The sequence below is a fragment of the Streptomyces sp. cmx-18-6 genome, from assembly GCF_046548915.1.
Classification (GTDB): Bacteria; Actinomycetota; Actinomycetes; order Streptomycetales; family Streptomycetaceae; genus Streptomyces.
Window position 1 is genome coordinate 54884 of sequence record NZ_JAEBEP010000020.1, and the last position, 49929, is coordinate 104812.

At 71.7% G+C, this 49929-nt stretch carries 45 protein-coding genes and 2 pseudogenes; 13 read left to right on the forward strand and 34 right to left on the reverse strand.

What is annotated here, in order from left to right; translation table 11 throughout:
• Nucleotides 1-332: 332 nt before the first annotated feature.
• The gene (locus tag ACLJPL_RS32030; protein ID WP_411084463.1) at nucleotides 333-1535 is read left to right on the forward strand and encodes an amino acid deaminase/aldolase; all 1203 of its coding nucleotides are present in this window, start codon (nucleotides 333-335) and stop codon (nucleotides 1533-1535) included.
• 49 nt (nucleotides 1536-1584) lie between these two features.
• On the opposite strand, the gene ACLJPL_RS32035 is transcribed toward ACLJPL_RS32030, so the two are convergent.
• Nucleotides 1585-2637 carry a DUF2510 domain-containing protein gene (locus tag ACLJPL_RS32035; RefSeq protein WP_411084464.1) on the reverse strand — a complete coding sequence of 351 codons (1053 nt, stop codon included), beginning with the start codon at nucleotides 2635-2637 and terminating at the stop codon, nucleotides 1585-1587.
• A gap of 55 nt (nucleotides 2638-2692) precedes the next feature.
• Nucleotides 2693-3625 carry a LysR family transcriptional regulator gene (locus ACLJPL_RS32040; RefSeq protein WP_411084465.1) on the reverse strand — a complete coding sequence of 311 codons (933 nt, stop codon included), beginning with the start codon at nucleotides 3623-3625 and terminating at the stop codon, nucleotides 2693-2695.
• A gap of 70 nt (nucleotides 3626-3695) precedes the next feature.
• Here ACLJPL_RS32040 and ACLJPL_RS32045 point away from each other — a divergent pair, with 70 nt between their 5' ends.
• Complete coding sequence (locus ACLJPL_RS32045) at nucleotides 3696-4877, forward strand: TDT family transporter (RefSeq protein ID WP_411084466.1); 1182 nt, start codon at nucleotides 3696-3698, stop codon at nucleotides 4875-4877.
• Here the strand turns inward: ACLJPL_RS32045 and ACLJPL_RS32050 are convergent.
• The 4 genes from ACLJPL_RS32050 to ACLJPL_RS32065 all read right to left on the reverse strand — a co-directional run bounded on the left by ACLJPL_RS32050 (nucleotide 4816) and on the right by ACLJPL_RS32065 (nucleotide 9382).
• Nucleotides 4816-5526, reverse strand: coding sequence for a helical backbone metal receptor (locus tag ACLJPL_RS32050; RefSeq protein WP_411084467.1), 711 nt, complete (start codon nucleotides 5524-5526; stop codon nucleotides 4816-4818). The two genes, ACLJPL_RS32045 and ACLJPL_RS32050, sit on opposite strands and share 62 nt — an antisense overlap.
• A 141-nt stretch (nucleotides 5527-5667) precedes the next feature.
• A complete protein-coding gene (locus ACLJPL_RS32055) occupies nucleotides 5668-6213 on the reverse strand; it encodes a helix-turn-helix domain-containing protein (RefSeq protein ID WP_411084468.1) in 546 nt (181 codons plus the stop codon).
• 162 nt (nucleotides 6214-6375) lie between these two features.
• Nucleotides 6376-8238, reverse strand: coding sequence for an ABC transporter permease/substrate binding protein (locus tag ACLJPL_RS32060; protein ID WP_411084469.1), 1863 nt, complete (start codon nucleotides 8236-8238; stop codon nucleotides 6376-6378).
• On the reverse strand, nucleotides 8231-9382 hold the full coding sequence (locus ACLJPL_RS32065) for a quaternary amine ABC transporter ATP-binding protein (RefSeq protein ID WP_411084470.1): 1152 nt from the start codon (nucleotides 9380-9382) through the stop codon (nucleotides 8231-8233). Before ACLJPL_RS32065 ends, ACLJPL_RS32060 begins: the two co-directional genes overlap by 8 nt.
• Nucleotides 9383-9641: 259 nt before the next feature.
• Between ACLJPL_RS32065 and ACLJPL_RS32070 the strand changes: the two genes are divergently transcribed.
• From ACLJPL_RS32070 to ACLJPL_RS32090, 5 genes are all read left to right on the forward strand, one after another.
• Complete coding sequence (locus ACLJPL_RS32070; RefSeq protein ID WP_411084499.1) at nucleotides 9642-10550, forward strand: 5'-3' exonuclease H3TH domain-containing protein; 909 nt, start codon at nucleotides 9642-9644, stop codon at nucleotides 10548-10550.
• Nucleotides 10551-10679: 129 nt separating this feature from the next.
• The gene (locus ACLJPL_RS32075) at nucleotides 10680-11534 is read left to right on the forward strand and encodes a siderophore-interacting protein (protein ID WP_411084471.1); all 855 of its coding nucleotides are present in this window, start codon (nucleotides 10680-10682) and stop codon (nucleotides 11532-11534) included.
• A 375-nt stretch (nucleotides 11535-11909) separates the two neighbouring features.
• Complete coding sequence (locus ACLJPL_RS32080; RefSeq protein ID WP_411084472.1) at nucleotides 11910-12494, forward strand: sigma-70 family RNA polymerase sigma factor; 585 nt, start codon at nucleotides 11910-11912, stop codon at nucleotides 12492-12494.
• Nucleotides 12491-13240: an anti-sigma factor domain-containing protein gene (locus ACLJPL_RS32085; RefSeq protein WP_411084473.1), complete on the forward strand. Its 750-nt coding sequence runs from the start codon at nucleotides 12491-12493 to the stop codon at nucleotides 13238-13240. Before ACLJPL_RS32080 ends, ACLJPL_RS32085 begins: the two co-directional genes overlap by 4 nt.
• A 122-nt stretch (nucleotides 13241-13362) precedes the next feature.
• The gene (locus ACLJPL_RS32090; RefSeq protein ID WP_411084474.1) at nucleotides 13363-14715 is read left to right on the forward strand and encodes a cryptochrome/photolyase family protein; all 1353 of its coding nucleotides are present in this window, start codon (nucleotides 13363-13365) and stop codon (nucleotides 14713-14715) included.
• Nucleotides 14716-14869: 154 nt separating this feature from the next.
• On the opposite strand, the gene ACLJPL_RS32095 is transcribed toward ACLJPL_RS32090, so the two are convergent.
• From ACLJPL_RS32095 to ACLJPL_RS32115, 5 genes are read right to left on the reverse strand one after another with little or no spacing between them, the layout of a single operon-like run.
• On the reverse strand, nucleotides 14870-15673 hold the full coding sequence (locus tag ACLJPL_RS32095) for a DUF1295 domain-containing protein (protein ID WP_411084475.1): 804 nt from the start codon (nucleotides 15671-15673) through the stop codon (nucleotides 14870-14872).
• Nucleotides 15670-17007, reverse strand: a complete 1338-nt coding sequence (locus ACLJPL_RS32100) for a class I SAM-dependent methyltransferase (protein WP_411084476.1) — start codon at nucleotides 17005-17007, stop codon at nucleotides 15670-15672. The genes ACLJPL_RS32095 and ACLJPL_RS32100 overlap by 4 nt, the downstream gene beginning before the upstream one ends.
• Nucleotides 17004-18335, reverse strand: a complete 1332-nt coding sequence (locus tag ACLJPL_RS32105) for a class I SAM-dependent methyltransferase (RefSeq protein ID WP_411084477.1) — start codon at nucleotides 18333-18335, stop codon at nucleotides 17004-17006. Before ACLJPL_RS32105 ends, ACLJPL_RS32100 begins: the two co-directional genes overlap by 4 nt.
• Complete coding sequence (locus ACLJPL_RS32110) at nucleotides 18332-19057, reverse strand: DUF1365 domain-containing protein (protein WP_411084478.1); 726 nt, start codon at nucleotides 19055-19057, stop codon at nucleotides 18332-18334. Before ACLJPL_RS32110 ends, ACLJPL_RS32105 begins: the two co-directional genes overlap by 4 nt.
• Nucleotides 19051-20325, reverse strand: a complete 1275-nt coding sequence (locus tag ACLJPL_RS32115; RefSeq protein ID WP_411084479.1) for an NAD(P)/FAD-dependent oxidoreductase — start codon at nucleotides 20323-20325, stop codon at nucleotides 19051-19053. The genes ACLJPL_RS32110 and ACLJPL_RS32115 overlap by 7 nt, the downstream gene beginning before the upstream one ends.
• Before the next feature lie 684 nt (nucleotides 20326-21009).
• Here ACLJPL_RS32115 and ACLJPL_RS32120 point away from each other — a divergent pair.
• Both ACLJPL_RS32120 and ACLJPL_RS32125 read left to right on the forward strand, forming a co-directional pair.
• A complete protein-coding gene (locus tag ACLJPL_RS32120) occupies nucleotides 21010-21657 on the forward strand; it encodes a fasciclin domain-containing protein (protein WP_411084480.1) in 648 nt (215 codons plus the stop codon).
• A 186-nt stretch (nucleotides 21658-21843) separates the two neighbouring features.
• The gene (locus ACLJPL_RS32125) at nucleotides 21844-22281 is read left to right on the forward strand and encodes an SPW repeat protein (protein ID WP_411084481.1); all 438 of its coding nucleotides are present in this window, start codon (nucleotides 21844-21846) and stop codon (nucleotides 22279-22281) included.
• 315 nt (nucleotides 22282-22596) lie between these two features.
• Here the strand turns inward: ACLJPL_RS32125 and ACLJPL_RS32130 are convergent, their stop codons facing one another.
• The 11 genes and pseudogenes from ACLJPL_RS32130 to ACLJPL_RS32180 form a co-directional block, all read right to left on the reverse strand.
• On the reverse strand, nucleotides 22597-25437 hold the full coding sequence (locus tag ACLJPL_RS32130; protein WP_411084482.1) for a DEAD/DEAH box helicase: 2841 nt from the start codon (nucleotides 25435-25437) through the stop codon (nucleotides 22597-22599).
• 118 nt (nucleotides 25438-25555) lie between these two features.
• Nucleotides 25556-26521 carry a twin-arginine translocase subunit TatC gene (tatC, locus tag ACLJPL_RS32135; RefSeq protein ID WP_411084483.1) on the reverse strand — a complete coding sequence of 322 codons (966 nt, stop codon included), beginning with the start codon at nucleotides 26519-26521 and terminating at the stop codon, nucleotides 25556-25558.
• A 49-nt stretch (nucleotides 26522-26570) separates the two neighbouring features.
• A complete protein-coding gene (tatA, locus tag ACLJPL_RS32140; protein ID WP_411084484.1) occupies nucleotides 26571-26867 on the reverse strand; it encodes a Sec-independent protein translocase subunit TatA in 297 nt (98 codons plus the stop codon).
• 221 nt (nucleotides 26868-27088) lie between these two features.
• Nucleotides 27089-27286 carry a hypothetical protein gene (locus ACLJPL_RS32145; RefSeq protein WP_411084485.1) on the reverse strand — a complete coding sequence of 66 codons (198 nt, stop codon included), beginning with the start codon at nucleotides 27284-27286 and terminating at the stop codon, nucleotides 27089-27091.
• 31 nt (nucleotides 27287-27317) lie between these two features.
• A complete protein-coding gene (locus tag ACLJPL_RS32150; protein WP_411084500.1) occupies nucleotides 27318-27551 on the reverse strand; it encodes a hypothetical protein in 234 nt (77 codons plus the stop codon).
• 235 nt (nucleotides 27552-27786) lie between these two features.
• A complete protein-coding gene (locus tag ACLJPL_RS32155) occupies nucleotides 27787-28743 on the reverse strand; it encodes a helix-turn-helix transcriptional regulator (RefSeq protein WP_411084486.1) in 957 nt (318 codons plus the stop codon).
• Nucleotides 28744-28756: 13 nt separating this feature from the next.
• A complete protein-coding gene (locus ACLJPL_RS32160; protein WP_411084487.1) occupies nucleotides 28757-29710 on the reverse strand; it encodes a helix-turn-helix transcriptional regulator in 954 nt (317 codons plus the stop codon).
• 189 nt (nucleotides 29711-29899) lie between these two features.
• Nucleotides 29900-30271, reverse strand: a complete 372-nt coding sequence (locus tag ACLJPL_RS32165; RefSeq protein ID WP_411084488.1) for an FKBP-type peptidyl-prolyl cis-trans isomerase — start codon at nucleotides 30269-30271, stop codon at nucleotides 29900-29902.
• A gap of 63 nt (nucleotides 30272-30334) precedes the next feature.
• Nucleotides 30335-31303, reverse strand: a complete 969-nt coding sequence (locus ACLJPL_RS32170) for an FKBP-type peptidyl-prolyl cis-trans isomerase (RefSeq protein ID WP_411084489.1) — start codon at nucleotides 31301-31303, stop codon at nucleotides 30335-30337.
• A gap of 274 nt (nucleotides 31304-31577) precedes the next feature.
• Entirely contained in the window at nucleotides 31578-32939 is a 1362-nt protein-coding gene (gene pafA, locus ACLJPL_RS32175) for a Pup--protein ligase (protein ID WP_124267458.1), read from the reverse strand.
• 9 nt (nucleotides 32940-32948) lie between these two features.
• Nucleotides 32949-34242 (reverse strand): annotated as a pseudogene (locus tag ACLJPL_RS32180) (MFS transporter).
• 132 nt (nucleotides 34243-34374) lie between these two features.
• On the opposite strand from ACLJPL_RS32180, the gene ACLJPL_RS32185 reads away from it, so the two are divergent.
• Nucleotides 34375-35409, forward strand: a complete 1035-nt coding sequence (locus tag ACLJPL_RS32185) for a LacI family DNA-binding transcriptional regulator (RefSeq protein ID WP_411084490.1) — start codon at nucleotides 34375-34377, stop codon at nucleotides 35407-35409.
• Nucleotides 35410-35456: 47 nt separating this feature from the next.
• Here ACLJPL_RS32185 and prcA read toward each other — a convergent pair whose 3' ends face one another.
• The 6 genes and pseudogenes from prcA to arc all read right to left on the reverse strand — a co-directional run bounded on the left by prcA (nucleotide 35457) and on the right by arc (nucleotide 41338).
• Nucleotides 35457-36269, reverse strand: a complete 813-nt coding sequence (gene prcA, locus ACLJPL_RS32190) for a proteasome subunit alpha (RefSeq protein WP_411084491.1) — start codon at nucleotides 36267-36269, stop codon at nucleotides 35457-35459.
• 58 nt (nucleotides 36270-36327) lie between these two features.
• Nucleotides 36328-37173, reverse strand: coding sequence for a proteasome subunit beta (prcB, locus tag ACLJPL_RS32195; RefSeq protein WP_030570217.1), 846 nt, complete (start codon nucleotides 37171-37173; stop codon nucleotides 36328-36330).
• Nucleotides 37125-37314: pseudogene (locus tag ACLJPL_RS32200) on the reverse strand (endonuclease domain-containing protein); the annotation flags it as partial. The pseudogene ACLJPL_RS32200 and the gene prcB, both read right to left, overlap by 49 nt.
• Nucleotides 37315-37476: 162 nt before the next feature.
• Nucleotides 37477-37695: a ubiquitin-like protein Pup gene (locus ACLJPL_RS32205; RefSeq protein WP_018515354.1), complete on the reverse strand. Its 219-nt coding sequence runs from the start codon at nucleotides 37693-37695 to the stop codon at nucleotides 37477-37479.
• Between the two features lie 129 nt (nucleotides 37696-37824).
• Entirely contained in the window at nucleotides 37825-39336 is a 1512-nt protein-coding gene (gene dop / locus ACLJPL_RS32210) for a depupylase/deamidase Dop (protein WP_411084492.1), read from the reverse strand.
• A 235-nt stretch (nucleotides 39337-39571) separates the two neighbouring features.
• Nucleotides 39572-41338, reverse strand: a complete 1767-nt coding sequence (gene arc, locus ACLJPL_RS32215; protein WP_411084493.1) for a proteasome ATPase — start codon at nucleotides 41336-41338, stop codon at nucleotides 39572-39574.
• A 241-nt stretch (nucleotides 41339-41579) separates the two neighbouring features.
• On the opposite strand from arc, the gene ACLJPL_RS32220 reads away from it, so the two are divergent.
• Nucleotides 41580-41891: a ferredoxin gene (locus ACLJPL_RS32220; RefSeq protein WP_401366947.1), complete on the forward strand. Its 312-nt coding sequence runs from the start codon at nucleotides 41580-41582 to the stop codon at nucleotides 41889-41891.
• A 54-nt stretch (nucleotides 41892-41945) separates the two neighbouring features.
• On the opposite strand, the gene ACLJPL_RS32225 is transcribed toward ACLJPL_RS32220, so the two are convergent.
• From ACLJPL_RS32225 to ACLJPL_RS32235, 3 genes are all read right to left on the reverse strand, one after another.
• The gene (locus ACLJPL_RS32225) at nucleotides 41946-42524 is read right to left on the reverse strand and encodes a hypothetical protein (RefSeq protein WP_411084501.1); all 579 of its coding nucleotides are present in this window, start codon (nucleotides 42522-42524) and stop codon (nucleotides 41946-41948) included.
• Between the two features lie 218 nt (nucleotides 42525-42742).
• On the reverse strand, nucleotides 42743-43660 hold the full coding sequence (locus tag ACLJPL_RS32230; protein ID WP_015607518.1) for a tRNA (adenine-N1)-methyltransferase: 918 nt from the start codon (nucleotides 43658-43660) through the stop codon (nucleotides 42743-42745).
• A 64-nt stretch (nucleotides 43661-43724) separates the two neighbouring features.
• Complete coding sequence (locus ACLJPL_RS32235; protein ID WP_411084494.1) at nucleotides 43725-44975, reverse strand: site-2 protease family protein; 1251 nt, start codon at nucleotides 44973-44975, stop codon at nucleotides 43725-43727.
• Nucleotides 44976-45152: 177 nt separating this feature from the next.
• Here ACLJPL_RS32235 and ACLJPL_RS32240 point away from each other — a divergent pair, with 177 nt between their 5' ends.
• Nucleotides 45153-45998: a RecB family exonuclease gene (locus tag ACLJPL_RS32240; protein WP_411084502.1), complete on the forward strand. Its 846-nt coding sequence runs from the start codon at nucleotides 45153-45155 to the stop codon at nucleotides 45996-45998.
• Nucleotides 45999-46007: 9 nt separating this feature from the next.
• On the forward strand, nucleotides 46008-46679 hold the full coding sequence (locus tag ACLJPL_RS32245; protein WP_084745052.1) for a response regulator: 672 nt from the start codon (nucleotides 46008-46010) through the stop codon (nucleotides 46677-46679).
• 188 nt (nucleotides 46680-46867) lie between these two features.
• Here the strand turns inward: ACLJPL_RS32245 and ACLJPL_RS32250 are convergent, their stop codons facing one another.
• The 3 genes from ACLJPL_RS32250 to ACLJPL_RS32260 form a co-directional block, all read right to left on the reverse strand.
• Entirely contained in the window at nucleotides 46868-48466 is a 1599-nt protein-coding gene (locus ACLJPL_RS32250) for an ABC transporter substrate-binding protein (RefSeq protein WP_411084503.1), read from the reverse strand.
• Between the two features lie 308 nt (nucleotides 48467-48774).
• On the reverse strand, nucleotides 48775-49476 hold the full coding sequence (locus tag ACLJPL_RS32255) for an HAD family hydrolase (protein WP_411084495.1): 702 nt from the start codon (nucleotides 49474-49476) through the stop codon (nucleotides 48775-48777).
• Nucleotides 49477-49618: 142 nt separating this feature from the next.
• Nucleotides 49619-49929 (reverse strand): vitamin B12 dependent-methionine synthase activation domain-containing protein (locus tag ACLJPL_RS32260; protein WP_411084496.1); only part of this gene is annotated, 311 nt, incomplete at its 5' end.

Below are 49929 nucleotides of genomic sequence, written 5' to 3' on the forward strand. Positions count from 1 at the left end.
TGCGGAGACGGCTGCGCGGGCTGCCGCGTCGGCCGCGCCGAAGGAGTCTGCGCGGGCGGCGGGACCGCCGGGGCGGGTGGAGTCGTCGGGGGCGGTGGTGTCGTCGGGCGGGGCGGCACAGGAGCGCGCTGCGCTTCGGTACTCATCCGGCCCCCTGGTTCACGTCCCCGTACCGACCACGGATCACCGCCGCCGTCAGGCGCGTTGGTGCTCGCGTGCCCGTCACTCTACGGGCTGCGGGCCGGGGGCGGGGAACGGGACCGCCCGCCCTCGGCGCATCTGCCCCGAACGTCCCCTACCCAGGGGTAGCGGCTCTCTGGCAAGCTGCGGCCATGACTGCCCGCGCCGCTGACCGGACCCGGTACAACCGGGCCACCGCCCATCTCGACGCCCCGATCGCGATCGTGGATCTGGACGCCTTCGACGCCAACGCCGACGATCTGGTGGCCCGGGCGGGCGGGAAGCCGATCCGGGTGGCGAGCAAGTCCGTGCGGTGCCGGGCCCTGTTGGAGCGGGTGCTCGCGCGCCCCGGGTTCGCCGGGATCATGTCGTTCACCCTGGCGGAGTCGCTCTGGCTGGCCCGGGCCGGCTTCGACGACGTCCTCCTCGCCTATCCGTCCGCCGACCGGGCCGCGTTCGCGGAGCTGGCCGCCGACCCGAAGCTCGCCGCGGCCGTGACGGTGATGGTGGACGACCACTCCCAGCTGGAGCTGATCGACGCCTCCCGGGCCGGCGGCCGGGAGGAGATCCGGGTCTGCCTGGAGCTGGACACCTCGCTGCGGCTGCTGGGCGGCCGCGTCAGGATCGGGGCGCTGCGCTCGCCGCTGCGCTCCCCCGCCCAACTCGCCGAGCTGGCCCGCTCGGTGGCCCGCAGGCCGGGCTTCCGGCTGGTGGGCCTGATGGCGTACGAGGGCCATGTCGCCGGCGTCGGCGACTCGCTGGCCGGCCGGCCGCTGCGGTCCCGGGCGATCCGGCTGATGCAGACCGCCGCCCGCAGGGAACTGGCGGCCCGGCGGGCCGAGGTGGTGCGGGCGGTGCGCGCGGTCGCCCCGGACCTGGAGTTCGTGAACGGCGGCGGCACCGGCAGCGTGCAGCACACGGCGGCCGAGGCGGCGGTGACGGAGATCGCCGCCGGGTCGGGGCTGTACGTGCCCCGCCTCTTCGACAACTACACGTCGTTCACCGGCCGCCCGGCGGCCCTGTTCGCGCAGCCCGTGGTGCGGCGGCCGGGCGTGGGCGTGGTGACGGTGCTCGGCGGCGGCTACCCGGCCTCCGGCGCGGCCGGCGCGGACCGCTCCCCGGTTCCGTACCTCCCCGAGGGGCTGCGCTACGACCCGCAGGAGGGCGCGGGCGAGGTGCAGACGCCGCTGCTGGGCTCCCCCGCCGACGATCTGCTGATCGGGGACAAGGTGTGGTTCCGGCACGCCAAGGCCGGTGAGCTGTGCGAGCGGTTCGACACGTTGCGGCTGATCGAGGGCGACCGGATCACGGCGAGCGTGCCGACGTACCGGGGTGAGGGGCAGACCTTCCTCTGAACCCGCGAACCCACGAACGCGCGCACCCGCGCCCCGGCGGGACAGCGGTTCAGGGTTCGATCGAAGCGCCCACGCCGCTGCTCGTCGAACCGCCGGTCGTATCTCCGCCGCCTGTCGTGCCGCCGCCCGTGTCGCCGTCTTCGAGCGAGCGGATGGACGCGGTGATCGTGTCCATCAGGGAGACCGGCAGCTCCGGCCGGTCGGCGTCGAAGGCGAACCGTACGATCACCGGCGTCTCGCTGCCCACCGTCGTCGGGAAGACCAGGGACTGCACCGTGCCGCCGGGGCCCTTCCCCGTGACGACCTGCCAGCGCACCAGATGGCCGCTGCGCCCGGCGACCTTCACCGGGCCCGCCTTGAGCACCCGGTGGGAGGTGATGCCGCCGTGGGTGAGACGGCCGAGGTAGTCCTCCCCGTAGGCCCGGTCGGCGGCGGCGGAGATGTCGGCTTCGGCCAGGGCCTTGGGGTCGCTCTCGCCGCTCGCGGCGGTGCGGCTGGAGACGGTGCCCCGGTAGCAGTAGGACACGGAGGTGCCGGGGCAGTCGTAGGAGACGGTGGTCCGCATGGTGGGCATGCCGTCCGAGGCCCGGTCCGGCTTCTCCCAGCCGTCCGGCACCGCCATCGTGATCCCGTTGAGCTGGTCGACGAGGACCCCGGGATTCTCGTCCGCGCTGCTTTCGGGCGAGGGCGAGGGCGAGGCGGTGGCCGGGTCCGTGCCCGCGTCCGTGGGGGAAGCGGTGGAGCCGGGCGCGCTCGGGCCCGGAGCCGCTTGCGTACCGTCGTCGTCGCCACGGCCCAGCAGCAGCGCCCCGGTGACGGCCGCGCCCAGGACCAGCAGGCCGGAAAGCGTGATCGCCAGGATCTTCGTGCGGCCGCCCCGTGACGCGCCGCCGGTGTGCTGGTGCGGCGGGGGCACGGTCGACGGGGCGGGCGCGTACCCGGACTCCGGTGCCGCGTAAGGCTGTTGCGGCGACTGCTGGGGCGCGGAGTGCGCGGCGGCGAGCGGGCGGGTGTGCGCGGTCCAGACCGTCCCGTCCCACCAGCGCTCGGTGCCGGGGGCTCCCGTGTCCGGGTACCAGCCGGGCGGCGTCGCGAAGCTCATGACCACACTCTAGGGTTCCGGTCAGCGCGTGTTCGACGGGGTTGCCGAACAGGGCTCAGAGTTCCCGGCCCGTCAGGGACAGCAGATCGCGGGCCGGGCCGGTCGGCCGGTGGCCCGCCGGCCAGACGGCCCGCAACTGGCGGCGCAGCCGTACGCCCGCGACCGGGATCTTGACCAGGCGGCGGGACGACAGCTCCTCGCCCAGGGCCAGTTCGCTCAGGACGCACGGCCCGGCCCCGCTCTCCGCCGCACCCTTCGCGGCGGTCGTGGAGGAGAGCTCCAGCAGCGGCTGGGCCAGGCCGCCGTGGACGGCGAGGGCCGCGTCCAGGACCTGGCGGGTGCCGGAGCCGTGCTCGCGCAGGATCAGCGGGGTGGCGGCGAGTTCGTCGGGGAGCAGCGGGGTGCGGCGGCGGGCCCACGGGTGGGCGGGGGCGACCACGACGACGAGGCGGTCATGGGCGATGACGGTGCCGTCCAGGCCCTCCGGTATCGACAGGCCCTCCACGAAGCCGAGGTCGGCCTCGCCGGTGACCAGGCGGCGGGCCACGTCCGCCGAGTTGCCGACGAGCAGGGAGACGGCGGTGTCCGGGCGTTCGGCGCGCAGGGCGATCAGCCAGCCCGGCAGCAGGTACTCCGCGATGGTCATGCTCGCGGCGACCCGCAGCCGGGAGTCCCGGCGGTCGCGCAGCGCCTGCGCCCCCGCGTCGAACGACTCGGCGGCCTCCACCACCCGGCGCGCCCAGTCGGTGACGAGCGCCCCCGCGTCGGTGAGCCGGGAGCCGCGCGGGGAGCGGTCGAGCAGGGCGACGCCCAGTTGCCGTTCCATGGAGCGGATGCGGCTGGAGGCGGCGGGCTGGGTGATGCCGACGTCCTTGGCGGCCCGGCCGAGGCTGCCGTGCCGGGCGACGGCGAGCAGCAGCTCCAGCGCTCCGAGGTCGGGGACCCGGTGGGAGAGCGGGACATGAGGTGCGTGGTCGTCGCTGGGCATAAAGCCAGCTTATGACCTCATAGGAACGGGGTCCCTGGTGGGCGGGAGCGGGCGCGCGAAGAATCGTGGCATGGCCATCTTTCCGCAGACCCGGACCGCCGCTCCCCTCCCCCGCCCGACAGCCGGGTGGACGGACACGCGGCCGGTCGTGCGGCGGCTGCCGTCCCTGCGGCACATCGGCCCGAACTGGTACGCGAGCGTCATGGGCACCGCGATCGTCGCGAGCGCCGGGGCGGCGCTGCCGGTCGGCGTACCCGGTCTGCGCGCCGTCTGCGTCGCCGTGTGGGCGCTGTCGGCGCTCCTGCTCGCCGCCGTCCTCGCCGCCCGCGCCGGCCACTGGCTCCACCACCGCGACCAGGCCCGCGCCCACCTCCTGGACCCGGCCGTGGCCCCCTTCTACGGGTGCCTGGCCATGGCGCTGCTCGCGGTGGGCGGGGCGACCCTGACGGTGGGCGGGGACGTCATCGGCGTACGGGCGGCACTGGCGGTGGACGTGGTGCTGTTCGTCGCGGGGACGGCGATCGGTCTGGCAGCCGCCGTCGTGGTGCCGTATCTGATGGTCGTACGCCACCGGCCCGCGCCCGGCACCGCGTCGCCGGTGTGGCTGCTGCCGCTGGTCGCCCCGATGGTCTCGGCCTCGCAGGGCGCGCTGCTGGTGCCCCATGCGGCGGCCGGGCAGGGGCGCGAGGCGCTGCTGCTGGCCTGTTACGCCCTGTTCGGGCTGTCGTTGCTGGCCACGCTGGTGGTGCTGCCGCTCGTCTTCGCCCGGCTCGTCCACCACGGGCCGCTGCCGCTCGCGCTGACCCCGACGCTGTTCCTGGTGCTGGGGCCGCTGGGCCAGTCCACGACCGCCGTCAACCAGCTGGCCGACGCGGCCCCGGGTGCGGTCGCGGAGCCCTACGCCTCGGCGTTCGGCGCGTTCGCCGTCCTGTACGGGGTCCCCGTCATGGGCTTCGCTTGGCTGTGGCTGGCGCTGGCCGGGGCGCTGGTCCTCAGGGCGGCGCGCGGCGGGATGGGGTTCGCGATGACGTGGTGGGCGTTCACCTTCCCCGTCGGTACGTGTGTGACGGGGGCGGCCGGACTGGCCCGGCACACCGGTCTGGACGCCTTCAGCTGGCTGGCGGTGGCGCTGTACGTGTTCCTGGTGGCGGCGTGGGCGGTCGCGGGGACCCGGACCGTGCTCGGGGTGGTCAGCGGAGCGCTGACGGCAGCTCCCGTGCCGCCCGCAGCAGCGACGGCCCGTACCAGGTGAGCAGGCGGCCGTCGACCAGGGCGGCGGGCAGGCCGGGGAACGCCTCGGGCCCGTCGTCTGCGGTGAAGCGGTAGGGCTCGTCGGGCAGCACCACCAGCCGCGCCCCGGCGGCGTTCAGCTCGTCGAGCGGGACGCGCGGGTAGCGCTCGGCGTGGTCCGCGTACACGTTGCGCACCCCGAGCCGGGCCAGCAGATCACCGGCGAAGGTGTCCCGGCCCAGCACCATCCAGGGCCTGCGCCAGATCGGCACGATCGCGGGGCGCGGGCTCGCGGAGGGGGCGGGGAGCGCGGCCCAGGCGGCCTCGGCATCGTCCAGCCAGCGGGGGCGGGGCAGGCCGCAGCCGCTGGTGAGGACCCGGTCCAGCTCGGCGAACGCCTGGTCCAGGGTGCGGATCTCGGTGATCAGGACGTCCGGCCCGGCGGCCCTCAGCGCGGCGAGGTCGGCGGCGCGGTTCTCCTCCTCGTTGGCGATCACCAGGTCGGGGGCGAGGGCGGTGATCGCGGCCACGTCCGGGTTCTTCGTGCCGCCGATCCGGGCGGCGGAGAGGCCGGCGGGGTGCGTGCACCAGTCGGTGACGCCGACGAGCAGCCCGGGGGCGGTGGCGGCGACGGCCTCGGTGAGGGAGGGGACCAGGGAGACGACGCGCATCGGCGCTCCCGGCCCCTTCGGCCCTCCAGGCACTTCCAGCACCCCCCGCTCCCCCGGCCCCTTCGGCCCTCCAGGCACTTCCGGCACTTTCGACTCTCCCGGCACTCCCGGTCCCCTCGGCACTCCCCGCTCCCCCGGCCCTCAGCGACGGGAGTCGTACGTCGCGTCGATGTGCTCCGCGACCGAGACGAGCAGCAGCCGGGTGCCGGGCAGGGTGGCCCGCCAGCGGTGCCGTACGCCGCCGGAGAGGAACAGGGTGTCGCCGCGCTCCAGCCGGTACGCCTGGCCCTCGGCCTCGACCTCGGCAGCGCCCTCGACGACGTACATCAGTTCGTCGTTGCGGTGCTGGAACTCGCGCCCGAGGTCCTGCTCGCCGGTGAACTCCAGGGCGCTGAGCTGGTGGCGGCCGCGCACCACCCGGCGTACGCCGTCGCCCTCCTCGCCGCGTACGACGTCGACCGCGCGCGCCGAGTCGGCGGCGGCCCGCAGCCGGGCGGTGGTGGTCTCCAGGGCCTCGGCGACCCGGTCGAGGGAGCGGGCGCTGGGGCGGGCGCGCTCGTTCTCGATCTGGCTGAGGAAGGGCACGGAGAGCCCGCTGCGCCCGGCGACCGCGGCCAGCGTGAGGCCCAGGGTCCGGCGTCGGCGACGGACCGCGGCACCCACGCGCGGTGTGTCCTTGTCGTCCATGTCCCAGCTCCCTCCCGCTCGGCCATCCTCCCGGCTGTCAGCACCTTACGCACATGGTTGGGCAGGACGTCCGGTAAACGCCCTTGGGCCATGCGGAAGGGGCGGACCCCGCCCGATGGCGGAATCCACCCCTCTACCTGCGCTTTTCTTCCTGCGGCGCCCCTACTCGGACGCCTTGGACGCCTTGGACGCCTTGGACGCCTTGGACGCCTTGGACGCCTTGGACGCCTTGGACGTCAGGGTGTCCGCGACGCCCGGGTTGTCGCCCAGCCAGGTGCGGACGGCGTCCTGCTCCTTGCCCGCGCCGGCCTTCTGGATCCCGGCCTCCAGGCTGGTGAGCTGCTTCTCGGTCATGGAGAAGTCCTTGAGCCACCCGGCGACCTCGGGGTTGTCGTCGGCGAAGCCCTTACGGGACAGCGTGTGCACGCCGTCGCCCTCGCCCCAGAGCTTCTTGGGGTCCTTGAGCTTGGTGAGGTCGTACTCGTTGTACGCCCAGTGCGGCGACCAGAGCGGAACGACGATCGGTTCCTTCTTGGCGTACGCGCGCTTCAGCTCGGCCAGCATGGAGGGCGTGGAGCCGTCGATGAGCTTGTACTCCTCGTCCAGGCCGTAGCCCGGCAGGAGCTTGTCCTTGAGCAGGCCCATCTCACCGGCGCTGGGCTCGATGCCGACGATCCGGCCCTTGAACTCGGAGGCCCGGCCCTTCAGGTCCTCCATGGACTTCACGTCCTTCATGTACGCGGGGACGGTGAGCTCCAGCGAGGTGGGGGAATACCAGGAGCCCAGGTCCTCCAGGCGGTTCTGGTACCTCTTCCAGTAGCTGGCGTGGGTGACCGGGAGCCAGGCGTCGGTCTGGAAGTCGATCTGCCCGTTGGCCATGCCGGTGTAGAGCGCTCCGGCCTCGTACTGCTTGACGTCGACCTCGTAACCGCGCTGTTCCAGCAGTTCCTTCCAGAGGAAGGTGGAGGCGATGCCCTCGTCCCACGGGATGAACCCGATGCTGATCTTCTTGCCGGCGCCGGTCTGCGCGACGTCGCCGGAGACGGTGCTCCTGTCGGAGCCGCCGAAGACGCCCATGCCGCCGGCGACGAGCGCGAGGGCCACGATGCCGGCGACCGCGACGACGGGCTGCGGGCGGTAGGCCCAGATCTTCCGGCCCTCGGCCGTCGACCGGCTCTTGAGGGCCGCGCGCCGGGCCACCGGGGAGACCTCGCGGCCGAGCGCGCCGGTCATCCGGTCCAGGTACATGGCGAGGATGACGATGGAGATGCCCGCCTCGAAGCCGAGCCCGACGTCGATGTTGCCGATGGCGCGGTAGACGGAGCCGCCGAGGCCGCCGCCGCCGACCATGCCCGCGATGACGACCATGGACAGGCCCAGCATGATGACCTGGTTGATGCCCGCCATGATCGTGGGCAGCGCCAGCGGCAGCTGGACGCGCAGCAGGGTGTTGCGCGAGGTGGTGCCGAAGGCTTCGGCCGCCTCGACGAGTTCGCCGTCGACCTGGCGGATGCCGAGCTCGGTCATCCGGACGCCCGGGGGCAGCGCGAAGATGATGGTGGCGATGATGCCGGGGACGACGCCGACGCCGAAGAAGATGACGCCGGGGATCAGGTAGACCATGGCGGGCATGGTCTGCATGAAGTCGAGGACCGGCCGGGTCACCGCGCTCACGGCCCGGGACCGGGAGGCCCAGATGCCGAGCGGTATCGCGATGATCAGCGTGACGAGGGTGGCGACGAGCACCAGGGTGAGGGTGTCCATCGCTTCGTCCCACAGCTCGACGGAGTCGATGAGGGCGAATCCGAGGAAGGCGAGCAGCCCGGCGGGCAGACCGCGCAGCCACCAGGCGATGATCGCGACGATGCCCGCGAACAGGAGCGGGTGCGGGGCGGAGAGCACGGCGGCGATGCCGTCGAACATGCCGCCGACGAGGGCGCTGATCGCGTCGAACAGCCAGGCCAGGTGGGTCTGGAGCCAGTCGACGGCGGAGTCGACCCAGTCACCGAGAGGGAGCCTAGACACTGGCCACCTTCTTCACGGCATCGTTGTCGGAGGCGGCCTCGCGGGACGCCTCGGAGCCCTTCAGCGGCTCGGTGGGGGTCATCGGGTCGCCGAGCACGGCGAGCAGCCGGGACCCGGGGACGACGCCCACGAGCTCGCCCTTGGCGTCGGTCACGGCGACCGGGTGCCCGCTCTGCGAGCAGGGGGCGAACAGCTCGATGATCGGCGTGGACTCCGAGACCGTGGCGGGGGCCGCCGCGATCACGTCCTGCGGGGTGCGCAGTTCCTTGCCGTCGTCGGTGACGGAGCCCATGACGGTGTGCGGTTCGGCCATGATCGCGCCAGCGGTGAGCACCCGGGAGCGGTCGACGTCCTGGGTGAAGGAGGCGACGTAGTCGTTGGCCGGGGTGACGAGGATGTCCTCGGCGGTGCCGAGCTGGACGATCTTCCCGTCGCGCATCACGGCGATCCGGTCGCCCAGCCGCATGGCCTCGTTGAGGTCGTGGGTGATGAAGACGATGGTCTTCTTCAGCCGCTTCTGGAGTTCGAGGAGCTGGTCCTGCATGTCGCGCCGGATCAGCGGGTCGAGCGCGCTGAAGGACTCGTCCATGAGGAGCAGGTCGGCGTCGGTGGCGAGGGCGCGGGCGAGGCCGACGCGCTGCTGCATACCGCCGGACAGCTCGTCGGGCCAGGAGTCCTCCCAGCCGGCGAGGCCGGTGAGCTCCAGCGCCTCGGTGGCACGCCTGATCCGCTCGGAACGGGGTACGCCCTGGACCTCGAGGCCGTACGCGGCGTTGTCCAGGACACTGCGGTGGGGGAAGAGCGCGAAGTGCTGGAACACCATGCTGATCCTGGAGGAGCGCACATGGCGCAGCTCGCGTGGGCTCAGGGCGGTCAGGTCCTGGCCGTCGAAGAGCACGCGTCCCGCGGTGGGTTCGAGCAGTCCGTTGAGCATCCGCAGCAGGGTGGACTTGCCCGAGCCGGACAGTCCCATGACGACGAATATCTGACCCGGTTCCACCGTGAACGAGGCGTCGATCACCGCTGCGGTCGTTCCGTCGGCGCGCAGCTCGTCGCGGTCGGCGCCGCTCTCGAGCTTCCGCACGGCTTGATCGGGTCGTCTGCCGAACACTTTGTACAAGTGCTCGGCTTGCAGCCTTGACACATACACCTCACGCGTTGAACTGAAAACGGTCTGCCACCCCCTCCGGCAGACCGTGGAGCGGTGCGGGTTCCGCCCGCAGGACACGTGCACTGGTTGAAAATGCGACGTGGTCGGCTCCGGTCGCGTGCCTGCCCGTACTTACACGCGCCAAACGGAACAGTGATCCAGCTCACGACCGGGCCGCCCGCCGGTGACCGCGAGCGAGCGACGGCGACTGTCAGTGGTGTGGGGCATCATCGGTTCCGTGACGCGACGCCTGATGCTCCTCGACACCGCCTCCCTCTACTTCCGCGCCTATTTCGGCGTCCCCGACTCGGTGCGCGCGCCGGACGGGACCCCGGTCAACGCCGCGCGAGGACTCCTCGACTTCATCGCCCGCCTGGTGCAGGACCACCGGCCGGACGACCTGGTCGCCTGCTGGGACGACGACTGGCGCCCGCAGTGGCGGGTGGACCTGATCCCGACGTACAAGGCGCACCGGGTCGCGGTGGAGACGCCGGGCGGGCAGGCCGACGAGGAGGAGATCCCGGACACGCTGTCCCCGCAGGTCCCGATCATCGAGGACGTGCTGGACGCGCTCGGCATCGCCCGCGTCGGCGTCACGCCGTACGAGGCGGACGACGTGATCGGCACGCTCACCGCCCTGGCGACCGGGCCCGTGGACATCGTGACCGGCGACCGCGACCTCTATCAGCTGGTCGACGACGCCCGGCGGGTGCGGGTGCTCTATCCGCTGAAGGGCGTCGGCACGCTCCAGGTCACCGACGAGGCGTGGCTCCGCGAGAAGTACGGGGTGGACGGCCCGGGCTATGTGGACCTGGCCCTGCTGCGCGGCGACCCGAGCGACGGGCTGCCGGGCGTCCCCGGCATCGGGGAGAAGACGGCGGCGAAGCTGCTCGACGCCTACGGTGACGTGGCCGGGATCATGGCGGCGGTGGACGACCCGGCGGCGAAGCTGACCCCGTCGCAGCGCAAGCGGCTGGACGAGGCGCGGGACTATGTGGCGGTCGCGCCGAAGGTGGTGCGGGTGGCCCAGGACGTGCCGCTGCCCGACTTCGACCCGGCGGTGCCCCGCGAGCCGCGCGACCCGGCCGCGCTGGAAGCGCTTGCGGACCAGTGGGGACTGGGCGGGGCGCTTCAGCGACTCCTCACCACACTCCGGGCCTGAGGTGTTAACTTAGGCATACCTAAGTCATCGGGGCCGGAGGTGTCCGGACCCGTGCGCCGATACGTACCGGGCGCACCCGCACGTCCACCGGCGTGGACGCGTCCGTACGTCGAACCCAGGGAGTACCTCGTGGCAGAGCGGCCGGCCCGGCAAGGACCCAAGGCCCAGGGGGCGCAGGTCGTGCGCACCGAGCAGATCACCCCGCACATGGTGCGGGTGGTCCTCGGCGGCGAAGAGCTCGCCGGCTTCTCCCTCTCCGGCTTCACCGACCACTACATCAAGCTGTGCTTCGCCCCCGAGGGCGCGGACTACGCGCACCCGTTCGACATCCCCGCCATCCGCGAGAGCCACCCGCGCGAGCTGTGGCCCACCACGCGTACGTACACGATCCGCTCCTGGGACCCGGTCGCCCGGGAGATGGCCGTCGACTTCGTCGTCCACGGCGACGAGGGCCTGGCCGGCCCCTGGGCGCAGCGGGCGCGGGCAGGCGAGCAGGTGACCTTCCTGGGCCCCGGCGGCGGTTACGGGCCGCAGACCTCGGCCGACTGGCACCTCCTGGTGGGCGACGAGAGCGCCCTGCCCGCGATCGCCGCGTCGCTGGAGCAGATGCCGGTGGGCGCGCTGGTGCACGCGTTCGTCGAGGTGCCGGACGCCTCCGAGGAGCAGAAGATCGTGACGCCGGACGGGGTGGCCGTGACCTGGCTGCACCGCGGCGACCGGCCGGTGGGCGAGCTGCTGACCGCCGCCGTGAAGGAGCTGGACTTCCCCGCGGGCGAGGTCCAGGCGTTCGTGCACGGGGAGGCGGGCTTCGTGAAGGAGATCCGCCGCTATCTGCGCGTGGAGCGGCAGATCCCCCTCCAGCAGCTGTCGATCTCCGGCTACTGGCGGCTCGGCCAGAACGACGACGCGTGGCGCGCGGTCAAGCGCGAGTGGAACGAGCAGGTGGAGCGCGAGCAGGAGGGCCCGGCGGCCTCGGCCGCGTAGCCGCTTCCCGCACGGCCTCTGCCGCGCGGGACTCCGCGGGAATGCCCTCAGGGCCCCGCGGCCGGATTCTCCCGGCCGCGGGGCCCTGCGTCGTCCGCGGCCTCCGCCCCGCCCTTCGCCGCGTCGCCCGCGTCTTCGGCTCCGCTCTCCTCGCCCCGCCGTCCGCGTCCTCCGCCCCGCTCCTCGCCCCGCCGTCCGCGTCTCCCGCCCAGCCCCGCCCCTCGCTGCCCCGTCCGCATCTTCCGCGCAGCCCCTCGCTGCGTCGGACGTCCGGGCGGGCCCGGCTCTGGAAAGATCGCGCGCATCGACCAATCCGCACGGCCCTCGGCTCCGAATCACCCCCGGAATCGATGAACGTCCCGGGAGGAAACCCGCGTGAAGGAAGCCGTACAGATCAGCGGGGTGCCCTCGCCCGGACCTGACCTCCAGGAACTCCTGGTGCAGGTCGCGCGGGGAGACCAGGACGCGTTCGCCGAGGTGTACGACGCGGTCTCCGGGCCGGTGCTCGGGCTCGTACGCAGCGTGCTGCGCGACCCGGCCCAGTCGGAGGAGGTGGCCCAGGAGGTCCTGGTCGAGGTGTGGCGTACCGCGCCCCGCTTCCAGGCGTCCCGGGGCAGCGCCATGAACTGGGTGCTGACCCTGGCCCACCACCGTGCCGTCGACCGGGTCCGCTCGGCCGAGGCGTCGGCCGCGCGGGAGCACAAGGCGGCGCTCCTGGACCGTACGCGGGCCTTCGACGAGGTGTCCGAGCAGGTGGAGACGCGGCTGGAGCGGGAGCAGGTACGCCGCTGTCTGCGGACCCTGTCCGAACTCCAGCGGCAGTCCGTGACCCTGGCCTACTACCGGGGTCTGACCTACCGTGAGGTCGCGGAACTCCTCACCGTGCCGCTGGGCACCATCAAGACACGACTGCGCGACGGCCTCATCCGGCTGCGCGACTGCCTGGGGGTGAGCGCGTGAGCACGGCCGAACTGCACACGTTGACCGGGGCCTACGCCCTGCACGCGCTGCCGGACCCGGAGCGCCGCGAGTTCGAACGGCACCTGGACGACTGCGAGGCATGCGCCCAGGAGGTACGGGAGCTGTCGGCCACGGCCGCCCGGCTCGGCCTCGCCGTCACCGAGACTCCGCCGCGCGAACTGCGGGAGAGGGTGCTGCGGGAGATCACGACCGTACGCCAGGAGGCTCCGGCGCAGGCGAGACGGGAACGGCCCGGCGGTGGCCGCACCGGCCGCTGGTCCGCCTACGGGCTCGCCGCCTGCATCGCGGCGGCGGCCGCCTTCGGCGGGGTCGCGGTCTGGCAGAACCAGGTGGCCCAGGACGCCCGCCAGGAGGCGAACCAGGCGCAGCAGCAGAACCGGCTGCTGGCCCAGGTGCTCTCCGCGCCGGACGCGAAGACCTCCTCCGGCGAGCTGACCGGCGGCGCGCGCGGCACCGTCGTCGTGTCGCAGGAGGAGAACCGCGCGGTGTTCCTCGCCTCGGGGATGGAGCGGCCGCCGAGCGGCAAGGTGTACCAGCTCTGGTACAACGACGGGGGCACCATGCGTTCGGCCGGTCTGATGAACCCCTCGGCGAGCGATGACGCGGTGCTGCTGGACGGGCCCGTGGACCGCGCGACGGGGATGGGCATCACGGTCGAACCGGCGGGCGGATCGGCCGAACCGACCTCGTCGCCGGTGGCCCTGATGGACTTCCCGACCGCCTGAACCGCCTGCCAGAGCCGTCTGCCGGAACCGCCTGCCCGAACCGCCTGCGGAACCGCTGTCCGTGTCCGCACCTGACCGCTCACCCCGCTCACCCGTCCCAGCCTGCAAGGAGCACCCGTTCCATGAACGTCGCGGTGGTGCTGTTCACCTCCGATCTGCGTCTGCACGACAACCCGGTGCTGCGTTCCGCCCTGCGGGACGCGGACCGGGTCGTCCCGCTCTTCGTCCGGGACGACGGCGTCCACCGGGCCGGGTACGACGCGCCCAACCGGCTCGCCTTCCTCGCCGACTGCCTGGCGGACCTGGACGCCGGGCTGCGCCACCGGGGCGGCCGGCTCATCGTCCGTACGGGCGCGGTGGCCGAGGAGGTGCGCCGGCTGGTCGAGGAGACCGGGGCGGGCGCGGTGCACATGGCCGCCGGGGTGAGCGGGTACGCGGCACGGCGCGAGGAGCAGTTGCGTACCGCCCTGGCGGACACCGGCTGCGAGCTGCGCATCCATGACGCGGTGGTCACCGCGCTCGCTCCGGGCCGGGTGGTCCCGGCGAGCAGGGACCACTTCGCGGTGTTCACCCCGTACTTCCGCCGTTGGGAGGCGGCGGGGGTACGGGGCACACTGACCGCGCCCCGCACGATCCGGCTGCCGGAGGACGTTCCGTCCTCGGACCCCCTCCCCTCGCGGGACGACGTCAAGGACGTCTCGCCCGGTCTCGCGGAGGGCGGCGAGCAGACGGCCCGCAAGCTGATGACGTCCTGGCTCAGGAGCGGGGTGGCCGACTACGCGGACGGCCACGACGATCTCGCCGCCGACGCGACCTCCCGGCTCTCCCCCCACCTCCACTTCGGTACGGTCTCCGCCGCCGAACTGGCCAACCGGGCCAAGGAGAAGGGCGGGCCCGGCGGCGAGGCGTTCGTCCGCCAACTGGCGTGGCGCGACTTCCACCACCAGGTGCTCGCCGCCCGCCACGACGCCTCCTGGTCCGACTACCGGCCGCGCCAGGACCGCTGGCGCTCGGACGAGGACGAGATCACCGCCTGGAAGAGCGGGCGGACCGGATATCCCCTGGTGGACGCGGCGATGCGGCAGCTGGCGCACGAGGGGTGGATGCACAACCGGGGCCGGCTGCTCGCCGCGAGCTTCCTCACCAAGACGCTGTACGTGGACTGGCGGGTGGGGGCCCGGCACTTCCTGGACCTGCTGGTCGACGGCGACATCGCGAACAACCAGCTCAACTGGCAGTGGGTCGCGGGCACCGGCACGGACACCCGCCCCAACCGGGTGCTGAACCCGGTGGTCCAGGGCAAGCGCTTCGACCCGCGCGGCGAATACGTACGCCGGTGGGTGCCGGAGCTGGCGGAGCTGAAGGGGTCGGCGATCCACGAGCCGTGGAAGGCGGAGGGGCTGGACTACCCGGACCCGGTGGTGGATCTGGGCGAGGCGCGGTCGCGGTTCGAGAAGGCGCGCGGCATCGAGTGAGGGCCTGTCAGGCACCTATCCGAGGTCTGGCAGGCACCTGCCGGGGCCTGTCAGCCACCTACCAGAGGTCTGGCAGGCACCTGCCGGAGCCTGTCGGGGGTCTGTCCGGGGGCCGGCACAGGCTTCAGCGGCGCGCGCAGGCCCCCGGCAGGCTTCACCGGCGTCGCGGCGGCCGGGGAAAGAACGCGCTCGTGCGAGCCTGATAGCCGGCGTATCCCGGGCGCTCCGCCATATGGCGCTCCAGCAGGGCCGCGCCGCTCCCCCTGGTCAGCAGGAAGGTCATGACCAGCGGGGCGACGACGGTCGCGGCGGCGGCAGCCGGGGCCTGGCAGACGAAGAGGAACAGGCCCCACCAGACGAGGAAGTCACCGAAGTAGTTCGGGTGCCGGGTCCACGACCACAGGCCCCGGTCCATGATCTTCCCCTTGTTGGCCGGGTCGGCCTTGAACCGGGCGAGCTGCTGGTCCCCGATCCCCTCGAAGGCGAGCCCGACCGCCCACAGCACCGCCCCCGCCCAGGCCCACCACACCAGCGGCCCGGTCAGGTACTGCGCGGCCTGCACCGGCAGCGAGACCAGCCAGACCAGCGCGCCCTGGAGCAGGTAGACCTTGCGCAGGGCGTAGAGCCGAGGGTTGCCGGGGGCCTTGGCGAGCATCTTCTCGTAGCGCGGGTCCTCGCCGTGGCCGCGTCCGCGCCGCCCGATGTGCACGGCGAGCCGCAGCCCCCAGACCACGGTCAGCACGGTCACCAGGAGCCGCCGCGCGTCGTCGCCCTCACCGGCCGAGAGGCCGTACGAGACGAGGGCGACGGCGGCGAAACCGATGCCCCAGGCCACGTCGACGATGCGGTGGACGCCCTTCTTCAGGGCGACGGCGAAGGTGACCAGCATGACCGCGAGGGCGGTGCCGGCCGCGCCCGCGAGCCCGCTCGCGAACGCGCCCCAGGCGAAGCCGCTCACCGGTCCACCCCGTACCAGCCGCCCCGCGTGGCCGGCATCGCCGCCGTACCCTCCCGGTCCGGGCGTACGCACAGGATCTGGTCGACGCCCATCCGCCGCTCCTCGAACGCGAGGGCCCCGCCGACGAGATAGAGCCGCCAGACCCGTGCGGTCTCCTCCCCCACCAGGGCCGTGAACTCCGTCCAGCGCTCTTCCAGCGTCCGCCGCCAGGCGTCCACGGTCAGCACGTAGTGCTCGCGCAGGGCCTCCACGTCCCGCACTTCGAGGCCCGCCCCCTCCAGCAGCCCGACCGTCTCCCCGACCGGCCGCATATGCATGTCCGGCGCGATGTACGACTCGATGAACGCACCGCCGCCCGGGGCGTTCGCGCCCCGTGACATCTGCTGGACCAGCACCCGCCCCCGGGGCCGCAGGGAGTCGTGCAGGATCCGGGTGAAGGCGGGGTACTCCGCGTCCCCGACGTGCTCGCCCATCTCGATCGTGGAGACGGCGTCGTACGCGCCCCGGGTCTCGGGCCGCTCCGCGATGTCCCGGTAGTCGATGTTCAGGACCTCGACCAGCTCCTCCAGGCCGCGTGTCGCCACCTGCTCCCGTACGTACGCGGCCTGTTCGGCGGCGAGCGTGACGGCGGTGACCCGGACGCCGTGGCGCTGCGCCGCGTGGAGGGTCAGCGAGCCCCAGCCGCAGCCGATGTCCAGCAGCCGTGCGCCGGGCCGCAGTCCGAGCTTGCGGCAGATCAGCTCCAGCTTGTCGCGCTGCGCGTCGGCCGGTCCGTAGTCGGGTGCGTCGCTGGTCCAGTAGCCGCAGGAGTACGCCATCGTCTCGTCGAGGAGCAGCGCGTAGAAGGCGTTGGACAGGTCGTAGTGGTGGCTGATCGCCGCCCGGTCCCGGGCCTTGCTGTGCAGCGCCCCGCGCAGCCCGGCCCGGGCGGCGGGGACGGGCGGTCGCGGTCCTACGGCCCCGAGGCGCAGGGCGGTGCCCGCCGCCGCGAGCCGGTCGGGGAGGGAGAGCGCGGGCGGGGTGAGGCCGCGTTCGCTCATCGCGCGGCGGATGGCGCGCAGCCCGTCGCCCAGGTCGTCGTCGAGGTCGATGTCCCCGGTGATGTACGCCTCCGCCAGGCCGAGTTCGCCCGGCTCCCAGAGCAGACGGCGCAGGGCGCGCCGGGAACGCACCCGCACGGTCGGCGCGTCCTCGGGCCCGGCCTCGCTGCCGTCCCACATCCGTACCCGGACCGGCAGCGCGCCGCCGAGCAGCCGTTCGGCCAGGGGTACGAGCCGCTGGGCGGCGCCGGTGGAGGTGCGGCGGGCGGGGGGCCTGGTTCCGGTGGTGGTCACGCGGTCTCCTCGCGGGTCAGGAGCAGTTGCTGCACATCGAGGTAGCCGGAGCGGAAGCCGGCTTCGGAGTAGGCGAGGTAGAAGGTCCACATCCGGCGGAAGACGGCGTCGAAGCCGAGCGCGTCGACCTCGGCGGCGCGTTCCGTGAACCGTTCCCGCCACAGGCGCAGCGTCTCGGCGTAGTGCGCCCCGTAGCCGGTGCGCCGCACGGTCCGCAGCCGGGTGTGCTCGGTGGTGACCCGCTCGATGGCCTCGGTGGAGGGCAGCAGTCCGCCGGGGAAGATGTACTTGTGGATCCAGGTGTACGTGGAGCGGCTGGCGCGCAACCGGTCGTCCGGCATGGTGATGGCCTGGAGGGCGATCCGGCCGCCGGGGGCGAGCAGCCGGTCCAGGGCCTGGAAGTAGACCGGCCAGAACCCCTCCCCCACCGCCTCGATCATCTCGACGCTGACGACGGCGTCGTACTCGCCGGTGACGTCGCGGTAGTCGCTGAGCCGGACCTCGACCCGGTCCTCGAACCCGGCCTCGCGGATGCGCGTACGGGCCAGTTCGCGCTGTTCGGCGGAGAGGGTGACGGTGACGACCCGCGCGCCCCGGGCGGCCGCCCGTACGGCCAGCTCGCCCCAGCCGGTGCCGATCTCCAGGAGCCGGGTGCCCTCCTTGACCCCGGCGGCGTCCAGCAGCCGGTCGATCTTGCGGTGCTGGGCGGCGGGCAGCAGGGACTGTTCGGCGGGGAAGCCCCGGAAGACGGCGGAGGAGTAGGAGAGCGTCTCGTCCAGGAAGAGGGCGAAGAGCTCGTTGGAGAGGTCGTAGTGGTGGCTGATGTTGTCCCGGGAGCCCTCGGGGGTGTTGAGCTGGGCCTCGGGCCTGCGCAACGCCCAGAGGGGACGCAGCCGTTGCAGCGGGCGGGGAATGAGGTCGGCGGCGGAGTCCGCGAGGACGGTGAGCACCCCCACCAGGTCGGGGGCGTCCCATTCGCCGGCCATGTAGGACTCGCCGAAGCCGATGAGCCCGCTCGCGCCGATCCGCCGGAAGAAGGCGTCGGGGTCGCGGATGTCCATGAGCGGCCCGCCGAGGCCGATGTCCTCCACCCCCGCGAGGCGGGCGCGCAGGGGAAGCCGGGCGAGGGCGCGGCGGACGACGCGTTCCGCGACGGCGGTCCGGGCGCGGGAGGCGCGGGGCCGGGCGACGACGTCGGGCCAGCGCTCGGGGTCGGCGGCCGGGTCCCGCTGTCCGGCCGGTGCGGGGGCGTGGCCCCTCGGCGCGGGGACGTGCCCCGCGGGATCGGGGGTCCGGTCTGCCGGCAGCTGGTGGGTGGGCGCGGTCACTGCATGCCTTCCTGTGGTCGGTGCGGGGGACGGGGCTGCACGGGGAGGCCGCGCAGGTAGAGCCGGATGCCGTGCAGCCGGATGGCGAGGGAGACGGCGACGGTGGAGAGGGGGTGGCGCAGGGCGAGGCGGACGAGCTGCCCGGGGGTGGCCGGGCGGCGGTCGCCCCGTACGGTCGCGGTGAAGGGGCGGGACCCCTCCCGCTCCAGATGGACGGTCAGGTCGAGCCGGTCCCCGGGCTCGGGCAGCCGCATCCGGTAGCCGCCGTCGACGGGGAAGAACGGCGAGACGTAGAACTCCTTGCCGGTCGTGGCGCGGTGCTCGCCGTCCGGGTGGAGCAGATAGCCGTGGCGTTCGCCGTACGTGTTGTGGACCTCGGCCACCACGCAGAGCGGGGACCCGTCGTCGCGGCGGCACCAGTAGACGGTGAGCGGGTTGAAGACGTGGCCGAGGACGCGGGCCTGGGTGAGCATGGTGACGGTTCCGTCGCCGAGGTCCACGCCCTGGGCGCCGAGGAAGCGTGCCAGCCCGGCCCGGATGGTCGGTGCGGTGCCGCCGAAGTGGTCCCGCGCGTCGAACCGGGCCAGCGGCCGCAGGGCGCGCGGCAGCCGGGGCGGGTCGTCCGGGTCGATGAGCCACAGGTAGGTCCGGTGCCGCAGCGCGTAGGTGCTGGGCCGGGTCCGCACGTGCGTGATGGCGCACGGGTACAGGCCGTTCACCACGCCACCCCCAGGGCCGCGGCCGCCTCGACCCCCGAGCGGCAGCCGTCCTCGTGGAAGCCCCACCCGTGGTACGCCCCCGCGAAAGCGGTGACGGGGCCGGAGAGGGCGGGCAGCCGGGCCTGGGCGGACACCGACTCCGGGGTGTAGACGGGGTGTTCGTAGACCATGCGGGCGCGTACGGAGGCGGGGTCGACCCGGTCGGAGCCGTTCAGCGTGACGACGAACGTCTCGGGCGCGTCGAGCCGCTGGAGCCGGTTCATGTCGTAGCTGACGGTGACCCGGTCGGCGTCGGCGGCGCAGGAGGGCATCAGGTAGTTCCAGGAGGCCCGCGCGCCCCGGCTGCGGGGCAGCAGCGTGGTGTCGGTGTGCAGCAGCGTGGGGTTGCGGGAGTACCGGAAGGCCCCGAGCGTGGCGCGTTCGGCGTCGGTGGGGTCGGCCAGCAGCCGGAGCGCCTGGTCGGGGTGGGTGGCGATGACGACGGCGTCGTACGGCGTGGTCGTGCCGTCCTCGGTGGTGAGCTCGACGCCGTCCGCGTGGCGGGCGACGGACCGGACCGGGGTCGCGGTGTGGACGGCGGTGAGCTGCTTGACGAGGCGCTCGACGTACGAGCGCGAGCCGCCGGTGACGGTCCGCCAGACGGGGGAGCCGCCGATCGCGAGCATGCCGTGGTGGGCCAGGAACTGGAAGAGGTAGCGGGCCGGGTAGCGCAGGGCGGTGACCGGGTCGCAGGACCAGACGGCGGAGACCATGGGGGTCAGGAAGTGGGCGTGGAAGTACGCCGAGAAGCGGCCGCGCCGGGCGAACTCCCCCAGGGTCATGCCGGTGTCCGCGCTCTCCGGCAGCTCCAGCAGCGCCCGTGCGGCGCGGTGGAAGCGCGGCACCTCGGCGAGCATGCGCACGTAGGGGCCGCGAACGGCGGAACGCGGCTGGGCGAGGAGTCCAGAGGGGCCCCGGGCGCCCGCGTACTCCAGGCCGCAGCCCTCGCACCGTACGGACATGCTCATCTCGGACTCCTGGGTGGCGACGCCCAGTTCGTCGAAGAGGCGCAGGAGGTGGGGGTAGGTCCGCCGGTTGTGCACGATGAAGCCCGAGTCGACGCGGTGCACCCGGCCGTCGGAGGCGACCAGGTCGTGGGTGTGGGCGTGGCCGCCGACGCGGTCGTCCGCCTCGTACAGCGTGACGTCGTGCGCCTCCCGCAGGACGTGGGCGGCGGTCAGTCCCGCCACTCCGCTCCCCACCACGGCCGTCCGCCGCCGTTCCCCTGCCATCCCGGCTCCCTCCGGTCCTCCTGCGCTGGTCGGAGCAGTGCTGGAGTGCTCCTCGCAGTCCATTCGGCGCAGATGACCGGAAGGATTGGTCGATGATCGGAACTAACCCGATCGAGTGAATGCCACCGCCGGACCAATCCGCCGCGCCGTCCGCGCCGAATCCCTTGCGTGAGAGCAGATCGGAACGATGCGCGGACGGACGGGACCTTCGGGGCCCGGCGGCCCCGCCAGGTGCGCGCCGTCTCGGCCGCGCCCGGCGGCCGGGCCGCCTGCCCCGATGCCCGGGCCACCGCCGTATCGCCCGCCCTTCGCGCCCCCACGTGTCCGGCCGGCGCCGGTCACCGCGGCGGGCGGGGCGGACGGCGGCTCGCCGCGCCGGCCGTTCCGGTCCGCCTCACGGTCGGGGGCGGCGTCGCCACCCGGACGGCCGGGGAGCCGTCCGTGCGGTGCGCCGCCATCGGTCATGGGGCCGTGCCGGCCGCAGGAGCGTCATCACTCCTGGTCGGACGGCCGGTACCGGCGCCGGGTCCGTCTCCCGCGGCTGGGAGACGGACCACGAGTCGCCGGAAACCGAGGCCACCGCTCCCCCACACCTCTGCTCCCCCTGTCCGCCCCTTGCCCCTACGGCACGACTGAGCACCGTTCCTTATCCCCGCTCAGCACCTTCGATACAGGAGAAACACCATGAACACCCTCCACTTCCGCCGCACCGCCGTCGCCGTGGCCACCGCGGCGGTACTGCCGCTGGCGCTGACCGCCTGCTCCTCCGGCGACTCCTCCAAGGACTCGGCGGCGGGCTCGACCCCCAGCGCGGCCAACTCGGCGAGCGCGTCGGCCGACGACTCGATGACCACGGACAAGCCGTTCGGCCCCGGGTGTGCCTCCGTGCCGAAGGACGGCGCGGGCTCGTTCGACGGCATGGCGCAGGACCCGGTCGCGACGGCCGCCTCGAACAACCCGGCACTGTCGACGCTGGTGGCCGCGGTCAAGCAGGCCGGCCTGGTGGACACGCTCAACAACGCCGAGAACATCACGGTGTTCGCCCCGACCAACGACGCTTTCGCGAAGATCCCGAAGGCCGACCTGGACGCGCTGCTCGCGAACAAGGCCGAGCTCACCAAGGTCCTCACCTACCACGTGGTGGGCCAGAAGCTGACGCCGCAGCAGCTGGAGAAGGGCTCCTTCGACACGCTGGAGAAGAGCAAGCTGACGACGTCCGGCTCGGGCACGGAGTACACCGTCAACGACTCCTCGAAGGTCGTCTGCGGCAACGTCCCGACCGCCAACGCGACGGTCTACATCATCGACACGGTCCTGATGCCCCCGAAGTAACACCGGAGGCATGAGGGGCGGGGTGCTGCGGCGGATCGCAGCGCCCCGCCCCTTCGTCATGCCCGGTCCCACCCCGCCCCACGGGGATGCGCATAAGGCCCAGATAATAGCAAACTAGACACATGGGCGCTTGGCGCACTTTCCGTGCGGCGTCAGGGCCCGCAGGACCGAAGGAGACGAAATCTCATGAGCAACGTCTCACACGCCAGGAGCGACATAGCGGGCCACCCCGACGCCCCCGAGATGCGGGCACGCTACGACCGGGTGATGGGCGGCCGCGATGTGGCGCTGGTGGACGCGCCGGTGTTCCTCGTCGGCCTCTACTGCGCCGTCTCTCCGTGGGTGCTCCACTTCACGGCGAACCAGCCCGCCCTGGCGACGCACAACCTCGTCATGGGCATCGCGATCGCGGTGCTGGCCCTCGGCTTCACGATGATGCCGGAGCGCATGTACGGCCTGAGCTGGGCGATGTGCGCCATGGGTGCGTGGGTCATCGTGTCGACCTGGGTGGTCGGGAGCAGCCCGGACACCGGAATCATCCTCAACAACATCATCGTCGGCGGCCTGACGGTGCTGCTGGGCCTGGTCTGCGCGGGAGCAGCGGCGAAGAGCCGCAGCACCTGAACAGCAACTCCGGCACGCCTCCAGCATGTCGAGGAGCCCACTCCAGCCCCTCGGGCGCTTGAGGAGCGAGGCCCGGGGCGCGGCCCGGCCTACACCCCCAGCCCCGCCCGTACTCCCAGCCCCTCCGGCGCTTGAGGAGCGGGGTCCGGGGCGCGGCCCGGCCTACACCCCCAGCCCCGCCCGTACTCCCAGCCCCTCCGGCGCTTGAGGAGCGGGGTCCGGGGCGGAGCCCCGGTTTCGGGAAGGGGCGGGGAGGGGAACAGCCCGCCGCAGGCGCACCGCCCCCCACACGCCCCCACCCCGCAACACCCACCGTCAGCCGACAGAGCTGTAAGCCACAACCCCCCGCAACACCCCGTCAACCGCCTTCCGCGCGTTACGAGCCACAGAGCTGGCCCCCGCGCTCCCCTCCCGAGGAGCCGCCGCCGCCACCTGCCCCAGCACGTCGATCACCTGCTTGCACCACCGTACGAAGTCCCCCGCCGGCATCTCCGCCTCGCGCAGCACCTCGTTCAGCGTGCGCCCGGAGGCCCACATGTAGACCGCCCAGGCGAAGCCGAGATCGGGCTCGCGCTGCCCGACCCCCTCCGTCTGGTTGATCTTGAAGTCCTCCTCCAGGGCGTCCAGCCGCCCCCAGATCCGCACCATCTCGCCCATGGCGGCCTTCGCCGGCCCGGACGGCAGCTTGGGCGCGACCGCGTCGTCCGCCTGCCGGGCCTCGAACACCAGCGCCGAGACGCACGCGGCGAGTTCGGCGGGGTTGAGCCCCTCCCACACGCCCTCCCGCAGACACTCGCTGGCGAGCAGGTCCAGCTCCCCGTACAGCCGGGCCAGCCGCCGCCCGTTCTCCGTGACCTCGTTGCCCCGGAGGTAGTCCAGCTCGGTCAGGAGCGCGACGATCCGGTCGAAGGTGCGGGCGATCGTGTTCGTCCGCCCCTCGATCCGCTTCTCCAGCTGCCGCGTGTCCCGCTGCAACCGGTGGTAGCGCTCGGCCCACCGCGCGTGGTCCTCGCGCTCGTCGCACCCGTGGCATGGGTGGGCGCGCAGCTCGGTCCGCAGCCGGGCGATCTCGCGGTCGTCGGCGGCCGGCGCCCGCCCCTTGCGGTGCCGGTCGGGCACGATGTGCCCGGCCTTCGACCGCAGGGCGGAGGCCAGATCGCGCCGGGACTGCGGCGAGCGCGGGTTGAACGACTTCGGGACCCGCATCCGGTCCAGCGCCTCCACCGGCACCGGGAAGTCGATCGAGGCGAGCCGCTTGACCTGCCGCTCGGAGGTCAGCACCAGCGGACGCGGCCCGTCGTGGTGGTCGAACCCGCGGTGCCCGTTGGCCCGCCCGGCGGGAAGCCCCGGGTCCAGCACGAGCGCCAGCCCCGCGAACTTCCCGGTCGGCACGTGGATGACGTCGCCCGGCTTCAGCTTCTCCAGCGAGGTGGCGGCGGCCGCCCGTCGCTGGGCCGCGCCCTGCTTGGCGAGCTCCGTCTCCCGGTCCTTGAGGTCGCGGCGCAGCCGCGCGTACTCCTCGAAGTCGCCGAGGTGGCAGGTCATGCCCTCCTTGTAGCCCTCCAGGCCCTCTTCGTTGCGCTGGACCTGCCGGGAGATCCCGACGACCGACTTGTCGGCCTGGAACTGGGCGAACGACGTCTCCAGCAGCTCGCGCGAGCGGTGCCGCCCGAACTGCTGCACCAGGTTGACCGCCATGTTGTACGAGGGCCGGAAGCTGGAGCGCAGCGGATACGTACGCGTCCCGGCGAGCCCGGCCAGCCCTGTCGGGTCCATGCCGCGCTGCCACAGGACCACCGCGTGGCCCTCGACGTCGATGCCGCGCCGCCCGGCCCGGCCGGTGAGCTGGGTGTACTCGCCGGGGGTGATGTCGGCGTGCTGCTCGCCGTTCCACTTGACGAGCTTCTCCAGGACCACCGAGCGCGCGGGCATGTTGATGCCGAGCGCCAGGGTCTCGGTGGCGAAGACCGCCTTCACCAGGCCCCGTACGAACAGCTCCTCGACGACCTCCTTGAACGTCGGCAGCATGCCCGCGTGGTGGGCTGCGATGCCCCGCTCCAGCCCTTCGAGCCACTCGTAGTACCCGAGGACGTGAAGGTCCTCGCCGGGGATGGAGGCGGTCCGCTCCTCGACGATCTCCCGCACCAGCCGGCGCTTGTCCTCGTCGTTGAGCCGGAGGCCGGCGTACAGACACTGCTGTACGGCGGCCTCGCAGCCGGCCCGGCTGAAGATGAAGGTGATCGCGGGCAGCAGGCCCTCGTTGTCCAGCCGCTCGATGACCTCGGGCCGGCCGGGCGTCCAGATCCGGCTGCGCTGACGCCGCTCGCGCTCGCGGTCGGCCTCGCGGACCATCTTGCCCCGGCGGCGGTCGCGGGGGTTGTACCCCTGCTGGTTCTCCGTCCGGGCGAGGCGGACCAGGTCCGGGTTGACCTCGCGGCGTCCGACGCCGCGGCCGCCGTGGTCGGTGGCCTCCTCGAAGAGGTCGTACATCTTGCGCCCGGCCATCACGTGCTGCCAGAGCGGCACCGGACGGTGCTCGGAGACGATCACCTCGGTGTCGCCGCGCACGGTGTCCAGCCAGTCGCCGAACTCCTCCGCGTTGGACACGGTCGCCGACAGGGAGACCAGGGTCACCGACTCCGGGAGGTGGATGATCACTTCTTCCCAGACCGCGCCCCGGAAGCGGTCGGAGAGGTAGTGCACCTCGTCCATGACCACATAGCCGAGTCCGGAGAGCGACTGCGAGCCCGCGTACAGCATGTTCCGCAGGACCTCGGTGGTCATCACGACCACCGGCGCCTCGGAGTTGACGCTGTTGTCGCCGGTCAGCAGGCCGACCTTGTCCGCCCCGTACCGCTTGGCCAGGTCGGCGTACTTCTGGTTGGAGAGCGCCTTGATGGGCGTGGTGTAGAAGCATTTGCGGCCCTGCTCCAGGGCCAGGTGCACGGCGAACTCGCCGACGATCGTCTTGCCCGACCCCGTGGGGGCCGCGACCAGCACCCCCTTGCCCGCCTCGAGGGCCTGGCATGCCTCGATCTGGAAGGGGTCGAGTCCGAACTCGTACATCTCCCGGAAGGGCCCGAGGGCCGTCGCCATCTCGGCCGCGCGGGCCCGGGACGCCTGGTATCGCTCAGCTGGTGAGAGGTCCTCTGTCATCTTGGCTACGAGCCTACCCGCCGCCTCCGACAGTCAGCCTGATCTTTAAACGGCCTTGGCCTTCCACCTGATCAGCGGCCGGTCGAAGCTTGGTGAGGACCCGCACGGCACACCCCGGTCAGGTGATGTCGTCGTAACCGTTGAGCCGGTGCGAGCGTGAGCCGTCCGGCTCGCCGGAAGCCTGCTCCGGCAGCACTCGGCGCGGAGCGGCCACGGGCTCGACCCCTTCGACCGCCTCGGGGGTCAGGTCGAGCCGCGACGCCTCGTCGTCGCTGAGCTCGGCGTCGGGGTTGTTGCGGTTGCGACGCTTGTCGTTCAGCAGGGAGAAGCCGACAGCGATGAAGTAGAGCACCGCGAGCGGGCCGGAGAGCAGCAGCATGGAGATCGGCTCGCCGCCGGGGGTGGCGATGGCCGCGAAGGCGGTGAGGCCGACGATCATGCCGCGCCACCAGCGCAGCATGCGGACGCCGGAGAGGACCCCGGTCATGTTGAGGGCGACGAGCAGCAGCGGGAGTTCGAAGGCGAGACCGAAGACGATCACCATGCGGGTGATCAGGTCGAGGAAGTCGTCGAGCGGCAGCAGGTTCGTCACGTTCTCCGGCGTGAAGTCGAGCATGATCTCGGCCGTCTGCGGGAGGATCACGTACGCCAGGTAGGCCCCGGCGGCGAAGAGCGGGGCGCCGGCCGCCACGAAGGCCAGGGAGTACCGCTTCTCCTTCTGGTGCAGGCCGGGGGCGACGAAGGCCCAGAGCTGGTAGAGCCAGACGGGCGTGGCGATGAGGACGCCCGCCATGAGGGACACCTTGAGCGCGATGGTGAACGGCGACAGCAGACCGTTGGTGGTCATCTCCGCGCAGGGGCGGCCGTTGACCATCGTCTCGACGCCGTTCTTGCAGCCGACCGAGTCAAGGATCGGCTTCATCAGGAACTCGAAGATCTCCTTGTGGAAGAAGGCGGCCCCGATGATGGCGATCAAGATCGCCAGCACGGCCTTCAGCAGCCGGTTACGCAGCTCACGCAGGTGATCGAGGAGAGGCATCCGCCCCTCTTCGTCCTTCTCCTGCTTGCGGGCAGACTTGAGCAACCCACTTCCCTCGTCTCGTGCGGCGGCTGTCGGCGGAGCGCGTCAGCGGTCAGCTCTGGGTGGTGGGCTTGGCGTCGTTGACCGGGCGGGAGCTCGTGACGTCACCCGGAGCGGCCTGGATGGTGCGCGCGGTGGTGGCCTGCGGAGGGGTGGGGTCCGCGACGGTCTCGGTCGGGGGCGTCGCGGTCGCCGCGTCGTCCTTCTTCATCGCCTTGGCCTCGCTCTTGAGGATGCGGGCCGACTTGCCGAGCGAGCGCGCCATGTCGGGAAGCTTCTTGGCGCCGAAGAGCAGCAGGATGACCGCGATGATCAGAACGATCTCGAGGGGCTTCAGATTGCCGATCATGTGCGACTTCCTTCTCACTGAGGCGGCTGGAGGGGTGGGCTCGCTACCCGTGCTACCGGACCTGTCGTCCGAATCGTTGCGCTTGGCAGCGATCGTAACCCGCAGGGGTAAACGCGAGGCAATGCCCGTGCGTACTCCCGATTGCGGCCCCCGCCCTCCCTGCCTGGGCCGACTCGTGAAGCGTACCCCTCGGTTCCGGCGGACGGCAGGGCGCGGCCCCGCTATCGCAGGCTGTCGCCGGTGGCCGCGAGGCGTGTCGCCGCTCGTTCGAGGTCCTCGGACGCCTGGTTGATCCGCTCGGTGGTGGCGGTGACCTGACGGCCGAGCCGCTGTGCCTCGACGAAGACCTTGACGGCCAGTACGCCGAGCACGGCGACCCCCAGGAATCCCAGGGCGATGGCGAGCATGGGCCAGAACATGCGGCGGTGCCTCTTCCTACGGACGTGGGATCTACGGCGTGGCGTGCAGACGCAGGGTCCGTACGCCGCCGCCGGTGAGCAGTTCGATGATGCGCTCCCCGGCGGGCTTGCGGACCGGGGCGGCGCACTCGGGGCAGGTGAAGCTGTAGAAGGCAGTGCGGCTGCCGGCGCCGATCGCCAGGCGCAGCGCCCCCGCCGCGAGCTCGAAGCGCCCGCGGCAGTCGGGGCACGAGGCCCGGAACCGTACAGCGGCGGGTACCGGCACCGGGACCGGCCCGGTACGGACGGTCGGCCGGGTACGAACGGCGACCGGGCCGGTGCGAACAGCCGGACCCGCCGAGGCGACCGGGCCGGTGCGCACAGCCGGACCCGCCGAGGCGACCGGGCCGGTGCGCACAGCCGGACCCGCGGAGGCGATCCGGCCCGCGGAGGCGACCGGGCCGGTGGAGGCGACCGGCGTCAGGTACGTCGGGTTCATCTGGCTCTCCGCTCCGGGTCGCTCAGACCGTGTCGTCGTAGGCGGCCAGCGCCTCGCGGGCGGCGGACCGGGCGCTGTCGGCGAGCTCCGGCGGGGTGACGATGCGTCCCTCGCCGCCCAGGCGCAGCGCGAGCCGGCGCAGCGAGGCCGGGTCGGGGGTGCGCAGGGTGATGCGCAGTCCGCCGTCCGGCAGCTCCTCGGCGCTGTCGTGCGGGTAGTACTCCGCGACCCACCGGCCTCCGGTGCCGACCTCGATCACGACCTCGGGGTCCTCGGCGGCGGGCTGGACCAGCCCTTCCGACAGGTCCCGCAGCTCCAGCTCCGGCGGTGCGGCCGGGGCGTCCAGGAGCCGGATCTCCGCGACCCGGTCGAGGCGGAAGGTCCGGCGGGCCTCGGAGAGCCGGCACCAGCCCTCCATATAGGTGTGGCCCACGGCGAACAGCCGGATCGGGTCGACCTCGCGTTCGGTGAGCTCGTCGCGGGCGGGCGAGTAGTAGCGCAGCCAGAGGCGGCGGCGCTCGGAGATGGCCCGGTCGACGTCGGCGAAGACGCCGCCCTCCGCCTCGAAGGTCACCGAGAGCCGGGAGCTCGCCGCGCCGGACTCCCCGGCCGCCGTCTCCAGCTTGGCGGTCGCGCGGACCAGGGCGAGCCGGTCGCTCTCGCGCAGCCCGGGCAGGGTCGCGACCGCGCGGGCGGCGACGAGCAGGGCGGTGGCCTCGTCGGCCGCGAGCCGCAGCGGCTCGGCGACGTCGTCCGGGTTGTGCCACCAGATCCGGTCGCCGTCGGTGTCGATGTCGAGCAGGTCGCCGCCGCGGAAGCTGGTCCCGCACATGGGCAGCACGTCGAGGTCCGAGATCAGCTCGTCCTCCGTGATGCCGAAGGCCCGGGCCACGTCCTGGACGTGGGCGCCGGGGCGCTCGCGCAGGTACGTGACCAGGGAGAGCATCCGGCGGGTCTGGTCGATCGCGTTCGTGGCCATCGTTTCCGTACCCCTAGTCCTTGGCCACGGCGCGGAGCCGGTCCACCACATCGGCCCGCAGATCGGCGGGTTCCTCCACGACGACGTCCGGTCCGAACTCGACGAGCCAGGCGTCGAGCCCGTGTCCGTACGGAATCTCCAGCTCGTCCCAGCCGTCGCCGCGCTCCCTCACGGATATCGCGCGCGACCGCAGCGGGTAGCCGGCTCCGGCGCGCAGCCGGATGCGGGCGGTGCGGGTGGCGGTCTCGCCGGCCCAGCTCTCCACGGTCTCGCGGACCGTGACCACGTCGGGCACCTCGCTGGTGAAGGCGCCGGCCCGGGAGCGGACCCTGCCGGTGATGCGGGAGAGCCGGAAGACGCGTTCGGCGCCGCGCTCCCGGTCCCAGCCGGCGAGATACCAGTGGCCGCGCCAGCACTCCAGGGTCCAGGGTTCGACCTGGCGCTGCTCGGGACGGGCGGAGTTGGCCTTGCGGTAGTCGAAGGTGACCGGGCGGCGGTCGCGGCAGGCCAGCATCAGGGGCTCGAAGGCCGCCTCGTGGACGGGGATGCGGGGTTCGAGGGCGCTGTGGACCTCGTAGGCGTCCTCGGTCTCGGGCATGCCGGCGGCGCGGAGCTTCTGGAGGGCGCCGCTGGCCGCTCCGGCCAGGCGCGCCTGCTGCCAGACCTTGGCGGCGAGGCCGAGGGCGGCGGCCTCCTCGGCGTCCAGGGTGATGGGAGGCAGCCGGTTGCTGTCGCGGCGGGCCAGGTATCCGGTGTCGCCGTCGAGGTTCTCGACGGTCTCGATGACGAGGCCGAGCTCGCGCAGATCGTCCTTGTCGCGCTCGAACATCCGGTTGAAGGACTCGTCGGAGCCCGCTTCGAGGTACGCCTCGATGGAGCCGCGGAGCTCACGCTTGCTCAGCGGGCGCCGGGTCCCCAGCAGGCACAGCGCGAGGTTCATCAGCCGCTCGGCCTTGGCAATCGCCATCGACGCCCTTTCTTCATGTGCTCTACGACCGCCGACCGTACCGCCCCGGGGTGTCCGGACCAAAGCGGGGCCGTGCCCGGACAGCGCTGAGGGCCCCCGCCGTGCGGCGGGGGCCCTAGTCACCTGACCGGAGCGGAACGTACGTGACCGAAAGGGATCGGTTCACGAAGCCCGCATGACCGGTACGGATCAGACCGCCACCAGGTCGCAGACGAAGATCAGCGTCTCGCCCGGGGCGATGGCGGAGCCGGCGCCGCGGTCGCCGTACGCGAGGTGCGCCGGGATGGTCAGCTGGCGACGGCCGCCGACCTTCATGCCCTGCACGCCCTGGTCCCACCCGGAGATGACCTGGCCGACACCCAGCTGGAAGGCCAGCGGCGTACCGCGGTTCCAGGAGGAGTCGAACTCCTCGCCGGTGGAGAAGGCCACGCCCACGTAGTGGACCTGGACCCGGTCGCCGGCCTTGGCGACGGGGCCGTCGCCCTCCCAGATGTCCTTGATCTCCAGGTCCGCCGGCGGCTCGCCACCCGGGAAGTCGATCTCGGGCTTCTCGATGCTCACTGAACTGCTCCTCTGATGAACTGTGTACTGCGGGGCAACCGGCCCATTGTCACAGATTGACGATCAGACCACTCCGAGGATGTCCACCGAGAACACCAGCGTGTTCTTCGACAGCCCGGAGTTCGGCGCGTTGCCGTAACCCAGCTTGGGCGGGATCACCAGGAGCACCCGGTCTCCGACGTTCTTACCGACGAGGGCCTGGTCCCAGCCCTGCACCACGGAGCCGGTCCCGATCTGGAAGGCGAGGGCGCCCGCGTTGTTCCAGGAGGAGTCGAACTGCTTGCCGTCCTCCCACTTCACACCGGTGTACTGGGCGATCAGCCCCTGCCCCGCCTCGACCTTCGCGCCGGTGCCCTTGATGAGCACCTGCTCCTTCAGGTCGGTGGGGGCCTTCTCCCCCTTCGGGACGGTGATCGCGGCCGCCTTCTTCGATTCGGCCTTCACCGTGGGCAGTCCCGACTCCGGGGCCGCCTGCTTGCCCTCGGCCTCCGCCTTGGGGTCGACGGTGGCCGCCCCGACCACGTCGACGACCCAGACCAGGACGTCCGACTCGCTGAGCCCCGACTGCGGGTTGAGGCCCTGCCCCACCAGCTCGCCGGCGGTTCCCTGCAACATGATCCGGCTGCCGGTCTTCCGACCGGTCACCGAGTCGAGGACCTTCGCGGGCAGCTGCTGGCTCTGCTGGCCGACCCGCTCGACCGCCTGCCGCCGTGCCCCATCGGCGGCCGGAGCGCTCCAGGTGCCACCGAGGTTCTCGGTGCCCTTCCACTTCTCGACGGTCCATTCCAGCCGAACGAAGTCACCCTTCTTGACCTTCGCCCCACTGCCTTCCGTGACGGTCTTGACCACCGTCTTCTCCGAGGCTTCCGCGTCCTTCGGGACGGCGATCTCGGGCTTGGCCCCGAATTTCCCCTTGATCTCCGCCACGCTTCCCGAGTCGCCCTTCTCGGAGTCCGATCCACACGCGGCGGTGAACAGCAGGACGGGCACGGCCAGCAGGGCGGCGAAACGTCGCTTCGTGTTGTAGGTCATCAGTCCAACTGGGAGTCGAGGCTATGGAAACGCCCGCCACTCTACGGTGTCCGGCGTTCCGCGCACCGGTTCCGTCAACCCGGCGCACCGCACGGCGGCGCCCCCGGCCTCTGCCCGGACTCGGTGTCGCCGCCTTCCGGGGAGGACCGAAGGACCGTACGCACGGAGAAAGCCGCCGGGTGCGGCAGGACTGGGGCCTGTCCGAGGCGAGTCCTGCCGCACCCGGCGGCTTCGGCGTGGCGGTCCGGCTGCCGGAGACCGGCCGCCGGCCAGGTCACATCCCGGCGATGAGCTTCTCCACGCGCTCGTCCACCGACCGGAACGGGTCCTTGCACAGCACCGTGCGCTGCGCCTGGTCGTTGAGCTTGAGGTGGACCCAGTCGACGGTGAAGTCCCGCCGCTGCTCCTGGGCCCTGCGGATGAAGTCGCCGCGCAGCCTCGCCCTGGTGGTCTGCGGGGGCACCGACTTGCCCTCGAAGATCTTGAGGTCGTTGCAGATGCGGGCGGTCTGTCCCTTGCGCTCCAGCAGGTAGAACAGGCCGCGGCGACGGTGGATGTCGTGGTAGGCGAGGTCTATCTGGGCGACCCGCGGGTTCGACATGGTCATGTTGTGCTTGGCCCGGTACCGCTCGATCAGCTTGTACTTCATGACCCAGTCGATCTCGGTGCCGATCCGGTCGAGGTCCTCGGCCTCGATGGCGTCGAGCGTGCGGCCCCACAGCTCCAGGACCTGGTCGACGGTGCCGGTGCGGATGCCCCGGCGCTCGACGAAGTCCACGGCCTTCTCGTAGTACTCCCGCTGGACCTCGATGGCCGAAGCCTCCCGGCCGCTGGCCAGGCGCACCTTGCGCCGGCCGGTGGTGTCGTGGCTGACCTCGCGGATGGCCCGGATCGGGTTCTCCAGGGTCAGGTCGCGCATCACCGTGCCCGCCTCGATCATGCGGAGCACCAGGTCGGTGGCGCCGACCTTGAGCAGCATGGTCGTCTCGGACATGTTCGAGTCGCCGACGATGACGTGGAGGCGGCGGTACCGCTCGGCGTCGGCGTGGGGTTCGTCGCGGGTGTTGATGATCGGCCGGGAGCGGGTCGTCGCGGAGCTGACGCCCTCCCAGATGTGCTCGGCGCGCTGGCTGACGCAGTAGACGGCTCCGCGCGGGGTCTGGAGCACCTTGCCCGCGCCGCAGATGAGCTGCCGGGTGACGAGGAAGGGGATGAGGATGTCCGCGAGCCGGGAGAATTCTCCGTGCCGGGCCACGAGGTAGTTCTCATGGCACCCGTAGGAGTTTCCCGCCGAGTCGGTGTTGTTCTTGAAGAGATAGACGTCGCCCGCGATTCCCTCCTCGTGCAGGCGGCGTTCGGCGTCGACGAGCAGACCTTCGAGAATGCGCTCGCCGGCCTTGTCATGCGTGACCAACTCGGTCACGTTGTCGCATTCGGGGGTTGCATATTCCGGATGCGATCCCACGTCGAGGTAGAGTCGGGCGCCGTTCCGCAGGAAGACATTGCTGCTGCGGCCCCATGACACAACACGGCGGAAGAGGTAGCGCGCCACTTCGTCAGGTGACAGTCGGCGCTGTCCCCTGAACGTGCACGTGACGCCGTACTCGTTCTCCAGCCCGAAAATGCGGCGGTCCATGACTGAACATTACGCCTTACGGCCGGTGCTGAAACCGGGTTCGACGGCACCGTTTCGATCATTTTCCGATCCGGTCACGACGGCGGGGTCACGCACGGGAGCTGCTGGCGGTCCCGGCCCTGACCGGCGACACGTCCCCTAGGACCTTCCCGGTGGCCAGCAGGACCACCAGGGCGAGGACTCCGCCGACCCCCGCCACGCCGAAGCTCCAGGCGGTCGAGCCGAGCTCCACGGCCGGGCCCGCGACGGCCGTTCCGGCTGCCGCGCCGACGCCGAAGGTGGTGACGAGCCAGGAGAACGCCTCGGTCACCGTGCCGCGCGGGGCGTGCCGGTCCACCACGATGAACGAGCACGCGATGGCCGGGGCGAGGAAGACGCCGGCCAGGGCGGCCAGAGCGGTCATCGCCGGGACCGAGGGCGTGAGCGTCAACGGCAGATAGCCCAGCGCCAGGAGGGCGACGATCACGCGCAGCCGCCGCTCGGGCGCACCGGCCCACTGCCGCGCCCCGTAGCCCAGGCCCCCGATCAGCGCGCCGAGACCCAGCGCGGCCATCAGCCAGCCGTACACCGACTCGCGGCCGTGGTCGTCCGCGTAGGCCACACCGGCCACCGTGATGGAGCCGAGCGCGAGCCCGACGAAGAAGAACGCGCCCAGCAGGGCGAGGAGTCCGGGCGAGCGCAGCGCCCCGAGCCAGTGCGCCTCGCGGGGTGCGGAGCGCCAGGCGCGCGAGGGCTCGGAGAGGACGACCGACAACGCGCCCAGGACGCCGATGGCGTTGATGACGAGCAGGGCGGCGGCCGGGGACCAGAGCGAGACGAGGACCGTCACCAGGAGCGGCCCGACGGTGAACATGATCTCCTGCGCGACCGCGTCGAGGGCGTACGCCCGGTGCACCTGGTCCTCACGCTTGAGCACGCTGGGCCACAGGGCCCGCAGCCCGCCCTCCAGAGGCGGTGTGGCGACCCCGGCGACGACGACGGCCGCGTACGCCAGTGGGAGCGAGCCGAGCCCGGACACCGCCAGCAGGGCCATGCCGAGCGCGGAGAGCACGGCGGCGGGGAGCTGGACGCGGGGCTGTCCGTACAGGTCCACCGCCCGGCCCAGCAGCGGCTGTCCCACGGCGGTGGCGAGCCCGTACGCGGCGGCCAGCGCGCCGGCCAGCGTGTAGCTGCCGCCCTCGGCGCGGGTGAACAGCACGATCGCGATGTGCGCGGTGCCGTTGGGCAGCCGCCCCACCAGGGTGCCCGTCAGCAGCCGGGCGGCATGCCGCGCCCGGAGGATGTCCAGATATCCCGCGGCCATTCCCGCCCCTTTCCGCCGGACGGCTGCCGCCACCCTAGGTTTTACGTATAACGTCGAGGTTCATACGTACCATGTCGGCAGTTCGCGGGTCCACCTCGCGGCGCCATGGAGACATCCCGCACGGAGGCCCGCGTGACCGACTCGCACCAGCCCGCCCCGCCCCGGCCCACCAGCCGCGACGTGGCCCGTGCGGCGGGCGTCTCGCAGGCGACGGTCTCCCTGGTGCTCGGCGAGAAGTGGCCGGGCCGGGTGTCCGAGGTCACGGCCCAGCGGGTGAGGGAGTGCGCGGCGGAGCTCGGCTACCGGCCCAATCTGGCCGCCCGCAGTCTGCGGCTGGGCCGCACCAGGACCGCGCTGCTGGTGGTCCCGGCGCTCACCAACGAGTTCTTCGCCCGCGTGTACACCGGGGCCGCGGCCGTCGCCGCCGAGCACGACTTCGGCGTGGTGCTCTACCCCTCGCCGGACGGCACAGGACCGGCCCGGGACCCGTTCGCCTCGGCCCGCGCCGCGCTGGACGGGGTGATCGCCTCCTCGATGGCCTCCGACGCGCTGAGCGCCCTGCACGGGGCCGAACTGCCGCTGGTGATGCTGGACAGCGATCCGGCCGGGACGGACGCGGCGGCCCATGTGAACCTGGACATCGCGGACGGCATGCGCCAGGTGACGGACCATCTGCTGGGCCTCGGCCACCGCCGGTTCGTCCATCTGGCGTCCGCCGTGGACACCTGGACGTTCGCGGTCCGGGCGCAGGCGCTGCGGGAAGCGGTGGGCGCGGCGTCGGGCGCGAAGGTGCGTACGGTACGGGCTCCGCTCGACGTACGGGCCGGGCGCGAGGCCGCCGAGCAGGCGCTCGCCGTCGCCGGGGAGCGGCCGACCGCGATCGTCTGCGACGACGACATCCTGGCGGCGGGCGCCTGCAAGGCGGCCCGCCGGCTCGGGCTGCGGGTGCCGGAGGACCTCTCGGTCACCGGCTTCGACGACCTGGCCCTGGCCACCGCGCTCGAACCGGAGCTGACGACCGTGCAGCTGCCGGCCGAGCAGGTCGGGGAGCGGGGCATGGCGGCGCTGCTCGCCGTCCTGGAGGGCCGCCCCGTGGAGCCGGGCAGCCTGCCGGTGCGGCTGGTCCAACGCGGCTCCACCGCGCCGCCGCCCGCCGCCGGGGCATGACCGTGCCCCCGGGCCGGGGCCCGGGGGCACGGTGAAGGCGCTGCCGCCTACTCCTCCGTGGAGCCGGGCGTGCTGCCGGTGTCGGTGCCGGTTTCCGTGGAGTCGCCGGCATCGGCGTCCTCGATGTCGGACGGGGCGTCGGTCGGGGTGGTGCCCGCCGCCTCCGCGTCGAGCAGCCGGGTCAGCTGGCGGCCGACGATCCGCTTGAACTTGCGCTGCTGGGGCCGCGTGCGGTCCAGCACCGCGACCTCTAGGCGGTCCGCGGGAATCTCCCGCTCCCCGCCGCCCGGCTCCCGGGAGAGCGCCTGGACGGCCAGCTTCAGGGCCTCGGCGAGCGTCATGCCGTCGCGGTGGCGCTGGTCCAGGAAGGTGCTGATCTGCTCGGCGTTGCCGCCGACCGCGACCGAGCCGTGCTCGTCCACGATCGAACCGTCGTGCGGCAGCCGGTAGATCTGGTCGCCCTCGGCCGCGGCGCCGACCTCGGCGACCACGAGCTCCACCTCGTACGGCTTCTCGGCCGCGCTGGAGAAGATGGTGCCGAGCGTCTGGGCGTAGACGTTGGCCAGCCCACGGGCCGTCACATCGTCCCGGTCGTAGGTGTATCCGCGCAGATCGGCGTAGCGCACGCCGCCGATGCGGAGGTTCTCGTACTCGTTGTACTTGCCGGCGGCGGCGAAGCCGATCCGGTCATAGATCTCGCTGAACTTGTGCAGCGCGCGGGACGGGTTCTCGCCGACGAACACAATGCCGTCGGCATACTGCAGCACAACGAGGCTGCGACCACGGGCGATGCCCTTGCGGGCGTATTCCGCCCGGTCGGCCATGGCCTGCTGGGGTGAGACATAGAACGGCGTCGACACCGGCTATCCGTCCCTTTCTGTCAGTGACGAGTGCATCTCGGGAGGCTCGGAGTCCGGGTCAGAGCAGCGCGGCGCGCGGGCCGTCCGGCTGCTCGAGTCGGCGTTCCAGGATGGAGCGCGCGATGTCGGCGGACTCCTGGTCGCCCAGCCTCCGGAAGCCCTCGTCGGTGATGACGGTGACGATCGGGTAGATGCGGCGGGCCACGTCCGGGCCGCCGGTCGCCGAGTCGTCGTCCGCGGCGTCGTACAGCGCCTGCACGACCAGGGTGAGTGCCTGCTCCTCCGTCAGGTCCTCGCGGTAGAGCTTCTTCATGGAGCCGCGGGCGAAGATCGACCCGGAGCCGGTGGCGGCGTACCCGTTCTCCTCGGAGCGGCCGCCGGTGACGTCGTACGAGAAGATGCGGCCCTTCTCGCGGTCGACGTCGTACCCCGCGAAGAGCGGCACCACGGCGAGGCCCTGCATGGCCATGGCCAGGTTGGAGCGGATCATGGTGGAGAGCCGGTTGGCCTTGCCCTCCAGGGAGAGCTGGGCCCCCTCGACCTTCTCGAAGTGCTCCAGCTCCAGCTGGAAGAGCTTGACCATCTCCACGGCCAGTCCGGCGGTGCCGGCGATGCCCACCGCCGAGTACTCGTCGGCTGGGAAGACCTTCTCGATGTCGCGCTGCGCGATCATGTTGCCCATGGTGGCGCGCCGGTCACCGGCCAGGACGACGCCACCGGGGAAGGACGCAGCGACGATGGTCGTCCCGTGCGGCGCCTCGATGGCCCCCTGGAGCGGCGGCAGGCTCCGGTTGCCCGGGAGCATCTCGGGAGACTGGTCGGACAGGAAGTCCATGAACGAGGACGATCCCGGCGTCAGGAAGGCAGCTGGTAGACGCCCGGTGCTACGAGTGTTGGCTTCCACGCGTTTCCCTCCAGGTATGCGATGGCCCTGCGCAAGAGAGTCAGGATCATCCCCCAACTTGCCGATGGCCGACTTGCAGTTGAAGCAACGTACGCCACGGACCCTACCCGCCGGGGGGCGGTGATCCACATGTTCGGCGGGGGGATCTGCGGCGATCCCGCGCTCGCGCACCGGTGGCGTGCCTCCGGTTGGCGAGCGGGGTGACGGCGCGCGCCGTGGCGGTCGCCGTCACCCCGTCTCCCCTCGGATGCCGCGGGCGCCCGGATCACTGCCGGGACGCTACCGGGCATTCACACTCGTGAACTACTGTCCACCCTTTTGAACGAATGACCTCACGAAATCCTCGGCGTTCTCTTCCAGGACGTCGTCGATCTCGTCCAGCACCGAGTCGACGTCGTCGCTCAGCTTCTCCTGGCGCTCCGCGAGGTCCTCGGACGCCTGCGCGTCCTGCGCCTGCTCCTCGGTCTCCTCGGTGGAACGCGTCGCCTTCTGCTGTCCGCCGCCGGTGTCCTTGGTCGCCATGTAGCTCACCCCGCTCGGTTCGAAGCAATCGAAGCTCTTGATCAGACCCTACCCACGAGGTCCGACATTCGGCCCGGTAGTTGTTCAACGTCCGGGCCTCGGGTGATTGATTCCCAGCCCGGACCCCTTTCAGCCGCCCGAGAGCGTCCGGACCAGCTCGTCCGCCGTACGACAGCGGTCCAGCAGGTCCTTGACGTGCTCCTTGGTGCCCCGCAGCGGCTCCAGGGTGGGCACCCGCTGGAGCGAGTCGCGGTCCGGCAGGTCGAAGATGACCGAGTCCCAGGAGGCGGCCGCCACGTCGTCGGCGTACTGCTCCAGACAGCGGCCCCGGAAATAGGCCCGGGTGTCCTCCGGAGGCTTCGTACGGGCCCTGGTGACGTCGTCCTCGTCCAGCAGCCGCTTCATCCGCCCACGGGCCGCCAGACGGTTGTAGAGCCCCTTGTCGGGCCGTACGTCCGCGTACTGGAGGTCGACCAGGTGCAGCCGGGGGGCGTCCCAGTCCAGCGAGTCACGGCGGCGGTAGCCCTCCATGAGCTCCCGCTTGGCGATCCAGTCCAGCTCCCCGGCCAGGCTCATCGGATCGGTCTCCAGCCGGTTGAGCGTGTCCTCCCAGCGGGTCAGGATGTCCTTGGTCTGCTCGTCCGCGTCGGCGCCGTACCGCTCGTCGACGTATTTGCGGGCCAGCTCGAAGTACTCCATCTGGAGCTGGACGGCGGTGAGTGTCCGGCCGTTGCGGAGCGTGATCAGCTGCCTGAGCTCCGGGTCGTGCGAGACCTGGTGCAGCGTGCGTACGGGCTGGTCGACGGCCAGGTCGACGTTGATGAAGGCGTCCTCGATCATGGACAGCACCAGGGACGTGGTGCCGAGCTTGAGGTAGGTCGAGATCTCCGAGAGGTTGGCGTCGCCGATGATCACATGGAGCCGGCGGTACTTCTCCGCGTCGGAGTGGGGCTCGTCCCGGGTGTTGATGATGGGGCGCTTGAGCGTGGTCTCCAGGCCGACCTCGACCTCGAAGTAGTCGGCGCGCTGGCTGATCTGGAAGCCGTGCTCGTGGCCGTCCTGGCCGATGCCGACCCGGCCCGCGCCGGTGACGACCTGGCGGGAGACGAAGAACGGCGTCAGATGGCGCACGATGTCCGAGAACGGGGTCTCCCGCTGCATGAGGTAGTTCTCGTGCGTGCCGTAGGAGGCGCCCTTGTTGTCGGTGTTGTTCTTGTAGAGGTGGATCGGCTGGGCGCCGGGGATGGCGGCCGCCCGCTCGGCGGCCTCCGCCATGATCCGTTCGCCGGCCTTGTCCCAGAGCACGGCGTCGAGCGGGTTGGTGATCTCCGGCGAGCTGTATTCGGGGTGCGCGTGGTCGACGTAGAGCCGGGCGCCGTTGGTGAGGATCACATTGGCCAGGCCGATGTCCTCGTCGGTGAGCTGGCTGGAGTCGGCGGTCTCACGGGCGAGGTCGAAGCCTCGCGCGTCGCGCAGCGGATTCTCCTCCTCGAAGTCCCAGCGGGCGCGGCGCGCCCGGTGCATCGCCGCCGCGTAGGCGTTGACGATCTGGGACGAGGTGAGCATGGCATTGGCGTTGGGGTGGCCGGGGACGGAGATCCCGTACTCCGTCTCGATGCCCATTACTCGCCGTACGGTCATGCGGCCCTCCTTGCCCGGCGTCGGTCCCGTCCGGGAGCGACGCTCAAGTACCGCTGTTTGTCCGGTGCGTATGCGGTGCCCGTCACCGCACTGCGCGACTCGGCGGTACCGCAGAGCCTAGAGCGCCTCTGCGCCGGTGGGGAGATCAATTACGACATTGTTCCGGTGTGGCCGGAACCAGGGAAAACGACCGGCTGCGGATGCCCCTACCAGGCATCCGCAGCCGGTCGGCGTATTACAGGTATTGGCCGGTATTGGCCACCGTGTCGATGGAACGCCCGGTGTCCGCGCCCTGCTTTCCGGTGACGAGTGTGCGGATGAAGACGATCCGCTCACCCTTCTTGCCGGAAATCCTGGCCCAGTCGTCCGGGTTGGTGGTGTTCGGCAGGTCCTCGTTCTCCTTGAACTCATCCACGCACGCCTGGAGGAGGTGGGAGACGCGCAGACCCTTCTGCTGGTGTTCGAGGAATGCCTTGATGGCCATTTTCTTCGCCCGGTCGACGATGTTCTGAATCATCGCGCCGGAGTTGAAGTCCTTGAAGTACAGGACTTCCTTGTCGCCGTTGGCGTACGTGACCTCGAGGAAGCGGTTCTCCTCGGACTCCGTGTACATCCGCTCCACGACGGACTGGATCATGGCGTGGGCGGCGGCCGGCCGGGAGCCGGTGTGCTCGGCCAGATCGTCCGCGTGCAGCGGGAGCGACGGGGTCAGGTACTTCGCGAAGATGTCCTTCGCGGCCTCGGCGTCCGGACGCTCGATCTTGATCTTCACATCGAGTCGGCCGGGTCGCAGGATGGCGGGGTCGATCATGTCCTCGCGGTTGGAGGCGCCGATGACGATGACGTTCTCCAGGCCCTCCACACCGTCGATCTCGGCGAGCAGCTGCGGGACGATGGTGTTCTCCACGTCCGAGCTGACGCCGCTGCCGCGGGTGCGGAAGAGGGACTCCATCTCGTCGAAGAAGACGATGACGGGGGTCCCCTCGCTCGCCTTCTCCCTCGCACGCTGGAAGACCAGGCGGATGTGCCGCTCGGTCTCGCCGACGTACTTGTTGAGGAGCTCGGGGCCCTTGATATTGAGGAAGTAGCTCTTCCCCGCGGGCTGCCCGGTCACCTCGGCGACCTTCTTGGCGAGCGAATTGGCGACGGCCTTGGCGATGAGCGTCTTGCCGCAGCCGGGCGGACCGTAGAGCAGGATGCCCTTCGGCGGTCGCAGTTCGTGTTCCTTGAAGAGGTCGGGGTGGAGGTACGGGAGCTCGACCGCGTCGCGGATCAGCTCGATCTGGTCGCCCAGGCCGCCGATCTTGTCGTAGTCGATGTCCGGGACCTCTTCGAGGACGAGCTCCTCGACCTCGCTCTTGGGAACGACCTCGTAGACGTAACCGGACCTGGAGTCCAGCAGCAGGGCGTCACCGGAGCGGATGGTGATGTCGAGCAACGGCTCGGCGAGCCGCACCACCCTCTCCTCGTCGGTGTGCCCGACCACCAGGGCGCGCTCGCCGTCCTCGAGGATCTCCTTGAGGGTGACGATGTCCCCGGCCCGCTCGAACTCCATGGCCTCGACCACGTTGAGCGCTTCGTTGAGCATGACCTCCTGGCCGCGCCTGAGGTCCTCCAGTTCGACGCTGGGAGACACGTTCACCCGGAGCTTGCGGCCCCCGGTGAAGATGTCGCAGGTGCCGTCCTCGTTGGCCTGCAGGAAGACGCCGAAGCCGGCCGGCGGCTGTGCGAGCCGGTCGACCTCCTCCTTGAGGGCCACGATCTGGTCACGCGCCTCGCGGAGCGTGTTGGCGAGCCGCTCGTTCTGTGCGGACACGCCTGCCAGGTTCGTCTGCAACTCGACGATCCGCTCTTCGAGAATTCTCGTATGACGCGGAGAGTCGGCGAGCTTACGTCGCAGGCCGGCGATTTCCTGCTCGAGATAGGCAACCTGGCCGGCTGGGTCTTCTGACCCCCGCGCGGGCCGGATGCCGCGGTTGATGTCGTCGTCGTGGGCTGCCACGGTCCTCACCTCCTCCATGGGGAGCTGGACGCTTCCTGACCCTACCTGGGTGGGTGGTGATTGAAACCCCTAGATCACAAAGACTGCGGGGTGTGTCCGATCTTCACCCTTGCGCTCTCCCTCACGTCAAGGGAATACCCACCCTTCGGCCCCCAGAAGCGGCCGGTTGTATCGTCGAAGTGTTCAACACCCGTCAGAGCTGGCTCCAATGGGTTCGGATACGCAGGGAACGGCAGGACACATGACCGTGCAGCAGGACGCGCCGGGCGACAGCGGGACGCAGGACCTGGAGGTCTGGATCGACCAGGACCTCTGTACGGGCGACGGCATCTGCGTGCAGTACGCGCCGGAGGTCTTCGAGCTGGACATCGACGGTCTGGCGTACGTGAAGAGCGGCGACGACGAGCTCCTCCAGGACCCGGGGGCCACCACTCCGGTGCCGCTGCCACTCCTTCAGGACGTGGTCGACTCGGCCAAGGAGTGCCCCGGGGACTGCATCCACGTGCGGCGCGTCAAGGACAGCGTCGAGGTGTACGGGCCGGACGCGGCCTGACCCCTGGGGCACCTTCCCGGGCAGGCGCTTCGGACGGCTTCCCGGACAGGCGCTTCAGACGGCGCGCGCGAGGTCCCCGGAGGTGCGGACGAAGGCGTTGCCCTTCCACTTCCAGGCGGCCTGTTCCTCCTGGTCGGGACAGCAGCGCGGCACCTCCAGCGAGGAGTAGCCGAGCAGGGTCGCCGAGACGACGCCCTCGCGTACGGCGAAGTCCCCGACCGTCTTCTTGTCGGCGGGGTCCACCAGGGTCGCCACGACCCGGGGTGCGGCCCCGCCCGACCGCGTCAGGACGTAGACGCCGCTCGGCGGCGTCCCGGAGCCGGCGTCGCAGTGGACGACGGCGACGGTCTCCGGCCGCCCGTCGCCGTCGAGGTCTCCGGGGGCCTGCTTCGCCACGGTGGTCCCGGCCCCGCCGCACTCCAGGGGGAAGTCCACTCCGGCCGGGTCCGGCGCGGCCACGGGCGCGCTCTGCCGCGTCGTCCGCTGCTCGGGGGCCGTGGCGGTGGCGGTGGCCGTACGGGGCTGGAGCAGCCCGGCCAGGGCGACGACACCGGCCATGGCGAGGGCGGTGGCGAGCCAGTGCACCGGCTTCGTGGCGGTGTGCGCGAGGTCCGGGAGCGCGGAGGTCTGCACGCGGTGTGTCTCCATGTGTTCCTGGGAGCCCGGGGAGGGGGTGGGTCCGCCCCCGAGGGGTGGCCAGCATCGTGCCACACCTCACACGCCGGGGGAACGGCGGGGTGTGCGCCGGTTTCACCGCCGGGGGCGCGCGCCCGGCGGCAACGAGAAGGCGCCGCCGCGCGGTTCCCCGGTCGGTCGGGGAACCGCGCGGCGGCGCCGGTTCGTTGGGCGGGTCAGCCGCGGTCGGCGGCGGAGCCTCCGCGGCTCTGGCTGCCCGGTCCGTCGTAGTCCTCGCCGTAGGCCCCCTTGGAGGGGCGGCGGCGGCGCAGCGGCGGCTCGACGCCGTCCGCGAGCCGGCGGGCGGTCACCAGGAAGCCGGTGTGGCCGATCATCCGGTGGTCGGGGCGCACGGCCAGGCCCTCGACGTGCCAGTTGCGGATCATCGACTCCCAGGGCTGCGGTTCGGCGAAGCAGCCGATCTCGCGGATGGACTCGACGGTGCGCGAGAGCTGGGTGGTGGTGGCGACGTAGGCGCAGAGGATGCCGCCGGGAACGAGCGCCTTGGAGACGGCCTCCAGGCACTCCCAGGGGGCGAGCATGTCCAGCACGACGCGGTCGACGTCGGTGTCGGACAGGTTGTCCTGGAGGTCCCCGACCGTGAGCTGCCAGGCCGGGTGCGGCGAGCCGAAGTAGCGCTCGACGTTCTGCTGGGCGATCTCGGCGAAGTCCTCGCGGCGCTCGTAGGAGTGCAGCATGCCCTGCTCACCGATGGCGCGCAGCAGGAAGGTGCTGAGCGAGCCGGATCCGACCCCGGCCTCCACGACGCGCGCGCCGGGGAAGATGTCGGCGAAGGCCAGGATCTGGCCCGCGTCCTTGGGGTAGACCACGGCGGCGCCGCGGGGCATGGACAGGACGTAGTCGGGGAGCAGGGGGCGCAGCGCGAGGTAGGCGACGTTTCCCGTGGTGCGGACAACACTGCCCTCGGGAGCACCGATCAGCTCGTCGTGCGGGAAAGAACCCTTGTGGGTGTGGAAGTTCTTTCCGGCTTCGAGCGTGAAGGTGTAGTGGCGTCCCTTGGGGTCGGTGAGCTGGACCTGGTCCCCGACCTTGAAGGGCCCACGTCGGCGGGCGGCACCGGTCGGTTCAGACATGTGACCAGCGTACCGGTGATTCTGGGGCCGCCGACCGCCTGGCCCGGGGCGTGGAGAGGCCCCCTCAGGCGCCGGGGCGGGCCATGGCGGCGACGAAGGCGCGCTCGACGTCGGCGGTGGAGAGGACTCCGTAGATCTCGCCGGTCTCCTCGACGACCAGGTACTCGGTGGCCGGGGTGGCCTTGAGCCGGTCCAGGAGGGCTTCGCCGGCCAGTTCGGCGGGGATCCGCATGCCGTCGTTGAGGTCCTGGGCCAGTCCGCTGACGGCGACCCAGGGGCGGCGGTGCTCGGGGACCCCGGCGATCGCGGCCTCACGGACGACGCCCTTGGGGACGCCCTGACCGTCGACGACGACGAGGGCGCGGGCGCCCGCCTCGTTGGCCCGGCGCAGCGCTTCGGAGAGGGGCGTGGCGGACTCCACGGGGACGGCGCGCCGGGTGAGGGCGCGGGCCCTCAGGTCGGGCAGGTGCTCGCGGAGCCGGGCCATGCGCAGGCTGTTCCCGGCCCCGGTCCAGATGATGCCGGCGAGGATCGCGGCGAGCAGGGCGTCCATGACGGTCTCCACACCGCCGATCTCCTCGTTGGCGCTGCCGAGGGTGCCGGTGTGGGTGAGCAGCGGCAGTCCGATGAGGACGGTGATCGCGAGGCCCCGGCCGACCCAGGCGGCGGCGATGGTGCCGCTCATGGGCTTGCCGGTGATCTTCCAGACGATGGCGCGGAGCATCCGGCCGCCGTCGAGGGGGAGGCCGGGCAGCAGGTTGAAGGCGGCCACGATGAGGTTGGAGATCATCAGGCCGGCGAGCAGGACGCCGGGGACGGTGCCGGGTTCGACGAACTGCATCGCCCCGTAGAAGACGCCGCCGAGGACGAGGGAGAGGAGGGGCCCGACGAAGGCGAGGATGAACTCGCGGCCGGGGGTCTCGGTCTCCTTCTCGATCTCGGAGACGCCGCCGAAGAACTGGAGCTGGATGCGGCGGACGGGCAGTTTGTAGCGCAGGGCGACGACCGTGTGGGCCAGTTCGTGGACGAGTACGGAGGCGTAGAAGGCGATCGCGAAGAACAGCGCGACGAAGTAGCGCGCGCCTCCGAGCTCGGGCAGGACCCGCTCCAGCTGGCCGCCGAAGACCCAGGTGATCAGGGCGGCGACGACGAACCAGCTGGGGGCGACGTACACGGGCACGCCGAAGGGGCGGCCCATGAGCAGGCCGCCGCCCGGTTCCGCGGGGCGTTGGGGCTTGCCGCTGTCAGGGGCGGCGCCGGGGTCCGTTCCCCCTGCGCCGGGCTGCGGCCGCCCGCTGTCGCCGCTCTCGTCCACGTGGTCCCTTCGGTTCGGTGCGTGGCCTGCGCCACGATCATGCGGTGTGCGAGGGTCTGCCGTCGATGGTATGCCGCCGGCTGTCAGTGGCGGGCCGTAGGGTCTTCAGACATGACATCCGTGCCCCGGCCGCCGCAGCCGCCTTCGTCACTGTCGCCGTCGCGGGCGAGCGACTTCATGCAGTGCCCTCTGCTCTACCGCTTCCGGGTCATCGACCGGCTGCCGCAGAAGCCCAGCGAGGCGGCCACCCGCGGCACGCTGGTCCATGCGGTGCTGGAGCGGCTCTTCGACGCCCCGGCGGCGGACCGTACGGCTCCGCGCGCGCGGGCGTTGATCCCCGGCCAGTGGGACCGGCTGCTGGAGTCGAAGCCGGAGCTGGGCGAGCTGTTCGCGGACGACGGTGAGGGCGAGCGGCTGACGCGCTGGCTGGGCGAGGCGGAGCGGCTGGTGGAGCGGTGGTTCTCGCTGGAGGACCCGACGCGGCTGGAGCCGGCGGAGCGGGAGCTGTTCGTCGAGACGGAGCTGGAGTCGGGGCTGCGGCTGCGCGGGGTGATCGACCGGGTCGACATCGCGCCGACCGGTGAGGTGCGGATCGTCGACTACAAGACGGGGAAGGCCCCGCGGCCGGAGTACGCCGAGGGCCCGCTCTTCCAGATGAAGTTCTACGCGCTGGTGATCTGGCGGCTGAAGGGGATCGTGCCGCGCCGGCTCCAGCTGGTCTATCTGGGCAGCGGCGACGTGCTGACGTACGACCCGGTGCCGGCCGATCTGGAGCGGGTGGAGCGCAAGCTCCTCGCGCTGTGGGAGGCGATCGCGCTGGCGACGGAGACCGGCGACTGGCGGCCCCGGCCGACGAAGCTGTGCGGCTGGTGCGACCACCAGGCGCTGTGTCCGGAATTCGGCGGGACTCCCCCGGTGTACCCCCTGTCGGTACGCCCGGCGGAATCGGACGAGGATGTCCAGGGCACAATGGGCCCCGTCCGGGCCGAGGCCGGCCGAGCTGTGGCTCTTGAGGGCCGTTAAGGAGTTTCCGTGGCGATCCGCGTCCTACTGGTCGACGACCAGCCGCTGCTGCGCACGGGTTTCCGGATGATCCTGGAGGCCGAGGGCGATCTCGCGGTGGTCGGTGAGGCCGGTGACGGCCTGCAGGCCATCGACCAGGTGCGGGCGCTCCAGCCCGATGTGGTGCTGATGGACATCCGGATGCCGCGGATGGACGGCGTGGAGGCGACCCGCCAGATCACCGGCCCCGGGAAGGACGGCCCGGCGAAGGTGCTGGTGCTGACCACCTTCGACCTCGACGAGTACGTGGTGGAGGCGCTGCGGGCGGGGGCGAGCGGCTTCCTGCTGAAGGACGCCCCGGCCAATGAGCTGGTTCAGGCCATCCGGGTGGTGGCGGCGGGCGAGGCGATGCTCGCCCCGAGCATCACGCGCCGGCTGCTCGACAAGTACGCGGACCATCTGCCCTCCGGCGAGGAGCCGGTCCCGGACGCCCTGCACACGTTGACGGACCGTGAGGTGGAGGTCCTGAAGCTGGTGGCGCGCGGCCTGTCCAACGCGGAGATCGCCGCTGATCTGTTCGTCAGCGAGACGACGGTCAAGACCCATGTGGGCCATGTGCTGACGAAGCTGGGCCTGCGCGACCGGGTGCAGGCCGCGGTGTACGCGTACGAGAGCGGGCTGGTGCGTCCGGGGGCGCAGTAGGACCACCGTCGATACGAAGCCGTCCGGCCCGCCCCTCCTGCGAACGTGAACAGGATCGGGGCGGGCCGGACGGTTTCGGTGGTTCGAACGGACGGACGGTCGCTCAGGCCCTGGTCCGGACGGTCAGAGGCCGGTCCGGACGGTCAGGCGCCGGCCCGGACGCTCAGACGGACGTGGGCCCGGAACCGTCAGGCGTTGGTCCTGTTGAGCTCCCAGAGCTGGAGCTCGGCGGTGGCGCTGATGGACCGCTCGACGCCGGCGACCCCGCTGCGGGAGGCCACGTACTGCTTGCCCTGCCAGATCGGCAGGACGGGCACGTCGGTGGCGACGATGTTCTGAAGCTTCTCGTACGTCGTGGCGGCGGCGCTGCGGTCGGCCTGGCGGCGCGACTGCGGGATGAGGACGTTCTGCGCCTCGTGCGACCGGTAGGGGGAGTTGAGGAAGTTGTTCTTGTCCAGGAACGGCGCGGTGTAGTTGTCCGCGTCCGGGAAGTCGGGGAACCAGCCCATGCCGTAGGCCGCGTAGTCGCCGCGCTTCTGCTCCGCCCGGTACTTCGACCACTCCTTGCCCTGGATGGCGACGTCGAAGAGGCCCGAGCGGTTCAGCTGCTGCTGGAGGGTCTTGAACTCCTTGGCCGTCGCGGAGCCGTAGTGGTCGTCGGTGTAGTGCAGGGTGAACTTCACCGGCGTCTTGATCCCGGCGTCCCGGAGGATCTCCGCGGCCTTGGCGGTGCTGGGCTCGCCGTACTTGTTGAAGAACGCGTTGGTGTGCCCGGTGATGCTGGAGGGGATCAGCGAGTAGAGCGGCTCGGCGGTGGTGCCGTAGACCTTGCCGGCGATCTCGCCCCGGTCGATGATCTGCGCCATGGCCTGTCGTACGGCCTTGTTGACCACGGGGTCCTTCGTGTTGAACCCGAGGTAGCTGATGGCGAGGCCGGGCATCTCGGTGAGCTCGACGCCTTCCTTCGGGTTCACGAGCATGTCGCGGGCCTGCTCGGGCGACATGGTGCGGGTCATCATGTGGATCTTCTTCTGCTCCAGCGCCTGGCCCATGGCCTCGGCGTCGGGGAAGAGGTCCATCTCGACCTTGTCGTTGAGGACCTTCAACTCGCCCTTGTACGACGGGTTCTTGGTGAAGTTGATCTTGACGACCCGGCCGTCCTCGACCTGCGGCTTCATGGTGTACGGACCGGAGCCGTTCACCTGGAAGCCGGTGCGGGCGCTCTTCGCCGGGTACTGCCCCTTGGGGACGATGCCGGCCGCGGGGGTGGCGAGCTTGTACGGGAAGGTGGCGTCGGGGGTGTTCAGGTGGAAGATCACCTGGTTCTCGCCCTTGGTCTCGATCATGTCGATGTTGGCGAGGAGCCCGACCGGTCCGCTGTCGGAGTTGATGTCGATGACCCGCTGGATGGAGTACTTCACATCCTCGGCGGTGACGGGCGTGCCGTCGGAGAACGTCAGGCCCTTGCGCAGGGTGCAGCGGTAGCTCTCGTTCACGGTGTCCGTGAAGGTGCAGTCCTCGGCGGCCTCGGGCACCGGCGCGCCGCCGCCGGTGGGCACGGAGGTCAGGGTCTGCACGGTCTGCCGCAGGACGTTCCAGACGCCTGCCTCGTAGCCGATGGCGGGGTCGAGGGGAGCGGGGTTCTCCTCGGAGGCCACGAGCTGGTCCGTGGTGCCGACGACGATGGCGTTGCCACCGCCGGCGCCGCTGTCCGTGCTGCCGCAGGCGGCGAGCACGGGGGCGAGCAGGCCGACGACGGCCGGCAGCACCAGGGTCTTGCGGTTCATCTGGACGTTCTCCCTCATACCGGCAGGTGAGGAACCAAAGTTAGTAGCCGCCGACGACCGCGCCGACCGTCCGGAGCGCGGCTCGCCTCCCCGCCACGACCCAGGGCGCGAACATATGATCACCATTCCGGACAGCTCCACCGATCACGGCAGGGCACGAGGGGCCTCCGGGTGAGGAAGCTCACCCAGCCGACCTCTTCACTTATGTGCCGTACAGGTGATTCACGTCCACAGAAAAGTGCCGGAACACACACGGGCCGGGGAGGAACTCCGCCGTACGTTCACGAGGCCGCGCCCCGCGACCGCTCTCACCCCGTCGCGGTGACGAGCTTCCGGAGGAAGGCGAGGTCGACCTCTTCGAGGGAGCCGACGACGACCCGGCCGGAGGCGGGCGCGATGGGGGCGACGGACGGGACGACGACCACCCGGCAGCCGGCCGCCTCGGCCGCGGCCACCCCGGTCGCGGTGTCCTCGATGACCGCGCAGCGCCAGGGGTCCGCGCCGAAGCCCGCGGCCGCCTTGAGGTAGGGCTCGGGGTCCGGCTTGGTACGCGCGACCTCGTCGCCGGCGACGGTGAGCGCGAAGTGGTGGTGGCCCACGGAGTCCAGCACCCGGTCGATGATGCGGCGGTGCGAGGCCGAGACGAGCGCGGTGGGGATCCGTGACGCGGCCAGCTCGGCGAGCAGCCGCTCGGCGCCCGGCATCAGCGGCACCCCGTTGACGAGACGCCGCTCGAAGCCGTCGTTGAGCAGCACGGTCAGCTCGTCCAGCCGGATGTCCGCGCCGGTCACGTCGATGAGGTATCCGGCGCTGCGGGTCATGGGGCCGCCGACGACCACATCTCTCCAGGACTCCTCCAGCCGGTGCCCGAGGTCGGCGAAGACCTCCTTCTCGACGTCCCACCAGAAGCCCTCGGTATCGACCAGGGTGCCGTCCATGTCGAGAAGGACCGCCTGAAGGGCGGCGCCTTCGGCCGTGCGGGTCAGGGACGCGGGAACCGTACTCGTCATCCGGCACACCTTCCGTAAGGGACGAGAAGGCCGGCCGCCATTCCCGGATGGGGAGGGCGACCGGCCTGCACTGGACCGACCAGTGTACGACCTGTCCGGCGACGGTGCGCGAACGACGCGAAGCCGCAGTGCAAAGGGGCGGTTACCGTGCGTTGAAGTATTTCGCTTCGGGGTGGTGGATGACGATGGCGTCGGTGGACTGTTCCGGGTGGAGCTGGAACTCCTCGGACAGGTGCACCCCGATCCGCTCCGGCTGGAGGAGGTCGGCGATCTTCGCCCGGTCCTCCAGATCCGGGCAGGCCCCGTAACCGAGGGAGAAGCGTGCCCCCCGGTATTTCAGGGCGAACATGTCCTCGACGTCTGTGGGGTCCTCTCCCGCGAAGCCCAGCTCGTGGCGGACCCGGGCGTGCCAGTACTCGGCGAGGGCTTCGGCGAGCTGGACGGACAGGCCGT

What these genes read in the sequence shown, in the direction of transcription:
- ACLJPL_RS32145 (WP_411084485.1), bottom strand. Translation starts at nt 27,286, where the DNA reads ATGTTCTGGCCCATGCTCGCCATCGCCCTGGGATTCCTGGGGGTCGCC.
- ACLJPL_RS32130 (WP_411084482.1), bottom strand. Translation starts at nt 25,437, where the DNA reads ATGACAGAGGACCTCTCACCAGCTGAGCGATACCAGGCGTCCCGGGCC.
- dop (WP_411084492.1), bottom strand. Translation starts at nt 39,336, where the DNA reads ATGACCGTACGGCGAGTAATGGGCATCGAGACGGAGTACGGGATCTCC.
- ACLJPL_RS32045 (WP_411084466.1), top strand. Translation starts at nt 3,696, where the DNA reads ATGGCCATCTTTCCGCAGACCCGGACCGCCGCTCCCCTCCCCCGCCCG.
- ACLJPL_RS32070 (WP_411084499.1), top strand. Translation starts at nt 9,642, where the DNA reads ATGCTCCTCGACACCGCCTCCCTCTACTTCCGCGCCTATTTCGGCGTC.
- ACLJPL_RS32030 (WP_411084463.1), top strand. Translation starts at nt 333, where the DNA reads ATGACTGCCCGCGCCGCTGACCGGACCCGGTACAACCGGGCCACCGCC.
- ACLJPL_RS32035 (WP_411084464.1), bottom strand. Translation starts at nt 2,637, where the DNA reads ATGAGCTTCGCGACGCCGCCCGGCTGGTACCCGGACACGGGAGCCCCC.
- ACLJPL_RS32230 (WP_015607518.1), bottom strand. Translation starts at nt 43,660, where the DNA reads ATGTCTGAACCGACCGGTGCCGCCCGCCGACGTGGGCCCTTCAAGGTC.
- tatA (WP_411084484.1), bottom strand. Translation starts at nt 26,867, where the DNA reads ATGATCGGCAATCTGAAGCCCCTCGAGATCGTTCTGATCATCGCGGTC.
- ACLJPL_RS32120 (WP_411084480.1), top strand. Translation starts at nt 21,010, where the DNA reads ATGAACACCCTCCACTTCCGCCGCACCGCCGTCGCCGTGGCCACCGCG.
- ACLJPL_RS32205 (WP_018515354.1), bottom strand. Translation starts at nt 37,695, where the DNA reads ATGGCGACCAAGGACACCGGCGGCGGACAGCAGAAGGCGACGCGTTCC.
- ACLJPL_RS32050 (WP_411084467.1), bottom strand. Translation starts at nt 5,526, where the DNA reads ATGCGCGTCGTCTCCCTGGTCCCCTCCCTCACCGAGGCCGTCGCCGCC.
- ACLJPL_RS32240 (WP_411084502.1), top strand. Translation starts at nt 45,153, where the DNA reads ATGCAGTGCCCTCTGCTCTACCGCTTCCGGGTCATCGACCGGCTGCCG.
- ACLJPL_RS32250 (WP_411084503.1), bottom strand. Translation starts at nt 48,466, where the DNA reads ATGAACCGCAAGACCCTGGTGCTGCCGGCCGTCGTCGGCCTGCTCGCC.
- ACLJPL_RS32220 (WP_401366947.1), top strand. Translation starts at nt 41,580, where the DNA reads ATGACCGTGCAGCAGGACGCGCCGGGCGACAGCGGGACGCAGGACCTG.
- ACLJPL_RS32255 (WP_411084495.1), bottom strand. Translation starts at nt 49,476, where the DNA reads ATGACGAGTACGGTTCCCGCGTCCCTGACCCGCACGGCCGAAGGCGCC.
- ACLJPL_RS32055 (WP_411084468.1), bottom strand. Translation starts at nt 6,213, where the DNA reads ATGGACGACAAGGACACACCGCGCGTGGGTGCCGCGGTCCGTCGCCGA.
- ACLJPL_RS32155 (WP_411084486.1), bottom strand. Translation starts at nt 28,743, where the DNA reads ATGGCCACGAACGCGATCGACCAGACCCGCCGGATGCTCTCCCTGGTC.
- ACLJPL_RS32170 (WP_411084489.1), bottom strand. Translation starts at nt 31,303, where the DNA reads ATGACCTACAACACGAAGCGACGTTTCGCCGCCCTGCTGGCCGTGCCC.
- ACLJPL_RS32160 (WP_411084487.1), bottom strand. Translation starts at nt 29,710, where the DNA reads ATGGCGATTGCCAAGGCCGAGCGGCTGATGAACCTCGCGCTGTGCCTG.
- ACLJPL_RS32090 (WP_411084474.1), top strand. Translation starts at nt 13,363, where the DNA reads ATGAACGTCGCGGTGGTGCTGTTCACCTCCGATCTGCGTCTGCACGAC.
- pafA (WP_124267458.1), bottom strand. Translation starts at nt 32,939, where the DNA reads ATGGACCGCCGCATTTTCGGGCTGGAGAACGAGTACGGCGTCACGTGC.
- ACLJPL_RS32125 (WP_411084481.1), top strand. Translation starts at nt 21,844, where the DNA reads ATGAGCAACGTCTCACACGCCAGGAGCGACATAGCGGGCCACCCCGAC.
- ACLJPL_RS32115 (WP_411084479.1), bottom strand. Translation starts at nt 20,325, where the DNA reads ATGGCAGGGGAACGGCGGCGGACGGCCGTGGTGGGGAGCGGAGTGGCG.
- ACLJPL_RS32040 (WP_411084465.1), bottom strand. Translation starts at nt 3,625, where the DNA reads ATGCCCAGCGACGACCACGCACCTCATGTCCCGCTCTCCCACCGGGTC.